A 56,976-nucleotide genomic window follows, 5' to 3' on the forward strand; every position below is an offset into this window, starting at 1 on the left:
GCCCGACACCGCACTGCTGCGACGGCTTCTGCACGCCTTGGAGGCACTGTGATCCGCGCGCGAAGACAGCGTGCCGAAAGGAGAATGCTCATGGCCGTCGAGACCGACGTCCTGGACGAACTGCGTCGGCTCCGCACCCGCGTACCCCGGCTTACGGGCTCCCTCGCGGCCACCGTCGACGGACTCGTCCTCGCCCACGACGTGCCGGAGGCCGAGCCGGAGGGGCTCGCGGCGCTCACCGCCGCCGCCCTCGGCGTCGCATATCGCCTGACCGACGCCGCCGGCCGCGGCGACTTCCGTGAACTGCTGGTGCGCGGCTCCCGGGGCTACGTCGCGACGTACGCGGCCGGAACCACCGCCGTCCTCACCCTCCTCGCCGAGGACCGAGTCAACGTCGGCCGCCTGCACCTGGAGGGCCGGCGCAGCGGCGCCCGGATCGCGGACCTGGTGGCCACGCGCGTCGGGCCGGGCACCGGCCGCCACGCCGACCGGCCCGCACCCGCCGAGCACCTCGCCGCAGCGCCCCCGGCCACGGCGCGCCCCATCGGCACCCTCCCGGTCCGCACACCGCAGCGGCCCACCCACCAGCCACGCCCGCACACCGGCCTCTGAGCCGCCCGAACCACCCGAACCTCACGACGACCCACCGAAGTAATACGGAACGAAAGGAACCGAGCGCATGGCCAACACCGAGACCGCGCTGAAGGAATGTCTGAGCTCCATCGACGGAGCCACGGCCGCAGCCCTCGTCGACTACACCAGCGGCATGGCCCTCGGCACCCTCGGCGGCACCAAGGACTTCAACCTGGAAGTCGCCGCCGCCGGCAACACCGACGTCGTACGAGCCAAGCTGCGCACCATGGAGCACCTGGGACTGAAGGAGGACATCGAGGACATCCTGATCACCCTCAACACCCAGTACCACCTCATCCGTCTGATCAAGGGGCGCGGAGGCAGCGGACTGTTCCTCTACCTCGTGCTCGACGGGAGCCGGTCCAACCTGGCGATGGCCCGCCATCAGCTCCGCCGTATCGAAGCCGAGCTGGAGGTCTGAGCCCGCACCACCCTGAACCGGCACCACGGGAGCCCTCCGGACGCGACACGGGCCGGAGGGCCCCGGCCCGCAGTCGGCCGCGACTACCGTTGAGGCCATGACGGCACCCCTGGACGTGCTGGTGGTGGGCGCGGGCCCGACCGGACTCGCGCTCGCGACGCAACTGCGCGCGTACGGCACCCCGTTCCGGATCGTGGACCGCTCACTGGACCGTGCCCGGGAGTCACGCGCGCCGGCCATCCAGCCCCGGACCCTGGAAATGCTGGCCGGATTCGGGGTGACGGACGACTTGGTCGGCCGGGGCAGTACGGCGGTCCGGCTCCACCTGCATCTGCCCCGGCGGGAGCTGCGGGTGCCGGTGTTCGACGTCGGCTGCGAGGACACCCCGTACCCCTTCCTGCTCTTCCTCCCGCAGTCGGAGACCGAAGCCGTCCTGACGGCCCGGCTGGCCGCCCGGGACGTGACCGTCGAACGAGGCACGGAACTGGTGAGCACCGAGCGGGAGGGCGGGTACGTCAGCTGCCGGCTCCGGCGCCCGGACGGCAGCCAGGAGACCGTGCGGGCGCGCTACGTCGTCGGCTGCGACGGAGCGCACAGCACCGTGCGCACCCAGGCGGGGATCGCCTTCGAGGGGCATGCCTATCCGCAGACGTTCTTCCTCGCCGACCTCGAGGTCGACGGGCTGGAGCCGGGCGCCGCGCACACCTACATGACCGCGGCCGGGATGCTGTTCTTCTTCCCGCTCGGTACACCGGCCACCTGGAGAATGATCGCGATGCGCCCGCCGGGTTTTCCCGCGGGCGAGGTGACACTGGACCTCCTCCAGCGGCTCGCCGACGATTGGACCATCGTCCGCACCGGCCGCACCGGGCACAACCACCCACGCCTGATCCTGCGCGATCCGGTCTGGATGACCGCCTTCCGCATCCACAATCGCGGCGCCACCCGCTACCGCAACGGCCCGTTCTTCCTCGCCGGGGACGCGGCGCACATCCACAGCCCGGCCGGGGGGCAGGGCATGAACACCGGCATCCAGGACGCCCTCAACCTGGGCTGGAAGATCGCTCATGTCTGCCGGGGCGCGGCGCCCGAGGAACTGCTGGAGACGTACGAGGCGGAGCGGGCCCCGGTCGGCCACGGCGTGCGCCGGCTCACCGACCGCGCGTTCACCGTCGGCACGAGCGGCAACCCGGTCCTCCGGCTCGCCCGCACCCGGCTCGCCCCGCGCCTGGCCCCGCTGCTGCTGCGCACGACCCGCCCCCGGGCACGACTCTTCCGCACGGTCTCCGAACTCGGCATCCACTACCGCCGCGGACCTGCCTCCACCAGCGGACCGCACCCACCACGACAGGGCCCGCGCGCGGGAGACCGGCTCCCCGATGTCCCGGCCGGACTCCACGAGCGCACCGCCGCACGGGGCTACCACCTCCTGCTCACCGGCCCGGCCCACCTCTGGCCACCGGATGTGCCGGAGCGTGGACCCCACGACCTGCTCAGCGTCCACCACCTCGGCTCGGACAGCCCTTGGCCGGACGTCACCCACGCCCTCGTACGCCCGGACGGATACGTGGGATACGTGTCGCGCGGCAGCGACCTGACCGGTCTGCGCGCGTACCTCGAGCGCTGGCTGCCGGGCCTGGTTCTCTAGGTCAGCGAAGACCGGCGAGCCACTCGATCAGGAGCCGATTGGTCTCGTCCGGCCTTTCCTGCTGCAGGAAGTGACCGCAGCCATCCAGGATATGAGAAGCCGTCAGGCCGGGCAGAGTCGTCGGGTACGCCTCGATAGCGTCGGCCAGCCAGGTCGTGGACGCGTCCAGGCCGCCGCCGATGAAGAGGGACGGCTGGGTGACGGGAGCGCCGGCGAGGCCGGCCAGGTCCTCCCAGTCCCGGTCCATGTTCCGGTAGCGGTTCAGGGCGCCGGTCATCCCCGTACGTTCGAACTCCCCGGCGTACACGTCCAGGTCGTCCTCGGCCAGCCAGTGCGGCAGCCGGCCGGCGGGGAAGCGGTCGCGCAGCTTTCCGCCGCGGGCGACGAAGTGCGGGTCGGGGGCGTCGGCTCCCGGCATCGTGTCGGCGGACAGGGCGGCGTAGAAGCCCGCGAGCCAGCCGCGTACGTCCGGCTCGATCTCGGCCTCGGCCCGGCCGGGCTCCTGGAAGTAGGAGACGTAGAACTCCTCGTCGCCGCCCATCCGGGCGAAGACCTCGCTGGGCCTCGGGCCGCCGGGCGGGGTGTAGGGCACGCTCAGGAGCCCCACCGCGCGGAACACCTCGGGCCGGAGCAGCGCGGAGGTCGCGGCGATGCCCGCACCCCAGTCGTGCCCGATGACCACTGCGGACCGCTCGCCCAGTGCACGCACCACGGCGACGTTGTCCTCCACCAACTCCCGCATCCGGTACGACTCCACCGCCGCGGGGCGGGACGAGCGCCCGTAGCCGCGGACGTCGACGGCCACCGCGCGGAAGCCGGCCGCGGCCAGCGCCGGCAGCTGGTGGCGCCAGGTGTACCAGGACTCGGGGAACCCGTGCAGCAGCAGAACGAGAGGTCCGTCTCCCTGCTGCACGAGGTGCGTGCGACCGGCCGGTGAAGGCACCAGACGGTGGGCCGGGCCGATGTCGGACGTCTGCGGCATGGATCCTCCTCGGGTATGCGGACCCTCTGATCATGCTGCGCCCGCCGGGAAGGACGTGAGGCCTGTTGCCGGAACGGCAAACAGGCCTCACGCTCATGCCATTTCAGCCGTGGTACGTGATGTACCCGTTGCCGTCCTTGTCGGAGCCGCTCTTGGTGTACGAGTGCACGTCGGCACGGCTGCCGGACGGCTTGTACACGTAGATCGTGTCCTTGTCGTTGTTCCACATGAAGTTGCAGTTGTCGCGGTAGACGACGTTCTTCGTGTCGGAGTCGGACCCGTTGCCGCCGCGCAGCTTCACGTAGTCACCGGGCTGAAGGGTGTGGCTGGCGGTGAAGGTGAACCTGTTCCCCGCGGCGTCCTTGACGACGTATCCCTTGAGATTCACCGTCGTCGACCGCGAGTAGTTCTTGATCGTCAGGTACTCCTCAGCGGTGTTCCCGCCCGAGCAGCGGTTGGAGTCGCGTCCCGGAGCGTCGTACTGGATGCCGCGGATCTTCAGCGCGGAGCTGTACTCGGCGGCCTGGGCCGGAACCGCCGTCAGGGCGGTCAGGGCTCCGGCGACGGCCGCCGTGGTGGCGACAAGGCGTATGTGCATGGACGTTCGTCCCCCCTGGCAAGGTCTTCTCGTGAAGGCCATGTGATGGTTCGGTGAAGCATCCGGATCGTACACGCTTCAAGCACGCATAAGGGCGGGTCCGGTGACATTGCCACCGGACCCGCCCTACAGGCGTACAGGACGGGCGTCAGGCGCCGCTCGCCCGCAGCATGTCCTCGCGCTCGACGAGCTTCACGCGCTCGCGGCCCTCCGGCTCGCCCAGCGCCTTCTCCGCGGCGTCCAGCTTGTACCAGCCATCCCAGGTGGTGAAGCGGACGTTCCGCTCGGCGAGGAACGCGTCCACCGCCTCGGGGGCGGGAGTGGCGGGCGTCTGCAGCCGGCCGTTCGCGTAGTCGTCCAGCAGGTTGGACACCGTCTCGTTGGCGTCGCCCTTGGTGTGCCCGATGAGGCCCACGGGGCCGCGCCGGATCCAGCCGGTGACGTACGTGGACTGGAGGTGCTCGCCGGACTCCTGCATGACACGCCCGCCCTCGTCGGGGACGGTGCCGGAGTCGATGTCCCACGGCAGCTTGGGGAGTTTGTCGGACAGGTAGCCCACCGCACGGTAGACCGCGCCGACGTCCCAGGTCTTGAAGGTGCCGGTGCCCTTGACGTTGCCCGTGCCGTCCAGCTCCGTGCGCTCGGTGCGCAGGCCGACGACCTTGCCGTCCTCGCCGAGGACCTCGACCGGCGACTCGAAGAAGTGCAGGAAGAGTTTGTGCGGCCGGTCGCCGACGTCGCGGATCGCCCAGTTCTCCAGGGTCTTGGCGACCATGTCGGCCTGCTTGTTGCCGCGCCGGGTGGCGATCGAACCCTCGTCGTAGTCGATGTCCTCGGGATCGACGATGACCTCGATGTTGGGGGAGTGGTCCAGCTCCCGCAGCTCCATCGGGCTGAACTTCGCCTGCGCCGGGCCCCGGCGGCCGAACACGTGGATCTCCTTGGCCCGGTTGGCCTTCAGACCCTCGTAGACGTTCGCGGGGATCTCCGTCGGCAGCAGCTCGTCCGCCGTCTTGGCCAGGACGCGCGCGATGTCGAGGGCGACGTTGCCGACGCCGAGCACGGCGACCTTCTCCGCCTCCAGCGGCCAGGTGCGCGGCACGTCGGGGTGGCCGTCGTACCAGGACACGAAGTCCGCCGCGCCGTACGAGCCGTCGAGCTCGATGCCGGGCAGGGGCAGCGCCCGGTCGGCCGTCGCGCCGGTGGCGAAGATCACGCCGTCGTAGAACGCGCGCAGGTCGTCCAGGCCGATGTCGGTGCCGTAGTCCACGTTGCCGAAGAGCCGGATCTGCGGCTTGTCGAGGACCTGGTGCAGGGCCGTGATGATGCCTTTGATCCGCGGGTGGTCGGGCGCCACGCCATAGCGGATCAGTCCGAACGGCGCCGGCATGCGCTCGAAGATGTCGATGGAAACACCGGGGTCGGCGGCCACCTCGGACTTGAGCAGGGCGTCGGCGGCGTAGATCCCGGCGGGGCCGGATCCGACGATGGCTACCCGCAGGGGGCGGGGCATGGTCAGGTTCCCTTCGAGTGGCGACAAGCGATCTCGTCGGGAAGCCTAAACTAAGGCAAGCCTAAGTCGGTACGCGGGTCCGGTCTATGAGCTCATAAGGCAACTTTATGACCACTCCCAACGGCTGCTTATGGCAGTGGCTGCTCCGCCCAGATCACCTTCCCGGCGGGCAGATAGCGCGTCCCCCAGCGCTCCGCGAGCTGGGCGACGAGGAACAGGCCCCGCCCGCCCTCGTCCGTCATGGTCGCGTACCGCAGATGCGGCGACGTGCTGCTGCTGTCGAAGACCTCGCAGATCAGGTTGCGGTCGCGCATCACCCGTACCTGGATGGGACCGTCGCCGTACCGGAGCGCGTTGGTGACCAGCTCGCTCAGGATCAGCTCGGTGGCGAACGACAACTCCTCCAGTCCCCACTCGGTCAGCTGCCGGGTGACCGCCGCCCGCACCTCGCCCACGGCCGCCGGGTCGGCCGGCACCGGCCACTCGGCGACCTGGCCGGCGGAGAGCGCCCGGGTGCGCGCGACGATCAGGGCGATGTCGTCGCTGGACCGGGCCGTGAGCTGCGAGTCCAGCACGACCCGGCAGGTGTCCTCCGGGGACTGACCGGCCCGGCCCAGTGCCTCGCGCAGCATCTCCAGGCCGACGTCTATGTCCCGCTCCCGGTCCTCGACCAGCCCGTCGGTGTAGAGCACGAGCCGGCTGCCCTCCGCCAGTTCCAGCTCCGCCGTCTCGAACGGCAGACCGCCGAGCCCGAGCGGGGGACCGGCGGGCACCTCCGCGAACTCGACACTGCCGTCGGGGTGGATCAGCGCCGGCGGGGGATGCCCGGCCCGCGCGACGGTGCAGCGCCGGGAGACCGGGTCGTAGACGGCGTACAGGCAGGTCGCGCCGGTGACCGGGGCGCTGCCGTCCTCCTCGGTCTCGTCCTGGTCGATACGGCCCACCAACTCGTCCAGCAGGGCGATGAGTTCGTCCGGCGGGAGGTCCAGGGCTGAGAAGTTGTGCACGGCGGTCCGCAGCCGCCCCATCGTGGCCGCGGCGTAGAGCCCGTGGCCGACGACGTCCCCGACCACGAGCGCGACCCGGGCCCCAGACAGCGGTAGTACGTCGAACCAGTCGCCGCCCACCCCGGCCTGTGCCGGCAGATAGCGGTAGGCGATCTCCAGCGCCCCCTGTTCGGGCAGGCTCCGGGGGAGCAGGCTCCGCTGGAGCGTCACGGCCATGCTGTGCTCGCGGGTGTAGCGGCGGGCGTTGTCGATCGAGACGGCGGCCCGCGCGACCAGCTCCTCCGCGAGGACCAGTTCGTCAGCGTCGAAGGGCTCCGGCTTCTCGAATCGCCAGAAGCTGACCACGCCCAGCACCAGGGTGCCCGCCCGCAGTGGCACGGTGATCAGGGAGTGGATGCCGTACTCCACGATGTGCGCGGAGCGCTCGAGGTCCTGAGCCTGCCAGCCCGGGGCCTCGCCCAGCCGGGGTTCCAGGACGGCCCGCCCGGTGTCGAGGCTGTGGCCCTGCGGAGAGGACTCGACGAACCTGATCCGCTCACCGACGGGGTAGAGCGGAGCGTCCTTGCGGATCCCGCTCAGCGCCGTACGGCTCAGCGCGGCGGCCGCGTCCGGCTGCCCGCCGCCCAGCACCGCGTCGTACAGGTCCACGGTGACGAAGTCGGCGAACCGGGGCACGGCCAGCTCGGTCAGCTCTTCTGCGGTACGCGTCACGTCCAGGCTCGTCCCGATGCCCACCCCGGCGTCGTACAGCATGTTGAGCCGTTCCCGCGCGGTCTCGGCCCGGCCGGACAGGGCACGCAGCTCCGTGGAGTCGCGCAGCGTGGCGACGCTGCCGGGCGGGCCGCCCGCGCTCTCCGTGGTGCGCTGGTTGACGGCCAGGAGCCGGTCCCCGACGAGGTGCACCTCGTCCGTGGCGATGCGCCCCGAGGCCAGCAGGTCGGCGGTGCCGGGGTCGAGCCCCAGGCCGAGGATGTGCCGGCCCTCGGCGTCGGCGGGCAGTCCCAGCAGGCGGTGTGCCTCGTCGTTGGCGAGCAGCAGGGTGCCCGAGCCGTCGAGGATGAGCACGCCCTCGCGGACGGCGTGCAGCACGGCGTCGTGGTGTTCGTACATCCGGGTCATCTCGTGCGGCCCGAGCCCGTGGGTCTGGCGCAGCAGCCGCCGGCTCACCAGCGCGGCGCCCGCCGTCGCCAGGGCCAATGCGACCGCGGCGGCGGCCAACACGAGCGGCAGCTGACGGTCGGCGGTGCCGCCGACGTTCTCGGTCGTGATGCCCGCCGACACCAGGCCCACGACCCGCCCGTCCGGGTCCTTCACCGGCACCACGGCTTGCACGAGGTGGCCGATCGTGCCCTCGATCTCCTCGGTCACCGGCTCCCCGGCCAGCGCGGGCGCGATCGTGCCGACGAACTTCTTCCCGATGCGGTCCGGCTTGGGGTGGGTGTAGCGGATGCCGTCGGTGTTCATGACGACGACGAAGTCGACCTTCGACTGCTCGCGGGCGGCCTCGGCGCGCGGCTGGAGCACCGCTGTGGGATCCGGGCTCTCCAGCGCCTCGACCGTGCCCGGCGCGTTGGCGAAGGTCTCCGCGACGGCGAGCGAACGGTTACGGGCCTCCTGGGTCGTGTCGTGCCGCACTTGCAGCACCAGCGCCACCACCGCGGCCACCACCAGCAGCAGCACGATCACCACGACGAGCAGGAACACCTGTCCGGCGACGCTGCGTCCGCCCACGACCGACCGCAGCCCCGCCGCCGGATGCCACCGCGACGGACCCGCCTCCCGCCGCTGCCGTGCGGACGGCGCAGCGCCGGGCCGCAGGGGCGATCGAGTCCCGGATCGACCCAAGAGTCGGACCATGTGCCATGTCTACACTGCCCGGCCCCGGGAGGCGAGGGGCATCACCCATGGTGACAGGGGGCCCTCACGGTTTCGTCACGTCTCCCGGCGCCTGCCGTCAGCACCCGGAGCCGTCTCGGAGCGGACGCGCACACTCACCTTGGCCCGATCGGAAACCTTCCGCAAAATCTCGGCGGCCTCAGGGCCCCGGGTCTCAGGTTCCCAGGGAGCGCGCGAGCTCGTTCGTGGCCCGGGCGATCTCGGTGTCCTCGTCGTCCATCAGCCCGCCCAGCTCGCCGCGCCGGGCACGCACCGCCTGGCGCGCCGCACGCTCCCACACCACCGGGTTCTCCCGGTGGTTCAGCAGCTTCGGATAGACGGCGGCGGTGCTTTCCCACTGCCGGGCGTCGGCGATGTTCTTGAGCAACTGGATGATCTGGGCGCGACAGGACACCTGCGGCAGCTTCGCCAGCTCCCAAAGGAACGGAACCGTGGCGGCGGTGGCCTGCGCCACGACGAAACCGAACTGGCAGATCCGCTTCCGCAGGTCCTCGAGAGCGGAGCGGGCGGTGTCGGGGTCGCCCCATGCGATGCCGTTGAGCAGGAGGGGAATCGCGGCCGCCGAACCGGTGGAGTCCTGGATGTCGCCCCACGGCACGCGGTCCATGGCCGTGAGCGGGGTGGCCCGGGCCACCCCGGCCGGGATGTCGGGGCGCTGTGGGCGCTCGCTGCTCGGGTGTTCCGTCGAAGCGCTGCGCATGGCGAGGGGCCTTTCCGCGGCAGTCGTGTCAGATGGGTGGACAGGTCGACAACCTGGCCCAGACCGTCTTGCCCGCCGGGGGACAGGGGGTCCAGCCCCATTCCTCGGACAGGGCGTCGACGATGCACAGGCCTCGGCCGTGCTCCTCGAGAGCGGAGCCGTCGGCGGGCGTGTGCAAGGGCGGATGGTCGTCGGGGTCGGAGACGGTGACCAGCAGATGGGTGGGATCCAGGCGGAATCCGAGCCGGACCTCCGGCGCGCCCGATGTCCCCGGCGCCGCGTGCGTCGCGGCGTTGGCGGTGAGCTCGGTGATGACGAGGGTGGTGTCTTCGCAGCAATGGTCGAGCGACCAGCTGTGCAGGGTGTCACGGGTGAAGGACCGGGCTCGCGCGAACCCCTCCCGGCTGCACTCGACGCGCAGGGCGGCCGAGGAGGGCAAGGCATCGGAGGGCCCCGGCCTCGTCACCGGCATCGAGGTGGCCTCGTACGGCGTCAGCGTGTGCGGGCCGGGCGGGAGACGGTGGCTCGTGCCGGGTGCGCTCGCCTGCGCCGCGCCGCCAATCGGCGGCCGGAGCACGTGCTGCACAGGTGATGACACGGCATCTCCCCGATGCGACGTCAGGACGCGGCGCCGGCCCAGGGGTTGACGCCGCAGCTATTATCCACGCTGACGGTGCTCGCGTGCAATTGCACGAGAAATTGCGTGAAAATCAAGCCGTCTTGGGTACACAAGCCGGGACGAGAGCGGCCGAGGGACGCGGCCGGTCCCGTCCGGACGGCCGAGCACACCGTGCGCGGCGGGTACGAGAACAGCGAGGAGACTGCGGTGCCACCAGTGCAGAACGGAGTGCGGGCAAGCATGCTGGACGCCCGCTGGATCAAGAGCCGGCACAGCAACGCCGAGGGCAACTGCGTCGAAGTCGCCCCTCTCGTCGACGGCGGGATCGCGATGCGCAACTCCCGGGATCCCGACGGGCCCGCGCTCGTCTACACGGCGGCGGAGGTTGCGGCGTTCCTGGCCGGTGCCAAGGACGGTGAGTTCGACCACCTGCTCTGAGGAGGGCGGGTGCGATAGGCTAAATCGCCCTTGTGTCCGGTCTGCTGGGAGTCAGGATGTCCGCCGCGTCGCATCGCATCTCCCGTCTGGAACCCTACCTGGACAGGCCGGAGCCGGCGCCGACTCTGCTGAAGATGCTGGTCGGTGTGCAGCTGGCAGGCTTCCGTGAGGACGCCGGGCTCGCCCAGGACCAGGCGGCGCGCGCTGTCGGGTTCAGTCCCGCGAAGCTGTCCCGCATCGAGTCGGGCAAGGGCCGCCGTCCGCCGACGGAGAACGACGTCCGTGCGCTGCTGCGCCTGTACGACACCGACGACTACGAGGTGTCGGTGCTGCTCAAGCTGCTGCAGCGGGCCGGGGAGCCGGGCTGGTGGCAGCGGTACGACAAGCGGCTGATGCCCGAGTGGTTCGACCGATTGGTCGGACTCCAGGAGGCCGCCGCCACCATCCGTACCTTCGAGATCCAGTACGTGCCGGGCCTGTTGCAGACCCCCGCCTACACCAGGGCCGTGGTCGAGCGGGGCCTGCCCAATGCCCCGGCCGGGGAGGTGCAACGGCGCGTCGAACTCCGCGAACGGCGGGCCCGGTTGCTGTCGCGACCCGAGGCCCCGCAGCTCTGGGCGATCATCGACGAGTCCGTGCTGCTGCGTGTCCTGGGCAGCACCGACGTGATGCGGGAACAGCTCGCGCACCTCGTCGAGATGGCCGGACGCCCCAACGTGACCCTGCAGATCGTGCCGCTGAGTGTCACCAACGCCTCGGCGCCTGCCATCCCGGTCACCTATCTGCGCTTCGGCGGCCTCGATCTGCCCGACGTGGTCTACCTGGAGCACATCAGGAGCGCGAACTTCCTCGAGGACCGCGACGAGACGGAGGAGTACCGGATCGCGCTGGACCGGCTCGCGGACGAGGCGCTCAAGCCCCGTGACTCCCAGGAACTGCTGCGTCAGACCATGGAGCAGCGCTACCCGTGACATGAGGGCGCCTCTCGCGGGACGACAGACGTCCCGCGAGAGGCAGTTCGGCGAGAGGCGCTCCCGCTACTTCTCCAGCGGAATCCGTCCGACGCCGCCGAACTCGATCCACTCGTGCGTCAGCTGACGCGGCGCCACCTCGGTGTCCGGACGCCAGGTGGACACCTCCACGAGGCCCGGCTCGAGGATCTCCAGGTCCTCGAAGTACGTCTCGACGTCCTTCGGCTCACGCACGCGGCCCCAGTGCCCCTGGGTTGCCTGGTCCATGAAGTTCGTGACGAAGTCACGGACTTCGGCATCCTCACTGACCAGCTGGCACATCACCAGGAAACTGCCGGGCGCGAGCCGCTCCCGGACGCGGCGGGCCACCGCGAGCGGCCCGTCGGTGTCACTGTCCGGGATGCAGTGGAACACCGAGTTGAAGAGCACACACACCGGCTCGGAGAAGTCGATCAGCCGCTTGGTGTCGGGGTGGTCGAAGATCAGGTCGGTCTCGCGCATGTCCGCGTGGATCACGGTGGTGCGCTCGTCCTGTTCCAGCAGCGCACGGCCGTGGACCAGCACCATCGGGTCGTTGTCGACGTACACCACGTGGGTCGTGGGGTCGATGCGCTGGGCGACCTGGTGCACATTGTCCTGCGTCGGCAGGCCTGAGCCGTGGTCCAGGTACTGCCGGATGCCGTACTCCTCGGACAGGGTCCGCACGACGCGCTGGAGGAATCGCCTGTTGTTGAGGGCCAGGCGGCGCGTGCTGGGCACGACCTTGTCGAGTTCCTCGCAGGCGGCGCGGTCCGCAGCGTAGTTGTCCTTGCCGCCCAGGTAGTGGTCGTACATGCGCGCCGCCGTCGGCACGGTCGCGTCGATCTCGGTGGACAACTGCTTCTCGGAGTGCATCGTTCCCCCTGCAAGGCGCCGCGCCAACGGACTGGCTGGACAGGAAGTACATCCTAGGGAGCGGGAGTTGGACGGTGCCAGCCTCTCGGCGCAGGTGCCCCCGATCGAACGACAAGAGGATTTCCCGCGAATTCGCCTCGTGCCCAATGTGTAACCCTTTGCGACCTCTGAGTCACCAGTGCTTCGGCTGCCTCGGAAGGGTTACTCGCCGGTGGAGGGTCGTTCTCCTCTGGAAGGTGGGGCCGTGGACACATCGGCTGACCGGATCGCGGATCCCTGGGGCGCCCGTACCCCGTACGAACCCGGTACGCCCTGGCCCGTCCGGACGGACACGCACCTGCGGGCCGGGATCGCCGAGTCCGACGTGGAGCGGTGGGTGCGGTCCGCCTCCCTGCTGCACTCCAACGGCGACGCCATGGACATCGCGGTGCGCGAGGGGCGCATCGTCGGGGTGCGAGGCCGGGCCGGGGACCGGGTGAACCGCGGGCGTCTGGGTCCCAAGGACCTCTACGGCTGGCAGGCGAACGGCTCCCCGGACAGGCTGACCAGGCCACTGGTCCGCGAGAACGGCCGGCTGGTGGAGCGCGACTGGGACACCGCCATGGACCGGATCACGGCCCGGACCAGGCAACTCCTGGACGACAAGGGCCCGGGCTCGATCGGCTTCTACACCACGGGGCAGCTGCTTCTGGAGGAGTACTACACCCTGGCCGTCCTCGCCCGCGCCGGCATCGGTACCAACCACCTGGACGGCAACACCCGCCTGTGCACGGCCACGGCCGCCGAGGCGCTCAAGGAGAGCTTTGGCTGCGACGGGCAGCCCGGCTCCTACGAGGACATCGACCACGCCGACACCGTCGCCCTCTTCGGCCACAACGTGGCGGAGACACAGACGGTGCTGTGGATGCGGCTCCTGGACCGCCTGGAGGGCGGCGACCCGCCCCGGCTGGTCTGTGTGGACCCGCGGTTCACCCAGGTCGCCCGGCGCGCCGACGTCCACCTCGCCCCCCGCGCGGGCACGAACGTCGCGCTCCTCAACGCGCTGCTGCACGAGATCATCCGCACCGGGCGGATCGACCGCGCCTACGTCGACGCGCACACCGTCGGCTTCGACGAACTGGCCGCCGCGGTCGAGGAGTGCACCCCCCGGTGGGCGGCCGGCATCTGCGACGTACCGGCGGCGCAGATCGAGCGGGCGGCGGAGATCCTCGGCACGGGGGAGCGGCTGCTGTCCACCGTCCTCCAGGGCGTGTACCAGTCCCATCAGGCCACCGCGGCCGCCGTCCAGATCAACAACCTGCATCTCATCCGCGGGATGCTGGGCCGCCCCGGCCGCGGACTGCTCCAGATGAACGGGCAGCCCAGCGCCGAGAACACCCGCGAGTGCGGCGCGGACGGCGACCTCCCGGGCTTCCGCAACTGGCAGAACGATGGGCACGTGGCCGAGCTGGCCGCCGTATGGAACGTGACCCCGCAGACCATCCCGCACTACGCGCCGCCCACCCACGCGATGCAGATCTTCCGCTACGCCGAGCAGGGCTCGATCGGCATGCTGTGGATCACCGGCACCAACCCCGCCGTGTCCCTGCCCGAGCTGTCCCGCATCCGCTCGGTCCTCGCCCAGGAAGGGCTGTTCGTGGTCGTACAGGACCTGTTCCTCACCGAGACCGCGCAGCTCGCCGACGTGGTCCTGCCCGCGGCGACCTGGGGCGAGAAGACCGGCACCCTCACCAACGCCGACCGCACGGTCCACCTGTCGGAGAAGGCCGTCGAACCACCCGGCGAGGCCCGCCCCGACCTGGACATCTTCCTCGACTTCGCCGCCCGCATGGACTTCCGCGACAAGGACGACGGGCCGCTGATCACCTGGCACGACCCGGAGTCCGCGTTCGCGGCGTGGCAGCGGTGCAGCGCCGGGCGCCCCTGCGACTACACGGGCCTCGACTACGACCGGCTGCGCGGCGGAAGTGGCATCCAGTGGCCCTGCACCGAGGAGGCCCCCGACGGCACCGCGCGCCTCTACACCGACGGCATCGCCTTCGCCCACCCCGGCACCTGCGAGAGCTACGGCAGGGACATGGTCACCGGGGCGAGCGTGGAGCCAGGTGAGTACCGGGCCCTCAACCCCGACGGCAAGGCGGTCATCAAGGCGGCGGAGTACCTGCCGCCCCACGAGGACACCTCCGCCGACTTTCCCCTCCAGCTGATCACCGGCCGGACCGTGTACCACTTCCACACCCGTACCAAGACCGCCCGGGCCCCCGAACTGAACGCCGCCGCCCCGGACGTCTGGGCGGAGATCTCGCCCGCCGAGGCCTCGGTGCAGGGGCTCGCCGACGGCGATATGGTGCGGGTCACGACCCCGCGCGGAGCGGTGCGGGCCAGGCTGCGCACCACCGCGATCCGCGACGGCATGGTGTTCCTGCCGTTCCACTACGGCTACTGGGACACCCCGGCGGGCCACCGGCCGCCCGACGACGGCCCGGGCCGCGCCGCGAACGAGACCACCGTCACCGACTGGGACCCGGTCTCCAAACAGCCCCTGTTCAAGACCGGCGCGGCGCGCGTCACCCTCGTCGCCCGCCGGGCGAGCGACACCGGGGCACGGAACGGGACGGCGGGGAGCGGCTCATGACCGGGATCGGCACCACACTGCGCCTCCTCCACGACGGCGAACGCGACCTGGAGCAGGACCTGTTGGCCGCCGCCGCACGGCACCGCGCCGACCACGAGTTCCACCACGTCGCCCTCGACGTCGCCCGCTGGTCCCGTGAGCACGCCACCCGCCTCGCCGACGCGGGCCACGACCACGGCGTCGATCTGCCCGGCCCGCGCGGCAACCCGTCACTCCGCGCGCTCACCGCACTGCGGGAAAAGGCGTCGGAGGCTCTCGGCCGACGCCCCGAGACCGGCCTGCTCCTCCTGAACGACCTGCGCGACCTGCACCTGGCGGCCACGCGGAACTCCCTGCACTGGGAGATGCTCGCCCAGGCGGCGCAGGCCACCCGGGACGAGCGTCTCCTGGCGCTGGTCGCCGACTGCCACCCGCAGACCCTCCGGCAGCTCCGCTGGACCGACACCATGATCAAACAACTGGCCCCGCAAGCCCTGACCAGTGCGTGACCCGGGCCGTCACCGGCGCTGCGCGGCGATCATGGCCCGGTACCAGTGGTAGCTGTCCTTCGGCGTCCGCCGCTGCGTGGCGTAGTCGACGCGGACGATGCCGAAGCGCTTGTCGTAGCCGAAGGCCCACTCGAAGTTGTCCAGGAGGGACCACACGTAGTAGCCGCGGACATCCACGCCGGCGTCCATCGCGGCCCGCAGCGCGGTGAGATGGTCACGCAGGTAGGCGACCCGGTCGCTGTCGTGGACGGCCCCGTCGGCGCTCACCTCGTCGTCCTCGGCCGAGCCGTTCTCGGTGATGTGGAGGGGCGGCAGGGCGTCGCCGTAGCGCTCCTTGAGCCCGACCAGCAGATCCGTGAAGGTGCGGGGTGCGACGGGCCAGCCCATGGCGGTGTGCCGCACCCCGGGCAGCCGTACCTCCTCGTAGTGGTTGTCGGTCGCCACGCGCAGCGCCGGGTCGCTCTCGCGGTACGGGGCGTCGGCGACGACTATCGGCCGGTAGTAGTTGATGCCGAGGAAGTCCAGCGGCTCGGAGATCAGTTCCAGGTCGCCGTCCCGCCGGAAGTCCTGGCCGGTGATCAGCTCGCCCCAGGTCTCCTCCTCGGCGGCCGGGTAGCGGCCCGCCAGGATCGGCTCGGTCCACACCAGGTTGTGAAGGGTGTCGGCGCGGGTCACCGCCGACCGGTCGGCGGGGGAGTCGGTGGCGGGGAGATTGCGGTCGAGGTTGAGGGTGACGCCCGCCTCGCGCACGCCGGCCGCCCGCAACGCCCGTACGGCCAGGCCGTGACCGACCAGCAGGTGATGGGCCGCGGCCAGCGCGCCCCGGCCCTCGCGGGCGCCCGGGGCGTGCCGGCCGACGGAGTAGCCGAGGAAGGCACTGCACCACGGCTCGTTGAGGGTGATCCAGCGCGGCACCCGGTCGCCCAGACGCGCGGCGACGACGGCCGCGTACTCGCCGAACCGCTCGGCGGTCTCCCGTACCCGCCAGCCGCCGCGGTCCTCCAGGGCCTGCGGCAGATCCCAGTGATAGAGCGTGGCCGCGGGCTCGACGCCGGCCGCGAGCAGTTCGTCGACCAGCCGCGAGTAGAAGTCCAGCCCCTTGGGATTCACCGGCCCGGACCCGTCGGGGACGATGCGCGGCCAGGCGATCGAGAACCGGTAGGAGTCCACGCCCAGCTCGCGCAGCAGCGCCACGTCCTGCGGGTACCGATGGTAGTGATCACAGGCGACATCGCCGCTGTCCCCGTTCGCGACCAGGCCGGGGGTATGGCAGTAGGTGTCCCAGATCGACGGCCCGCGGCCGTCCTCCTGCGCCGCGCCCTCGATCTGGTACGAGGCGGTGGCGGCCCCGAACACGAAGCCGGGCGGAAAACTCGGGAAGTCAGTCATGTGCACAACGATGCCCGTTCGACTTCTCGAACCAGCGAGCCATGGGGCAGGACGATGCGGCGGCGCCCTTAACGGAAATCCAAGATGGTGATCTGGTAATACTCAGAATTGGTCGAAGTTCGAGAGGATGTCCGCGGCCGCTATTCTCACCGGGTCGGGCCGATTCTCCAGGAGATGACCATGGACGATTACTACGACCTCGGCACCTACAGCCGCCCCGTGACCACGTCCTCCTCCACAGCTCAGCTCTGGTTCGATCGCGGACTGCTGTGGACGTACGCCTTCCACCACGAGGAAGCCGTCGCCTGCTTCGAAAAGGCCGCCGAGGCCGACCCGGAGTGCGCGATGGCGTATTGGGGCATCGCCTACGCGCTCGGTCCGAATTACAACAAGCCCTGGGAATTCTTCGACGACGACGAGTTGGTGCGAACGGTCGACCGCACCCACACGGCCGTCGAACGGGCCCACGACAAGGCTGTCAAGGCCACCCCGGTCGAACAGGCCCTGATCGCCGCGCTGCGCGCCCGCTATCCGCAGGCGGAAGCCGTCGAGGACTGCTCGGTCTGGAACGAGCCCTACGCGGACGCGATGCGTGCGGTGTACGAACTGGCGCCCCACGACCCGGACATCGCCACCCTCCACGCCGACGCCCTGATGAACCTCACCCCGTGGCAACTGTGGGACCTGAGGACCGGGCAGCCGGCCGAGGGCGCCCGGACCATGGAGGCCAAGGCCGTACTCGACGGCGCCCTCGCCACCGAAGCCGGCGTGGGGCATCCAGGGGTGCTGCACCTGTACATCCACCTGATGGAGATGTCCCCGACGCCGGAGCAGGCCCTCACCGTCGCCGACCGCCTGCGCGGCCTCGTGCCCGACGCCGGGCACCTGCACCACATGCCCTCGCACCTCGACGTCCTGTGCGGCGACTACCGCCGGGTCGTCGCGGCGAACAGCGAAGCGATCGCCGTCGACGAGAAGTACCACCGGCGCGCCGGCGCGATGAACTTCTACACCCTCTACCGGGCGCACAACTACCACTTCAAGATCTACGGGGCCATGTTCCTCGGCCAGGCCCAGGTCGCCCTCGACACCGCCGCTGAGCTGGAGGCGGCCATCCCCGAAGACCTGCTCCGCGTGCCGAGCCCCCCGATGGCCGACTGGCTCGAAGGCTTCCTGGCCATGCGCGTCCACGTGCTGATCCGCTTCGGCCGCTGGGCCGACATCCTCGCCCTGCCCGCGCCCGCGGACCCCGAGCTCTACGCGGTGACCACCGCCATGCGGCACTACGCCCGCGGCGTCGCCCTCTCGGCCACCGGCGAAACCGAATCCGCGGAGGCGGAACGCGAGCTCTTCCGCGAGGCGGTGAGCCGGGTGCCCGAGACGCGGATGCTGTTCAACAACACCTGCCACGACATCCTCGCCATCGCGTCGGCCATGCTCGACGGAGAGCTCGAATACCGCAGGGGCGATCACGACCTCGCCTTCGCCGCCCTGGAGCGCTCCATCGAACTGGACGACAGCCTCCCCTACGACGAGCCGTGGGGCTGGATGCAGCCCACCCGGCACGCCTACGGCGCACTGCTGCTGGAACAGGGCCGGGTGGCGGAGGCCGAGGCCGTCTACCGTGCGGACCTCGGCCTCGACGCCACCCTGCCCCGCGCGCAGCAGCACCCCGGCAACGTCTGGTCCCTGCACGGCTTCCACGAATGCCTGCTCCGGACGGGCAACACCGGGGAGGCCGCCCTCGTCGCCCAGCAGTTGAAGCTGGCGACCGCACTGGCCGACGTCCCCGTCGAGGCGTCCTGCTTCTGCCGCCTGGACACCGGACCCGGCTCCGGGACGGACGACGGGTGCTGCCACTGACCCGGTGGCGTTCAGTGGCGGCACTGATCGTGGTGTGCGGCGCGCCAGGTCTCGCAGTTGTAGGTGGTGACGGTGACGTCCTTGGCCGGCAGATAGAGGGGGCGCTGATTCCTGTAGTCGTAGAGGACCACCGTGTTCGGTCCGCGCCCGATGTAGAGCAGCCGGTTGGATTCGACACTGGTCAGGTCGAGCCGCTTGTCGCCGTCGTCGACCGTGAGCCGGATATCAGCGGGATACGCGCGGACGGACAGGAGGGTGACAGGGCCGATATGGAGTGGCTCGACCCACTTGCCGCCTTTGACGTTGTCGGCCATTTCGTCGGCCACGTAGGAGACGAGGGCTCCCACCAGGAGGATGCCCATGGCGCAGCAGGCGAGCATGGTCAGAGCGCGGCGCTCACGGCCCCACAGGAAGGCCCGGGCCCGATCGGTGCGGTGACGAAGGCCGGCCCGGCCCCAGCGGCGTGCCGCCGCGAGTCCGCCCGCGACGGCGGCGAAGAGGGCGGCCGATGTGACGATGCTCAGTGCCGCAAGGCCTGCGGAGCCGCTCAACTGCGTGGAGTATTCGATTCCCACGTCGCCGGGGGCCATTCCCAGTTCACGGTAGAACTGGTCGTACTCCACGGTGAGCAGTCCGAACAGCAGGGCGCTCGCGACGGCAAGGGCCGGTAACAGGGACTTTTCGATCCATGTGTTCCACTCCGGCGGTTCCGAGGCCAGCGCCGAGGCCGACCGGCTGGTGGGCGACGTGGAATGGGAGCTTCCTGCCTGCTGCGGCACCTGTGCCGGTGGGTCGGAGGAACGAGGCGTCGATTTCATGCGGGAACCGTAGTGAGCGCCATCCGGCGTACCCATGAAATCGACGCAATGGCATTTCAAACCACACGTTCAGGTGGCCCGACCTTCGCGTCCGTGACAGCCGTCAGGTCGCGGTCGCGGGTCTCCGGAGCCATGCGGGCGGCGACGAGGCTGATGACCATCATCAGTGTCATGTAGGCCGCGACGGGGATCCACGACCCGGAGAACGCGGTGAGGAGGGAGGCGCAGACGAGCGGGGCGACACCGCCGCCGAGGACCGAGGAGAACTCACGGCCCAGGGTGACACCGGCGTACCGGTAGCGGCTGCCGAACAACTCGGGGAAGTAGCTCATCTGCACGCCGACCGCGCCCTGGCCCGCCAGGACGAAGCCCACGATCATCGTCACGGTGATGGCGATCGGTGAGCCGGTGTCGAGCGCGATGAACGACGGACCGGGGAGCAGCACCAGTGCCAGGAGGATCGCGGAGTAGACAGGCTTGCGCCCGACGCGGTCCGAGAGGATGCCGAACCCGATGGCCCCGATCCCGCCGCAGGCGGCGCCGATCATGAGCACCTTCGGCACGAGAGAGGCGTCCACACCCACGCTGGAGACCAGGTACGAGGCCATGAAGACCTGATACGTGTACGACTGGGCGCTGACGCCGACGTTCATGAACAGGACGAGCAGCATGGGCCTGCGGCCGTGCCGGAAGACCTCGCCGACCGGCGACTTCGGCTTCTCGTGCTGCTCCTTGAACTCCTGGAACACCGGGCTCTCGGTGAGCCGGCGGCGGATGACCAGGGCGGCGAGCGTGACCAGCAGGCTGCTGCCGAAGACCAGACGCCAGCCCCAGCTCATCAGGGCGTCCTCCGGCAGGCTCTGCGCGAGTATCCACGCGACCGCTCCGAGCAGGGTGCCCAGGGCGGCACCGGTCATCACCAGGGAGGCCAGGCGCCCGCGTCGTCCGGGCGCCGCGGTTTCGGTGAGCAGCGTGGCGCCGCCGGCCTGTTCGGCGCCCGCCCCGAACCCCTGGAGGAAGCGGCAGGCGACCAGCAACGCGGGTGCCGCCAGGCCGACTTGGGAGTACGTCGGCAGCAGCCCGATGGCGAGGGTGGAGCCGCCCATGAGCAGCAGCGTGGCGACCAGGACCCACTTGCGGCCCAGCCGGTCGCCGTAGCGGGAGAAGAACAGGCCGCCCAGCGGACGGGCCGCGAACCCCACGGCGTACGTGGCGAAGCTGGCGAGCAGGGCGACGGCCGGCGAGACGTCGGGGAAGAACAACTGGCCGAAGACCAGGGCCGACGCCGTGCCGTAGATGACGAAGTCGTACTGTTCGAGGGCGGTGCCGATGAGCCCCGCCCAGGCGGCCCGGCGGACCGCGGCGGGGTCCGTGGCCGGGGGCTCGGCAGGTGCCGACGGCGGAGTCGGCTCATTCGTCAGGGGTTCGGTGGGAGTGTCCATCATCCATGCCTCCTTGGATGGGGATGGCCTCAGAACGCTGGGGGACGTCGAGGTGCGGCTCTGAGAAGAAGGGCTCCTAGAAGGGACGTGGTTCAGGCGGTCATGCCGCCGCGGCGGGCGACGACCTTGAGGTGGCTCAGGCGCCTGGCGGGCGGTCCGAGTCCGTGGCTTCGGCCGCGGCGCGAGCCGCTGCGGCCGTGCCGTGCCGTGCGAGGACACCGATGAGTTCGGCGACCCGCTGGGCGAAGGCGGGGTGTTCGGCGAGACCGTCCCCGAGCAGACCGGTGTCGATCACGGTGGTCACGAAGTCGGGTACGGAGGCGGTGCTTTCGGCGATCCGCTGGAGACGGCCGCGGGCCGGGTCCGCCATTTCGGCGGAATGCGGCCCCGCGTCGAGGCCCGGCGGCGCCATGCAGCACAGATAAGCGGCGACGGTGAGGGCGAGGTGATGAGGCATCCGCCCGGCCCGCAACTGGAGGAGTGCCGGATCCGGGACCCGCTGACGGAGCTTGACGGACCCGTCGGAGCCCACCTGCCGGGTGCGATGGCCGAGTGCCGAATTGGCCCAGCGGCCGAAGAGCCGCCCGACATAGGCGTCGAGGTCGATGTCGTCGGGGACGGTCAGGCTGGGGAGGTACTCGTCGTGCAGCACCCGGTGCGCCGCCTCGGAGATATGGGGTCGCGCGATCGCCTCGGGGATGGTCGCCCTGCCGTCCAGCGCGCCGAGGTAGGCGATGAGCGAGTGGGTGCCGTTCAGCAGCCGGAGCTTGAGCAGTTCGTACGGCGTGACGTCGTCGGTGAACAGTGCCCCGCCGTGCTCCCAGCCGGGCCGTCCCGCGGCGAAACGGTCCTGCATGACCCACATGCTGAACGGCTCGGCGGGGACGGGGATCTCGTCCCGCACTCCGAACCGTTCGGCGACGGTGGCCCGGTAGGCGTCCGTGGTGGCCGGCACGATCCGGTCCACCATGGTGTCCGGGAACGCCACGCTCTCGCCCAGCCACACGGACAGTTCGTCCCGCTCCGCCGGAGGCAGCGCCTGGACGAACTCCCCGACCAGCCGCGCGGTCTGTGAGCCGTTGGCCGCCAGGTTGTCGCAGCTCAGCACGGTCACCGGGGTCGCGGACGAACGCAGGCGGCGCTGCAGCCCGCGGACCACCTGGCCGATCGTGGTGCGCGGGGGAGTGCCGCCGCGCAGATCGGCCCGTACGTCGTCGTGGTCGAGATCGAGGTGTCCGGTGCGCGGCGAGAAGGTGTAGCCGTGCTCGGTCACCGTGAGGGAGACGATCCGGGTGCGCGGGGCCGCGATGGCGTCGAGGACGGCGTCCGGGTCGTGCGCCGCGACAAGCGCGCCGGTGTGCACCGCCGGTACGGTCAGCCGCTCGCCTTCCGGGGATATCTCCACGACGGTGTAGCGGTGGTCCTGCGCGCGCAGCGCGTCGGCGACGGCGGCGGAGCGGCTCGCGACGCCGAGGATTCCCCACGGGCCGTCGGTGTGTGCCAGCGCTGCGGCGGTGTGGACGGCCTGATGGGCGCGGTGGAAGTTGCCGAGGCCGAGGTGCACGATGCCGGTCTCGGCGACGGCGCGCCGGTGCGGCAGCGCGTGCTCCGGGACGGTGCCGGAGCCCAGACGGGGCAGCGAGGTCGTGGTCGTCATCTCACCAGTCCGTCATCGAGCCGTCGCGGCGGCGGGCCACCGGCAGGTAGGCGGGTTCGTACGGGAAGCGCGCCGCCAGCGTCTCGTCGACCTCGACGCCGAGTCCGGGGGCGTCGCCCGGGTGCAGATACCCGTCGGCGTACCTCCAGTCGTGCCGGAACACCTCGTGGACCAGCGGTTCGTAGCCCATGTACTCCTGGATGGCGAAGTTCGGGGTGGCGAGACCGACGTGCAGGGACGCGGCCAGTGCCACCGGGGAGACGTCGGAGGGGCCGTGCGGGCCGAGCTTGACCTGCCAGACCTCGGCCAGCGCGGCGATGCGCCGCAGATGGCTGATCCCGCCGGCGTGCGTGACACACGTCCGTACGTAGTCGATCAACTGCTCGGTGATGAGCGACTGGCATTCCCAGACGGTGTTGAACACCTCGCCGATCGCGAGTGGGGTCGTGGTGTGCCGACGGGTGTGCCGCAGTACTTCCTGGTTCTCCGCCGGAGTGACGTCCTCCAGCCAGAACAGGTCCACCTCCTCCAACGCCTTCCCGAGGCGCGCGGCCTCGTTGGGGGTGAGCCGGTGGTGGGAGTCGTGGAGCAGGTGAAGCTCGGGGCCGGCATGCTCCCGGACCGCGGCGAGCGCGCCGGGCGCGTGCCGCAGATAGGCGGGCGTGTCCCAGGTCTCCACGGTCGGCACCGAGCCCCGTCCGGCGGGCTCGTAGCTCGCCCCCGCCGCCGTGCTGCTCACCCCGTAGACCGTCTCCAGACCGGGCACGCCCATCTGTGCCCGGACCGCGAGGAAGCCACGCTCGCGCTGCGCGTCCACGGACTCCAGCAACTCCGGTACGTCCCAGCCGGTGGCATGCGTGTACGTCAGCACGCGCTCGCGGACCGGACCGCCGAGGAGTTGGTGCACGGGTTGCCCGGTGACCTTGCCCTTGATGTCCCACAGGGCCAGGTCGACCGCGCCGACGGCGGTCATCGTGACCGGGCCGCGTCGCCAGTAGACCCCGCGGTACAGGTACTGCCAGGTGTCCTCGACGCGCGCCGGGTCACGGCCCAGGAGCAGGGGTGCGACATGGTCGCGCAGGTAGGAGGCGACGGCGAGTTCACGGCCGTTGAGGGTGGCGTCGCCCCAGCCGGTCAGCCCCTGTTCCGTCGTGATCTTGAGAGCGACGAAGTTGCGGCCCGGGCTGGTGACGATGACATCCGCGGCGACGATGGTGTCCGGTTTGCTCATCGGGCCACCGCCACGATGTTGTCGAGGCTCTGGCCGCGGGCGAGTCGGCGGATGTTGGCGGTGATGTCGTCCGAACGCCGGGCGAAGGTGTGCCGGGACAGCCCGGACGAGTGCGGTGTCATCAGCACGTTGGGCAGCGAGCCGAACGGGTGCCGACTGGGCTGTCCGGTTTGGCCGCCCGACGGATAGTCGTACCAGACGTCGAGGGCCGCGCCCGCGATCACACCGTCGCGCAGCGCGTCGTACAGGGCGTCCTCGTCGACGACCGGGCCGCGGCCCACGTTGATCAGCACGCCGGATTCCCCCAACAGGGCCAGTTCCTTCGCCGCGATCAGTCCGGTGGTCCGCTCGGTGAGCGGTACGCAGACAACGACCACGTCCGCCGTTTCCAGCAGGGTGTCCAGGTCGTCGAGGGTTCCGGCCCAGAGCAGCCGCTCGGTCACGGCGTCCACGCCGCCGCTGCGCGTGACGGCCACGCCGCGCGCGCCGAACGCTCGCAACCGCTGCCAGGCGCGGGAGCCGATGTGACCGAAGCCCACGAAGCCCACCACGGCCTCGCCGAGGAGAGCGGAGTACGCCGGCGGCTCCCACGCGCCCTCGCGCAGCGCCGCGTCCTGGCGCAGGAAGCCGCGGCGCACCAGCACCGCCGTGGCCACGACGTACTCGGCGATCGCGTCCTCGTGGTGGAAGGTGTTGGCGACGAGCGCGCCCGGCGGCAGAGCGCCGACATCGATTCCGTCGGTGCCCGCACCGGCGGAGTGCACGAGCCGCAGGCCCTTCCCGGCAGCGGCCACTTCGGCGGGGCAGGTCCCCGACACCAGGACATCGGCGTCGCCCACGGCGGCCAGCAGGGCGTCGTGATCCCCGGCGGCGGACCAGCGCACCGTGGTCGAGCTCGGCAGAGCGGCCTCGAACTGTTCGCGGAACTGCGGGAGATGGGGATCGCTGACGACCACGGTCAGCCCCCTGCCGTCCTCGGCCCCGTTCGCCGCGTGTCGGTCTGTCATGCGTGCTGCTCCCTCGCGACGGAACGGGCGTGACCGGCGACCGGGCCGGTCGATCCGCGGACGACGAGCTGGGTGGGCAGCCGCAGCGTGCGCGGGTCCTGGCGCTCGCCGGACATGGAGGGGGCGAGCAGTTCCAGACTGAGCGAGCCCGCACGGTCCATCGGGACCGCGATGCTGGTCAGGGACGGGTGCGAGGTCGCGGCGAGCGGCATGTCGTCGATGCCCATGACGCTGAGGTCTTCCGGTACCCGCACCCCGAGCTGACGCGCTCCGGCGATCACGCCGAGCGCCACGAGGTCGTTGTGCGCGATGACGGCGGACGCACCGGAGGCCCTCACACCGGCCGCGGCCGCGGTACCTCCGGCCACCGTCTCGGACTGCCAGCCCAGGACGTCGAGTTCCACTCCCGACCGCTCGGCCTGTTCGCGGGCCAGGTCGACGCGGTGGCTGTTGGACCAGGAGTGCTGCGAGCCCTGGACGTAGGCGATGCGGCGGTGTCCGAGCGCGGTGAGGTAGTCGAGGGCCTGGCGCAGGCCGTCGGTGGCGTCGGCGAGGACGCAGTCGGCGGTCGTGGTCTCGCGGTTGACGAGGACGACGGGGGTCTCACCGCACAGGTCGAGCACCTCTTCGGCGTCCAGGCGCGGGGAACACACGACGAGCCCCGCGGACCTCGCACTGAGGTGGGCGATGACCTCGCGCTCGTGGTCCGGGTCGAAGTCGGTGTCCGCGAGCACGATGGTCTGCCGCCGGTGCCATCCCTGGGCCTGCGCGGCCTTGACGAAGGTGCCGAAGACCGGGTTGGCGATGTCGGGGACGATCACGGCCACCGTGGCGTTGTCGGTCGGCACCTCGACCGGGCGCGGCGGAGGCGGTTCGTACCCCACCTCCTGGGCCGCCTCCAGAACCTTGCGCAAGGTTGCCGGCCCCAGTCGCTGCGGATCGCTGAATGCCCGGGACGCCGTGGACAGCGCGACGTTCGCGCGCTTCGCCACCTCGGTCAACGTGGGGGCCACGTCGGTGCTCCGTTTCCTCGACGACGATGCCTGAACGGTGCTGCAATGTTGGGCAAGCTTGCACAAGCTTGTCAATGGTTGCGGCAAGGCTCTTGCCCACGCGGATGAGCTCAGCGATGGCTGTCTGGCTCAGCAGGGTGAGGACGGTCATGATGGCCACCCGCCGGGCATCGGTCGCGAGGGCTGGGGACGCGTCGGAAATCGGCCAGTGTGAGCAGCGCCGACGGCCTCCCGGCGCACCGCGGCCCGGACACGCCGCCGAGGCTACGACCGGCCCAGTGGCCGAACTTGACCGACAGTGCGGTCTGTTGAAGATCGGGCGCCTGGGGACGAGGAGCGGTGTGACCGAGGGGGGGAAGACCGCCGCCGCCAGCTCCGTACGCTCGGCGAGCCCTGCCCTACATTGGCGCCATGAGCCACCACTCCGAAGCGCCTGTCACGCCCGTCAGGGCCTTTGAACCTCCCTACTACGTAACCGTGTTCACCTCGGTGCGCACCCAGGACCAGGGCGGCTACAGCGAGGCCGCCGCCCGCATGGAAGAACTGGTGAAGGACGTCCCCGGGTTCCTGGGGATGGAGCACGCGCAGACCCCTGGGGGACTGGGCATCACCGTCGGGTACTTCCGCGACGCGGACGCCCTCACCGAGTGGCGCACGAACGCCGAGCACCGCGAGGCGCAGAAGCGCGGGCAAGCCGAGTGGTACCAGAGCTACACGCTGCATGTGGCGAAAGTGGAGCGGAGTCACGGCTTCACGCGAGCGCAGGACCCGCACAGACCGACAGCAGGCTGACCGATCACGGCCCTCCTACGTTTGACCAGCCCGTCCCGAGGTCACTCGGCAGATGACCCCGAAGTCGGACCCGACTTGGAGTGAGCGAATCGTGGCTGGAGAGCAGAAGTCCAAGGCGAAGGCCGAGCAGGCCAAGGGAAAGGCCAAGGAGACGATCGGCCGTGCGGTGGGCAACGAGCGGCTGACGGCCGAGGGCCGGGCGGAGCAGTCCAAGGGAGACGCCCGGCAGGCCAAGGAGAAGACCAAGGACGTCTTCAAGCACTGAGCGCGAGGGGGCCCTGCCGCGGCAGGGCCCCTGTCACGTGCCCGTAGGGAGCCCCGCGGTGCTCGTGTCGCCCCGGCGGACCCGGCAGACGATCACGGCCGTGAGCCGCTCGTAGGGAATCGGCCCGGCCTGCCGAGAGTCCCAACTGGTCGCGCGATGGTCGCCCAGGACATAGACATGCCCTGCGGGCACCCGGCCCGTCCCTCCGCCCGGCACCGGAACCACTTCGCCCGGCAGGGCCGCGACCCGCTTGATCATGCACGTGGGCGGCGCGGACCCGGCGGTGCGCCGGCCGGGCGCCGGCCTCAGTCTGATCGCCACCACCGTTCCGCGTCGTACCACGCGTATCCGGGTGAAGAGGTGGACCAAGCGCACCGGCAGCCTGGCGGCCAGCAGCCGGTCCCCGTCCGCGAAGGCCGGCCGCATGCTGCCCCCGCTGACATCGAGCAGTACGCAGCTCCCGCGCAGGACGAGGGCGAGCGCCCCGGCCGTCAGCACGAGTGCGGCCGGACCCGCCAGGCTCATCGGCATCACGGGCAGGCCCCCTCCGCCTCGGCCGGCTCGTCCCGGTAGCCGCTGGACTGGAGGGTGAACAACCGGTGGTAGGTGCCGCCGCGCGCGAGGAGCCCCCGGTGGTCGCCGAGTTCGCGGACCTGGCCTTCCTCCAGGACGGCGATGATGTCGGCGTCCTTGACCGCGCCGAGCCGGTGGGAGATCAGCACACTGGTCCGCCCGGCACGGCGTTCTCGCAGCCGGGCGTGGATCTCGTACTCGGCCGCCGGGTCGAGCCCCGAACTCGGCTCGTCCAGGATCAGCAGATCCGCTTCCGTACGAAGGAACGACCGGGCCAGGCCCATCCGCTGCCACTGTCCGCCGGACAACTGGACCCCGCTCCCGCCACCGTCGCCCTCTCCGGAGCGGAAGGTCCGGCTCAGCATGGTCGTGTAGCCGCCCGGCAGCCGGGTGAGATCCTCGTGCATGCCGGCCAGCCGTGCCGCCTCCTCGCAGCGCCGGGGCGCCTCGAGCGCGGTCAGCTCGCTGATGGCGATGTTCTCCCGGGCGGTGAGGTCGTAGCGCATCGGATCCTGGAACGTGGCGGCGATCCGTGCGCGCAGTTCGGCCGCCGGGATGTCGCGCAGGTCGGTGCCGTCCCACAGGATGCGTCCGTGTGTGGGGTCGTAGAACCGGCACAGGAGCTTGACCAGCGTGGACTTTCCGCAGCCGTTGACGCCCGCGAGGGCGAGTGCCGTGCCGTGTTCGATGCGCAGGTTCACGCCCCGCAGGACCCAGGGCAGTTCGTCCTCGTAGCGGAACCAGACGTCCTGGATCTCGATCGCCTCGCGCAGCGGGCCCGCCGGTCGGGGCCGGTGCGGGGCGGGGAGGTCGGGGCCGAGCCGGACGACGGTGACGTAGTGGTCGAACATCACCAGCGAGTGGTGCGCCTGGCCCAGTTCACCGGCCAGTCCGCCGATGCCGCTCTGCACGGCGGGGATCGCGGCCAGCAGCATGGAGACGTCGCCGACGGTCATCGCCCCGCGCGAGGCCGCCCCGACCGCCCACAGCAGACCGGCCCCGGCGAGCACGGCGGCGGCGGTCTGGAGCGCCGACTGGATGCGCAGTTCGCTGCGGTCCATCCGTTCCCGCAGGGCGTCGGCGGCACGGCGCTCGCTCATCATCCGGCCCCGCAGAAAGCCCCCGGCACCATAGAGCCGGATCTCCTTCGCGGCTTCCACGCTGGTGAGCAGGGTCGCGTAGAAGATCTCCCGGCGCTCGGAGGGGCTGATGTCCCAGAACGTCCGGGCGCGCCTTCGGCTGAGCGTGATCTCCGCCCAGAGCACCGGAAGGCCGGAGAGGGACACCACGGCCGCCAGGAACGGGTCGAGGACCGCGAGGGAAGCGACGAACCCGGCCAGCAATACCGCGCTGCGGATCAGACCGGCCGCCCCCTCGACCACCTGGGACGGGGCGAGACCCCCCGCCTGCTGGGCGAGCCGTAACTGGTCCAGGAACTCCGGGTGTTCGAACTGGCGCAGCCCGGTGAAGGTGTCGACGGCCGCGTGCAGGTCCTCGTGGGCGCGCAGGCTGGTCGCGCGCATCATCCGGGCCCGCAGATAGCCGGTGAGCTGAGGGGCTACGGCCGCCACCGTGCTGACGGCGGCCAGGGAGGTGGCCGGAGCGGCCATGCCGGCGGCGGACGTTCCCGAGGTGAGCGTGTCGAGGATGTCCTTGACCAGCCAGGTGGCCGCGACGGGCGCGGCGGCCGTCAGCAGGGTCACGGCGAGATGGCTCGCCAGCACCCAGGGGGACGAGCGGAACGCGAGCCGGAGCGCCAGGCACAGGGCACGGCCCAGGTCCCGGACGCCGGGAGTGGCGGGAGCACTGCCACGGCGGGCGGACGTACGGGCGGCGCCGGCGGACGGGCGGCTCATGCCGACCCGACCGGCGAGGCGGTGAGCGCCGCTTTGCCCACGGCCAGCACGGTGGGCGCCGTTCCGCCCGCGGCCGAGACGGCGAACTGGGAGGGATAGGCCGTGACGCCGAAGGCCGTGGTGCACGGGCCGTCAGGTTCCTCCACCAGCACCCGTGCGACGGGGACGAGTCGACGGGCCATCGTCTCGGACTCCTCGGTCTCCTCCGGCGTGGCACCGGGCGACACCACGACGGCGATCACCTGGCGACGGCCGCCCATCGCCCCGGCCTCCTCCACGAAGGCCGGCAGCTTGGTCCGGCACGGCAGGCAGCCGGTGGTGAAGAACGCCACCAAGGACCCGTCGGCGAGGTCCGTCTCGGTGAGCGGAACGCCCTCCACACAGCGCGTGGCGAATGAGCCCACGGTCGCCCCCACGGGGATGCCGCCCGTGTCGGCCCCCATGGTGCCGTCGGGCCGGTCGCGGAGTCTGCGGAGGACGGCGAGGGTCAGCAACAGATCCCAGGTGCACAGGGCGGCGACAGCCACGAGGGCGACGGCCAGGTAGACCATGGCGGGCCTCTCCGGATAGGCGGATCAGATGACGACTTGGTGACTTGGTGACTTGATGACTCAGCGACTTGGAGACTTGGCGAGTGACGGTCGCAACAGCGCGACCACTTCGTCCCCGGTCACCACGACCACGGCACACACGGCGCCGATCAGCCAGGCCGCGAACCAGCCCTGCCAGGACAGGGAGCCGGCGCCCGGTACCCCTGGCACGGCCAGCAGGACGGCGACGAGCAGCAAGGCGTTACGGACGAGTTGGGCCGCACCCGGCGCGTGGTCTCCGGACCCTCCGAAGCAGCGGCACGCGACCGCGCTGCCGTCGCGCACCGCGCGGGCGACCGCGTACGTGAAACCGGCCAGCAGGACCGCCGCCACCGACAGTCCGGCGCTGCCCCACCCCGGCACGAGGAGCGCCGGCACGGTCGCGCCCTCCAGGGCGACGATCCCGGCCGCCACCCAGGTCGCCCAAGGGCGGCGCACGCGCCCGAGCGTCACGACGGCGTCCGTGAACCCCGCGAACGGCGCCCGGCCGCGGGTCTTGCTCGCACAGGCCACCGCGAAGACGAGCGCGAGCAAGGCCTGGCACGTCGCCGAAAGGAAGATCACGAATGCTCCTCGAGTCGGGATGGGAAAGTGGCGGCCGGGCCCCGCCCCCCAAGGGGGCCCGGCCGCCTGGATAGGGCCGGTTTACGACGTACCGGCCTTACGACGTACCGGCCTTACGACGTGCAGCCGCACCGCACGAACTCGCGGCGGTTCAGATCGCACGACCACACGCGCTGCGTGTACTGGTTGTGCGAAGCACAGGGCTGGTTGCGGATGCAGCGGTACCACCACTCGCACGCCCCGGCGGTCTCCCGCGGCAGCAGGCGGTCCAGCATCCGGTCGGCGAGAGTGCGAATCGACTTCATCGGGCGAGATCCTTTCGTCAGGTGATCCCCGTGACGCACGGGGTGGTTGATCCGGCCGGTCGGCCTCGGACGGGCTCGACCGGGCAGGGCACCCAGCCTGTGTGGACGGGCGTTCAGCGCACCAGGGAGTTGGGCTGTCCCGGACGCGGCGGCGCTGTCCGGGCTGGTCGCGGCGCTGTCCGGGTGCTGTCCGGGTCCTGTCCGGCACTGTCGCGGAGCTGTCCGGAACACGAGAGTGAGGGGACGGGGATTGGCAGAATTCCGGATTGTCCATTGCCAGGGGCACGACGAGGATGGCCGGACATGGGGAGACAGCGTCCGTTGCCGCACGAGGCGTGCAGCGCCGCGGAGTTCGTGGTCTGCATGCGACGGCTCAAGGAACAGGCCGGTCTGACCTACCGGCAGTTGGAAGCGAACGCGGAACGGCGTGGTGACGTGCTCGCGCGGAGCACCGCGGCCGACGCGCTGCGCCGGGACTCGCTGCCGCGTGCCGAGGTGGTCGTCGCGTTCGTCCGCGCGTGCGGGGGAGACGAGGACGTCGCCGTCTGGCTGGAGGCCAGGGACCGGCTGGCCGCCGCCGAGCCACCGGAAGCGGACGAGGGCGCTACACCCGTGGACGGCGGGGCGGCACCCGGGGATGACGGGCGGACACCCGCGGCCGACGGCTCGTCCCCCACGCATGGCGGACAGACACCCGTAGACGACAGTTCAACGCGCGATGCCCCGGCACACGCCGTCGACGGACCGACGCCCGCCCCGGCAGCCGTCTCGACACCGGAACACCCCACCGGCCCCCTGGCCTTGCGCGCGGGCGACGGCTCGGTCTGGGGCCGGGTGAGGAACCGGCGTGCCCTGGCCGCTTCCCTCGTCGCCGCGCTCCTGCTCGCCGCCGTCGGAGCCTGGGCGCTGCTGCCCGGCGAGACGGGCGAACGGGGCGCGGGAACGCGCGCGGCCGGTGCCGGGCCACGCCTGGATCCCTCCTCGGTCCCCTCCTCAGCCACCGACGTCAAGGGCCCGCCACCGGGACCGTCCCGGATCCGCCCGGCCCTGGCGCCCAAGCTGTGCGTCACCGAGGGCCACGACCGCAAGGGGCGCTACCGGAGCCAGGTCGCCGTCCAGCGCCCCTGCGGCGACGCCACACCGCCCGACCTGGAACTGGTGTCGGTCGGCACCACAGGCTCGTACTACATCCAATGGCGCCATCCGGTGTACGGCGACGGCTGTCTCACCGCGCTGGGCAGCGGCCATGTCGTCGAGGGCTTGCTCGAACCCTGGCCCTGGGAGAGCTGCTCGGCGGACCGCACCAGCCAGCACTTCTTCTTCGACCCCGCCGGAGGCTCCGAGGCCGACGGCTACCGGATCCACGTGGTGCAGAACGGGATGTGTCTCGGGATCAAGGGCGCCGACGACCGGGCGGCCGGCGCCGAGATCGCCCAGCAGCGGTGCACCGGGGCTCGGGACCAGGAGTTCCTGGTGGACGCCGTCGAATGAAACCACCCGTCACACCGTGACCGAGGTCGCCTCCTCCAGGGGGAAGTGGCATGCCGCACCGTGGAGAGGCGCACCCGGCGGAGGCTCGGGTACGGCTTCGGCGCACAGGTCCCGCGCCCGGGGGCACCGGGTCCGGAACCGGCAACCGGACGGCGGGTCGGCGGGAGAGGGGATCTCGCCGGTGAGCACGATCCGTTGCCGTCGGCGCCCGCTCCCGGCCAGAGGCGAAGGGGCCGCCGACAGCAGCGCCTCCGTGTACGGATGGCGCGGCCGCTCGTAGACCTCCTCCGTCGGGCCCGACTCCACGATCCCGCCGAGGTACATCACGGCGACCCGGTCGGCGAGGTGCCGCACCACGGACAGGTCGTGCGAGATGAACACGTACGACAGCCCCAGCTCGTCCCGCAGGTCGCACAGGAGGTTCAGCACCTGCGCCTGCACCGAAAGGTCCAGCGCGGAGACGGGTTCGTCGCAGACGATCACTTCGGGTTCCAGCGCCAGGGCCCGGGCGATGCCGATGCGCTGCCGCTGCCCGCCGGAGAACTCGTGCGGGTGGCGGCCCGCGTCCGACGCGCGCAGGCCGACCATCTCCAGCAGTTCACCCACGCGCGCCGCCCGCCGTGCAGGAGGGACCAGGTCGCGATGGGTCAGCCACGGCTCCCCGATGAGATCCGCCGCGCTGAGGCGGGGGTTGAGCGATCCGAACGGATCCTGGAAGACCATCTGCACTTTCCGCCGCCAGGCGAGCAGTTCCGCACCCGACAACGCGAACGGGTCGACGTCCTCGTACCGCACGGTGCCCGCGTCGGGCCGCTCCAGCAGCAGGAGGATCCTGGCCAGCGTGGACTTGCCGCAGCCGGACTCGCCGACGAGGCCGAGGGTCTCCCCGCGTCCCAGGGTCAGGTCCACCCCGTCCAGCGCCCGCAGCCGGGTGCCGCCTCGCAGGGTCCGCCGGACCGTGAAGCTCTTGGCCAGGCCAGTGGCCTGCAGCAGGGTCCCGGGTTCAGGCATCGGCCAGTTCCTTCCCGAAGTGGCACGCGGCGGCCCGGCCTGCTCCGGTACCGGTCAGCGCGGGCCGGTGGGTGACGCACCGCTCCCGGGCCAGGGGACAGCGCGTACGGAAGGCACAGCCGGCCGGCACCGAGGCCGGGTCCGGCGGGCTCCCGGGGATCGACATCAGGCGGGAGCCCCGGTGCTGCTCGGCCGGCACCGACTCCAGCAGCCCCTGGGTGTAAGGGTGGTGAGGCCGGCCGAACACCTCGGCCACCGGCCCGGTCTCCACCACCGTCCCCGCGTACATGACGGCGACCCGGTCCGCGTGCTCGGCGGCGAGCCCGAGGTCGTGTGTGATGAGGACGAGGGCCGTCCGCTGCTCGCTCCGCAACTCGCCGAGCAGATCCATGATCTGCGCCTGCACGGTGACGTCCAGGGCCGTCGTGGGCTCGTCGGCGATCAGGACCTTCGGCCGCAGCGCGACCGCCGTCGCGATCAGCAGGCGCTGCCGCATGCCTCCCGAGAACTGGTGCGGGTACGCGGCCGCCCGGGAGCGGGCCTCCGGGATGCCCACGCGTTCCATCAGCTCAACGGCCCTGGCCCGCGCCGCGCGCCGGGACATGCCCTCGTGGATGCGGAACGGCTCAGCCAGCTGCGCTCCGACCGTGTGGACGGGGTTGAGCGCGCTCAGCGCGTCCTGGAAGACCATGGCCAGACCCGGCCCGGCCAGTCGGCGCCTGGCCCGTGCTCCGAGCCCGAGCAGATCTTCGCCGTCGAGCCGGACCTGCCCGCCCACGACCTCGGCGACCGGGTCGAGCAGACCGGCGACGGCGTGTGCGGTCATGCTCTTGCCGCAGCCCGACTCGCCCAGCAGCGCCAGCGTCTCGCCCGACCGCACGGCGAAGCTCACGCCTCGGACGACATGGACCGGCCCGGCCGGAGTGTGCACGTTGACGGACAGGTCGTCCACGACCAGGACACCGGCCGACGGCGACAGTTGGGTGCTGGTGCTGGTGCTGGTGCTGGTGCTGGTGCTGGTGCTGGTGCTCGTGCCGGTGCCGTGGTCGCTGTGTGCCACGGGGGCGGTTGCCGTAGAGGGGTCGGCGGAGACGGCACCGCTCGCGCTCGCCGTACGGTCTCCAGAACCGGCCGCGCTCCCCGCCGTCGAACGCTCGTCGGTGACCGCCGTACGCGACCCCCGCAACCGCCGCCCGAGCCCCTGCCGCCACCGCTGCCCCGGATCGGTCATCAGCCGGGCCCAGGAGGCGAGAACGGTCGCCGACACGGTCGTGACGACGATCGCGAGGCCGGGAAAGAGGGCGATCCACCACGCGCTCTGCAGCTCCTGCCGCCCCTGGGCGACCATCAACCCCCAGCTCATGTCCGGCGGTTGAATCCCGATGCCCAGAAAGCTCAGCGACGACTCGGCCAGCATCACGAAACAGAAGTCGAGCGCGGCGACGGTGAGCAGCGTGGGCAGCACGCTCGGCGCGACATGGCGCCGGACGGCCGCCCAGCTGCCCGTGCCGAACGTCCGGGCCGCGTCCATGAACAGCCGGCTGCGCAACTCCGCGGCCTCGGCCCTGGCGGTGCGCAGGTACACCGGGATCCGGGCGACGGCCAGCACCAGCACGATGCTCGCGGCACTCGGCGAGAACACATACAGCACGACCACGGCCAGCAGCAGGGAGGGGAAGCTGAGGATCACGTCGGCCACCCGCAGCGACACGCTCTCGCGCCAACCGCCGTGATAACCCGCCCACATGCCCCACACCGAGCCGATGACCAGTGAGCACAGCACGGCGGGCACCGCCACGGCCAGGGTCGTCCCGGCCGCGGCGAGCAGTCGCGCGGCGACGGGCCGGCCGAGGGAGTCGCTGCCGAGGACGAAGGCCCAGCCGTGGTCGAGACTGAAGGGAGGCCGGCCCGGGTCACGCAGGTTCTGACGGGTCGCCAGGTCCCCGGCCAGAAGTGGCCCCAGTACGGCGCTCAGCGCGACCAGGAGCAGGAGCAGGGCCGCCGCGCAGGCGAACCGGTCCCGGAGCAGCAGCGCGAACCACCGCCGCCGTACGGTCGTGGCGTCCGTCTGGGATATGGCCTTCTGAAGCATGTCCCGTCCTTGGCTCATGCCGCCGCCCGCTGCCGTACCCGCGGGTCGAGGAGCGCGTGGCAGAGGTCGACCAGGATGTTGAGGGCGAAGATGGCCAGAGCGGTCACGAGCACGGCCGCCTGGAGCACCGCGAAGTCGCGCTGCAGTACCGAGTCGATCATGAGCTTGCCGATACCGGGCCAGCCGAAGATGGTCTCCACGACGACCGCCCCGTTGACCAGCCCCACGGCCAGATCGCCCGCGACGGTCAGCGCCGGTGCGGCGGCGTTGCGCAGGGCGTGCCCGAAGACCACCCGGAGTTCGGAGGCTCCCTTGCCGCGCGCCACCTTCACATACGGGGCGGACAGCGCCGAGACCATGGCGCCGCGCACCACCTGGACCAGCACGCCGAACGGGCGGATGAGCAGGGTGGCCACGGGCAGCACCCACGCCGCCGCGCCGCTCGTGCCGGAGGTGGGCAGCCAGCCCAGGGTGACGGCGAAGACCAGCACGCCCATGATGGCGATCCAGAAGTCGGGGACGCTGGCGGCCGTGGAGGACAGGAAGCTCGCGATCCGGTCGGTCGCCGAGTTCGGGCGGTAGGCCGCCAGACTGCCGATGACCACCGCGCCCACGATGGCGAGCAGCATCGTCCAGCCGGCCAGTTGGAGCGTCGCGGGGAAGGCCCGCAGGACGGCCTCGCCCGCCGGCTGGGCGGTGCGCAGCGACTCGCCGAAGTCGAGGTGGGCGACCTGGCCGAGGTAGTCGCCGAACTGGGTGATGAGCGGTTCGTCCAGGCCGTTGCGGGCGGCGAACTCGGCCCGCATCTCGGGCGTCGCGCTCAGCGGCAGATACAGGTTGGCGGGGTCCCCGGTGAGGCGGGCCAGGAAGAAGACTCCGAGGACCACCACGAGCAGCGGGATGACGCTGGAGACCGCGCGGCGGCGCAGCAGGGTCAGCACGTGTTGTCCTCCCTCAGTCCGCGCGGCGCATGTCGGCGAGCCGCATCTCGTCGTTGGTGGCGGAGTCGGGCCGGTAGCGGACCTTGGGGGAGAGGGCCAGCAGTCCGGTCATGTTGGCCATGACGGCGTCCCGGACGACCTCGTCGTTCTGGTGGGTGAACGCGTCCGCGAACGCCTTCTGCCGGTTCCCGCCCGACGCGAGCTGCGCCTCCTCGATGAGCGTGTCGAGTGCCTCGGTGCCGTAGCTGCTCTGGGCGCCCTCGCTGCCGTAGATCTGTCCCATCGTGAACGCGGCGTCGCCCGCCTGGTTGCCGTGCTGGGCCTGGAGCAGGGTGGGGCCGGTGTCGCCGGCGGGAAAGGGGCGCAGCAGGTACTCCAGCCAGGCGTTGACGTCCAGCATCTTGATCCTGACCTTGAGCCCGGCCTTGATCAGACCGTCCTGGACGACCTCCATCGCCTCGGCGGCCTTCGGGTAGATGCCGTTGCGGCCGACGAGGGTGATGGTGGTGCCGGTGCGGACTCCGTCGGCGCGGGCCTCGGCGACGAGTCTCCGGGCCTTTTCCGGGTCGAACGGCCACGGCTTGATGCGCGGGTTGTAACCGGTGACGCCCTTCGACACGAGCTGCCCGCTTGGCCGGCCGGCGAAGACGGCGGTGACCAGCCCCTCCCGGTCGATCGCGTAGTTGACGGCCCGTCGGATCCGGATGTCGTCCAGGGGTGCCTCGGTGGCGTCCATCCGCAGGTAGGAGACCTCGTTGGTGGCGAACTCGACGGCACGGTCACCGGCCCCGTCCTCGGGAGCGAGCCCGATCGCGACATCCGCCTCGTTGTTGGTCACCATGGCCGCCCGCACACTGCCCTCGGCGCGCCAGACATAGGTGGCGGCGGCGAACTCGGGGGTCTTGCCCCAGTAGCCGGGGAAGCGTTTCAGCCGCAGGTGACGGCCCTGGTTCCAGTCGTCGATCCGGTAGGGCCCCGTGCCGACCGGCTCGCGCACCCGGGAGTCGGGGTCGGTGCTCGTCGGCACGATCTCGACGAAGGACAGACGCAGCGGCAGGATCGGGTCGGGCTTCGCCGTGGTGACCCGGAGCGTGGTGTCGTCGACCGGCGTGGCGGTGAGCTCGCTGTCCGCGAAGATGTAGCCGTCGACGTTGCAGTCGATCTTCGAGTCCGTGGCGCGCTCGATGGAGAACGCGGCGGCGGCCGCCGTGAAGGGCGTCCTGTCGTGGAAGCTGACGCCCTCGCGGAGGGTGAAGGTCCACGAAGTGGCCGAATCCCGGGTCCACTTGGTGGCGAGGGCGGGTTCCAGGCGCCCGGTGGACGGTTCGCGCTCGGTGAGCGCCTCCGTGATGTTGGCCCGTGTGACCCGGCCCGTCGCGGTCAGTGAGGCATCACAGGGTTCGAGGGTCGGCGGTTCCTCGGGAAGGACGATGCGCAGGGTGTCCGGACCGCCGCCGATGGGGTCGGCACCTGCCACCGAGCAGCCGGAGACGGCGAGCAGGGCGGCGAGGGAGGCGACGATCGGACGACTGCGGGTAGTGCCTGAACCGGTCACTGCGCCTCCGCGCTCGCTCGCGTACACAACAGAGAACGTCGTTTAGATATGTGGACAGTGGGTGGATGGTCATTATTGAGGTGGCGAGGCGGAACGCGTCAAGGGGTGTGCGTCGGTTCCCAACTCGCCTTACCTCTTGACGTGTTGATTGCCGTCCTAAAACATTCGGGAAACTCGATTGGTTCTGCGCGGTTCTGTTCGCTCCCGAAGGGAATTCATGTCCAGCAGACATCGCCTCGCCCCGGCCTTGGCGGTAGCCGTCCCCCTGGTACTCGGCGCGGGACTCGTGACCGTGCCTCCTGCCGCTGCCGCCGAACCGCCCGGCAGCGCGGTCACGGTACGGATCGACCCGTCCTACCGGCAGCAGGAGTTCGAAGGGTGGGGGACGAGCCTCGTCTGGTTCGCCAACATCACGGGCCGCTACCCGGAACCCATCCGCCAGAAGCTCGCCGACATGCTGTTCGGCGAGGACGGCCTCCGCCTCAACATCGCGCGCTACAACATCGGCGGCGGCAACGCGCCCGACGTCCGCAAGGACTACATGAAGACCGGCGCGACGATGGACGGCTTCTGGAAGGCCCCCGCGGGCACCACCAGGGAGGACACCGACTGGTGGAACCCCGGCGATCCCGAGCACTGGGACTGGTCCGCCGACCCGGGACAGCGCTGGTGGGTGGACCGGGTCAAGAACAAGGTGACCAAGTGGGAGGCCTTCAGCAACTCGCCGCCCTGGTTCCAGACCGTCAGCGGCTATGTCTCGGGAGGCTTCGACGCCAACACCGACCAGATACGGCCGGACCGCGTCGACGACTTCGCCGCCTACCTGGTCAAGGTGACGGAGCAACTGGAGAAGAGACACCGCATCAAGTTCGACACCCTCGCCCCGCTCAACGAGCCCAACACCAACTACTGGGGCACCCAGCTCGGCCCCGACGGACAGCCCACCGGCGGCCGCCAGGAGGGCGCCCACGCCGGCCCGGAACTCCAGCAGAAGGTCGTACTGGCCGTGCGCCGCGCCCTCGACAAGGCGAAGACCCGCGCCGCCGTCTCCGCCATGGACGAGACCAACCCGAGCACCTTCGTCCGCAACTGGAACGCCTACGACGACTCCGCTCGCGCCGCAGTCGACCAGCTCAACGTGCACACCTACGGCACGGGCATGCGCACCAGCGCCCGCGACAGCGCCAAGGCCGCCGACCGGCCGTTCTGGATGAGCGAGGTCGAGGGCACCTGGGGGACCGGCACCGACTTCACCGGCATGGAACCGGGGCTCGGCATCGCCACCCGGGTCGTCGAGGACATCCGGGAACTCGAGCCGTCCGCCTGGGTGTTGTGGCAGCCCGTGGAGGACTCCATCCCCCAGGCACAGGCCGGCAAGAACTGGGGCAGCATCCACATCCCGTTCAACTGCACGGCGAAGGACACCCTGGAGACCTGCCCGATCCGGGCCAACACCAAGTTCCACACCCTGCGCAACTTCACCCATCACATCCGCCCCGGTGACCACTTCGTGAAGGCCGACGACCCCTCAAGCGTCGCCGCCGTACGGAAGTCGGGACGCGGAGCGACCGTGGTGCACGTCAACAACGGCACGTCCCCGCGCACCGTGACCCTGGACCTCTCACGTTTCGGGCGCGTCGCACCCGGCGCCAAGGTGACCCCCGTGGTGACCAGCGCCGACGGGGCCCTCGTCCGCGGCACACCCGTCAAGGTCAAGGGCGACTCCGCTACGGTGACCGTGCCCGCCAAGTCGGTCACCTCCCTCCTCGTCGACGGTGTCTCCGGCACCGCCAAGGACGCCGCGCTCGTCCAGCCCGGCCACGTCTACCGCCTCCAGGGAGCCCAGAGCGGCAAGTTGCTGGCCCCGTCCGCCGACGGCGACGGCGTCGTCGTCCGTACGGCCGACCCGGCCGCCAAGTCCCAGCTGTGGTCCGTCAAGCAGCTGACCAAGGGCGACGGCAACCGGGAGCGCTACGTCCTCGTCAACGCCGCCACGGGCACGCGCCTCGCCCTGCGCGACGACGAAGCGGTGCTGGAAGAGAGCGACACCCCGGCCGCGCAGTGGATCATGTCGACCACGGGTGACGGCACCTGGACCTTCGTCAACGCCGCCACGGGCCGCCTGCTCGACGTAGTCGGCCAGTCGACCGGGGACGGAGCCCGCGTGTCGGCCTTCCTGCCCACTTCCAACGCCAACCAGCGCTGGGCCGTCACCGACGAGACGGTGCTCCGCACGCAGCAGGCCAAGGCGTTCACCGTCCCCGGCCGTACGCCCGAACTTCCCGGGACCGTGACGCCCGTCTACCGGGACGGCGCCCGGGGCTCGCTCCCCGTGCGGTGGACGCTGCCCTCCGAGTCACGCTGGCGCGAGCCCGGAACCGTCCGGGTCAAGGGGCGGGCGACCGACGCGCTCGGCCGGACCGTCCGGGCCGAAGCGGTCGTCACCGTGGACACCATCGCCTCGACGCAACCGGCCCGGGCCAAGACCTACACCGGCGGGCGCCCCGATCTGCCCACCACGGTCACCGGCATCGGACGGCACGGCGGAACCGCAGACCTGCCGGTCACCTGGGACCCCGCACCCGGCGGCGCGTTCGACGACGCCGGCGTGGTGACCCTGCGCGGCACCGCCCGGGTCCCCGGCGGAACGACGGTGGCGGCGGCCGTACGCGTCCAGGTCACCGCACCCCGGGAGACGAACACCGCGCTCGACGAAGGCGTGACGGTCGGCGCGACGTACACCGAGGGCGGCTACTCCGCCGAGGGCCTGCGCAACGGCAACACGTCCGAGAAGGCCTGGTCGAACTGGAGATCAGGCACGAAGAACCCGTCCGACACCATCACCTTCACCCTGCCCGAGGCACGCGATCTGACCCGGGTCGTGACCCACTTCCACCGCGACGGCTCCAACCTCAGCTTCGCGGAGTCCCTCAAGGTGCAGGTGCGCGGGACCGACGGCACCTGGGCCGACGCGAGCGACGAGGTCGCCGTGGGCTCCGAGGGAACACCTGTGATCGACGTCCCGGTACGCGCCACCGGCCCGGTGACCGGGGTGCGCGTGGCCATGACGGCACGCCCGGGCGGCTACATCACCCTCGGAGAGATCGAGCTGCGCGCCAAGGCACCGGGGACCTCCGCGGACGCCGGGGCCGCCTCGATCGAGGTCGACGGAGTGCCGGTCGGCGGCTTCGACCCGGACCGCACGAGCTACCGCGTGACCTCCGACCGCCCGGACCGGGCGAGGATCACCGCGACGGCTCGCGACCCGTACGCGAAGGTGACCGTCCGCAAGGAGACCTCACGGGCCGCCGTCGTGACCGTGGGAAGTGAGGACGGCTCGCGGACACGGGAGTACAGGATCGAGCTCTCTGACTCCTGACGCGTGAAAGCGCGGGGCCCGCACGCCCCGCGCTTTCACCGGACCACCGGGATCAGACGGGATCAGACCGCCGGAGCCGGGTACGTCGGGTACTCCACGCCGGACACGTGCTGCACGACACGGATGACCTGGCACGAGTAGCCGAACTCGTTGTCGTACCAGAGGTAGAGGATCGCGTTGTCGCCCTCGACCTTGGTGGCGCCGGCGTCGACGATCGAGGCGTGGCGCGAGCCGATGAAGTCGCTGGAGACCGCGTCCGGGGCGCTGATGAAGTCGATCTGGCGCTTCAGCGGCGAGGTCAGCGAGACGTCACGGAGGTAGTCGAGAACCTCCTGGCGGGTGGTCTCGCGCGCGAGCTGCAGATTGAGGATCGCGATGGAGACGTCCGGCACCGGCACCCGGATGGAGCTGCCGGTGATCTTCGCCTTCAGGTCGGGCAGCGCCTTGGAGACGGCGGAGGCGGCACCGGTCTCGGTGATGACCATGTTGAGCGGCGCGGAGCGGCCCCGGCGCTCGGACTTGTGGTAGTTGTCCAGCAGGTTCTGGTCGTTGGTGAACGAGTGGACGGTCTCCACGTGACCGCGCTGGACCCCGAACTCGTCGTCCATCGCCTTCAGCGGCGGCACCAGCGCGTTCGTGGTGCACGACGCGCAGGACAGGATCTGCTCGTCCGGCTTGATCGTGTCGTGGTTGACGCCGTGGACGATGTTCGGGACGTCGCCCTTGCCGGGCGCGGTCAGCACGACCTTGTCGATCCCGGGGCGCAGGTGCTGCGACAGGCCCTCGCGGTCGCGCCACTTGCCGGTGTTGTCGATGAGGATGGCGTCCTTGATGCCGTACGCCGTGTAGTCGACCTCGGACGGGTCGTTCGCGTAGATGACCTTGATCTCGTTGCCGTTGGCGACGATCGTGCTGTTCGCCTCGTCGACGGTGATCGTGCCCTGGAACTGGCCGTGGATCGAGTCGCGGCGCAGCAGCGAGGCCCGCTTGACGATGTCCTGCTCGCCCCCGCCCCGGACGACGATGGCCCGCAGCCGCAGACCGTTGCCCGAGCCGGACTTCTCGATGAGCAGCCGGGCCACGAGCCGGCCGATGCGGCCGAAGCCGTACAGGACGACGTCGCGGCCCTCGCGGCGCTCGATCTTGTTGGCCCCGGTGGCACCGGCGACGGCCTCGGCGGTGAACTCCGCGATCGACAGACCGCGGTCGTCCTCGCGGTACGTCGCGGCGAGCATGCCGATGTCGATCTGCGACGGCCCGAGGTCGAGCTCGGCCAGGGTCTTGAGGAACGGCAGCGTCTCGGTGACGGAGAGCTCCGCACCGGCGATCTGACGGGCGAACCGGTGGGTCTTGAGGATGCTGACCACCGACTTGTTCACCAGGGAGCGGCTGTGCAGCAGGACCGTCACGTCCCGCTCCCGGTGCAGCTTCCCGATGATCGGGATCATCGACTCCGCGATCTCCTCGCGGTTCTTCCAGTTGGTGAACGAGTCGTCGTTGACAGTCACAGATCCATCTTTCGAGCTAGGCGGCGCTCATATGTTAAACCGTCGATTTCCCGATCATGAACGGGGTGCCTCCGGAGCCTTCCGCGAGCCCCGGACGGCATGGCCTGAGACGATCGAAACGGAGCTTCCGCGCGAAAGGGACGCTCATGGAGTACGACGATGTCGCCGACGAGCTGTACGCCCTGCGGCCGGAGGAGTTCACCGCGGCCCGCGCATCCGCCGTCGCCGCCGCCCGTACCGCCGGTGACCGGGACCTCGCCGAGCGGATCGGCGCGTTGCGCAAGCCCAGCCTCGCGGCCTGGGTCGGCAACCTCCTGGTCCGGAGCCTCCCCGGCGAGGTCGAGCCCCTGCTCCGCCTGGGGGAGGGCCTGCGGCAGGCCCACCACGACCTGGACGGCCCACAACTGCGCGAGCTGAGCCGGCAGCAGCACGCGATCGTCCGTGCCCTGTCCGCGCAGGCCCGGCAGCTCGCCGCGGAGGCCGGTCATTCCATCGGCGACGGCGTGCAGCGTGAGGTCGAGAACACCCTGCACGCCGTTCTGGCGGACCCCGAAGCCGCCCGGGCCTGGGCGAGCGGCCGGCTGGTCAAGCCGCTGAGCGCCACCGTCGGCTTTCCGGCCGTCGGGGAGCGTGCCGTCGCGGGGAGCGGGGGAGTCAAGGGGCAGAGCCGCTCACCCGCCGAGGCCGCCCCTGCCCGTCCGGGCCGCAAGGACGACGGGCAGCAGCGGAAGCGAGTGGCCGAGGCCCGGCGGGACGCCGAGGCCGCCGAGCGGGAGCTGCGGGCGCTGCGGGACGAGGCGGCGGCCGCCGGCCGGGCGGTACAGGAGGCGAAAGAGCAGGTGGACGGCCTCCAGCGACGCGTCGGCGAGCTCACCGAGGAATTGGAACGCGTCCGGGGCGAGCATGAGCAGGCTCGCTTCGCCCAGCGGTCGGCCCGGGAACGGGCGCGCACGGCGGACCGCCGCGTCCGCGAGGCCGATCGCAAGGCCGCCACGGCCACCGCCAAGCTCGAACGCCTGACCTCCACGAACGCCTGAGCCTCTGTCAGAGGGAGAGGGCGCCGGTGAGGAGGGCGCCGGCGGTCATCACGAGTGTCGTGGCGAAGGCCCAGCGGAAGATGAAGCGCTGGTGCTCGCCGAGCTGGACACCGCTCATGCCGACCAGGATGAACGTGGAGGCGGTGAGCGGGCTGAGCGGGAAGCCCGTCGTCATCTGGCCGAGGATGGCGGCCCGGGCGACCTCCGCCGGGTCGGTGCCGAAGCCGTGCGCCGTCTCGGCGAGGACCGGCAGGACACCGAGGTAGTAGGCGTCCGGCGTGAAGACCAGGCTCAGCGGCATGCCCGTGACGGCCACCAGCACCGGCAGATGGCCACCGAGGGAGTCCGGGATCACGGACACGAGCGCCTCGGCCATCTCGTCGATCATCCCGGTCCCGGTGAGGACTCCGGTCAGCACCCCGGCCGCGAAGATCATCGTGGTGACGAGGACGACGTTCTTCGCGTGCTTGTCGAGCAGCGCCTGCTGCTGTTCCCACCTGGGGTGGTTGACCAGGAGGGCCACCGCGAACCCGAGGACGAACAGCACCGGCAGCGGCATGACCTCCAGGATCAGGGAGACGACGAGGACGACGGTCAGCAGCAGATTGAAGACGGTCAGCCAGAGCCGCGGCGTTTCCGTGACCCGGACGGCGCCGGGTCCGTCACCGGGCGCGGTCGCGGGAGCCGGCTCACCGACGACGGCCTCCTGGCCCGGTACCGCGAGGGCGCCCAGGCGCTTCCGCTCCCGGCGGCCGATCAGCCAGGCCGCCACCAGGACCCACCCGATGCCGAGGCCCATCGCGGGCAGTACGGGCGTGAAGACGTCCGAACTCTCCAGCTTCAGCGCCGCCATGGCACGCACCGTCGGCCCGCCCCAGGGGACCATGTTCATCACGCCCGCACCCAGACAGACGACCCCGGACAGCACCAGCGGACTCATGCCCAGCCTGCGATAGACGGGCAGCAGTGCCGAGACGGTGATGAGGAACGTCGAAGCCCCGTCGCCGTCCAGGGCCACGCACAGCGTCAGGACGGCCGTGGCGACGGTGATGCGCAGCGGATCGCCCTGGGCCATCCGCAGCAGACCGCGGATCAGCGGATCGAACAGGCCCGCGTCCACCATGAGGCTGAAGTACAGAACAGCGAAAGCGATCATGATGCCGGTGGGCGCCACCTGCGACAGCCCGTCGAGCACCATCCCGCCCAGCTCGCCCGCGAAGCCACCCGCCAGCGCCGCGAGCACCGGAAGCACCACCAGCGCGACCAGGACCGAGACGCGTCTGGTCATGGTGAGCAACAGGAACAGGGCGATCGTGGCGAAGCCCAGGGCTGCCTGCATGGTGGCGCTCGCTTTCAGAGCGGGGCGTACGGGGATAGCCGAGAGTGTCCGAGCACCGGAAGATCCCTGTCCAGCATCAAACCGGGATCTGTTCATGCGATCCGCGCATCAATCAGCCCGCGCTGACGTACGCTTCCCGGCCATGGAAGCCACCTTGCGACAGCTCTCGGCGTACGCGGCCGTCGCCCGGGCGACGAGTTTCACCGCGGCCGCCGGCCAGTTGGGCGTCTCCCAGTCGTCCCTCAGCCGCGCGGTCGCCGATCTGGAACGGCAGGTCGGCGCCCAGCTCCTCGAACGCGACACCCGCAACGTGCAGTTGACCGCCGCCGGTGCGGAAGCGCTGCGGATCGCCGAGCAGATCCTCAGCGCCCACCGGGCCGGGATGAATGAGCTGGACCGCTTCCTGCTCGGCGATTCCGGCACGGTCGCCGTCGCCACCCTGCCCTCGGTCGCCGCCGTGCTGCTCCCGCAGGTCATCTCCGGCTTCCGCGAGGCCCGGCCGCGGGTGGCCGTGCGTCTGCTCGACGGCCTGGAACGCGCGGTGCTCAACCGCGTGCTCTCCGGCGACGCGGACTTCGCGATCACCACGGTAGGGGTGCCGCCGGACCGGCTGGAGCACCGTCCTCTGGTCCGGGACCGCTTCGTCGCGGTCCTGCGCGAGGACCACCCCCTCGCCGAGCGTGACGAGGTCGGCTGGGCGGACCTGGCTCGCGAACCGTTCCTCGCCGTCGGACGCGACTCCAGCGTGCGGCGGCTGACCGACGCCGCCTTCGGTCAGGTCGACGCACATGCCGTACCGGCGGCGGAGGCCGGCGGTGTCGCCACGGTGGGCGGACTGGTGGCCGCCGGACTCGGTGTGAGCGCGCTGCCCGCTCTGGTACTGCCCCTGCTGGGCACGGGCCCCTTCGCCTTCCGGCCGCTCGTCGACCCCGTGGTCGACCGGCGCCTCGACATCGCCCTGCGGGCACGGCGCACTCTGCCCCGCGTCACCGAGCGCTTCCTGGAGACGCTCGAGGACTTCCGAGCCCAGGGCAGGGAACTGCCGCCCGGGGTGTCCTGGTCCTGAGGCCGCCTGGAGGCTCCTATTCATGCGTCAACCGCATTGATTGATGGCCTTCTTTTGCTGGACAGGCATTTCTGCGCGTCGGCAGTCTGAAGAGCCGGACCAGTTGAGCCGAGGGGACGCATCAGTGTCGGACGAGGACAAGCCGAACGCCACCGGGCAGGGACAGTTGCGCGGACTCAAGGTGGTCGAGTTCGCCCATGTGGTGGCCGGTCCGCTCGCGGGTTCGATGCTCGCCGACCAGGGCGCGGACGTCGTCCATGTCGAACCACCGGGCGCCGGTGACGCCGCCCGCGCGATGGGGCCCCGGCGCGACGGTGTTCCGCTGTGGTTCAAGGTCGCCGGCCGCAACAAGCGCTCCGTCACCCTCGATCTGCACCACGAGGCGGGCCGTGGGGTCGCCCACCGTCTCGTCGCCTGGGCGGACGTCGTCATCGTCACCCTGCGCGCCGGGCGGCTGCGCGACTGGGGCCTCGACTGGGAGGCCGTACACCGGATCAACCCCAAGGCGGTCCTGTTGCAGATCTCCGGCTTCGGCGCCACCTCCAGCCAGGCCGACGCCCCCGGCTTCGGCAAGATGGGCGAGGCCCGCAGCGGCGTCGTCCACCTCACCGGTTCCCCCGACGGTCCGCCCGTCCACACCGGCTTCTCGCACGGCGACGCCGTGACCGGCCTCATGGGTGCCTACGCCGTCCTCGCCGCCCTCCACCGGCGTGACCACGACCCCGAGTTCGACGGCGAGTGGATCGACCTCGCCCTGTTCGAGCCCCTCTTCCGGCTCGTCGAGTGGCAGGTCATCGTCCACGACCAGCTCGGCACGGTGCCGCAGCGCTCCGGCAACCAGCTGGCGGTCGCCCCCGCCGCGGTGATCAACACCTACCGCTCCCGCGACGAGCAGTGGATCACGGTGACCTCGGCGACCCTGCGCTCGGTACGCAACGTGGCCCGGCTGCTGGGCCTGCCTGAGGAGGAGTTCGCCACGTCGGAGCAGCAGCACGCACGACGCGGGGAGTTGGACGAGGGACTGCGGACCTGGGTGGCGGAGCGCTCCGAGGCCGAGTGCCTGGAGGCGTTCGCCCGCGCCGAGGTCGTGGCCTCCCGGGTGTTCGACGCGGCCGACATCGCCGCCGACCCCGTCTACGCCGAGCGCGACGACATCGTCACCGTCGACGATCCGGATCTGGGCGAGGTACGTATGCAGGCGGTCATCCCGCACTTCCGGCAACGCCCCGGCCGTATCTGGCGCACCGGCCCGGCGCTCGGCCAGGACAACGACCTCGTGTACCGGGACTGGCTCGGGCTGAGCGACGAGGAAGTGGCGGAGCTGGAGAAGAACGATGCCGTCTGAAGGCTGTACGCCCACGACCGGGCCGGCCGTCACCAAGGCCCCCACCCGGCCCCCGGCCCGGACCCCCTTGCGCTCCCTGCTCTTCGTCCCCGGCCATCGCACCGACTGGCTCCCCAAGGCCCGTGCCGTCGGCGCCGACGCCGTCATCCTCGACCTGGAGGACGCGGTGCCCGCGTCCGACAAGCCGCTCGCCCGCGCCCGGGTCGCCGAGGCGCTGGCGGAGGCCGCCGCGGAACCGGCCGGCGCCATGGCCCTGTTCATCCGGATCAATCCGCTCGACGACTGGACCGCCGCCGAGGAACTGCGTGCCGTCGTACGCCCCGGAGCGGCCGGGATCGTCCTGCCGAAAGTGCACACCGCCGCCGACGTACGGCTCGCCGACCGCCTGATCACCTGGTGCGAACAGGAACACGGCCTTCCCGTCGGCACGACGACCCTCGTCCCCCTGCTGGAGTCGGCCCGCGCGCTCCACGACGCCTACGACATCGCCGCCGCGGCCCCCCGGATCGCACACGCCGGTGCGCTGACCGCGCCCGGCGGAGACGTGGAGCGCGCCGTCGGCTACCGCTGGAGCCCCCAGGGCACCGAGACCCTGGCGCTGCGCTCCCGCGTACTGCTCGACGTCCGCGCCGCCGGAGCGCCGTACCCGGTGACCGGACTGTGGACGCACATCGCCGACCTGGCGGGCCTGCGCGCCTTCGCCGAACAGAACCGCGCACTCGGCTACGAGGGAATGATGGCCATCCATCCGACCCACATCCCCGTGATCAACGAGACCTTCGCCCCCACCCCCGAAGAGCTCGACCGCTGTGCCCGACTCGTCGCCGCCGTGGAGTCGGCCCAGCGCACCGGCACGGGCGCGCTCACCTTCGAGGGGCAGATGGTCGACGAGGCCATGGCGGCGACGGCACGTGCAGTGCTGACACGCCACGGGCACAGCTGACACCCGCGCCGACGGCGCCTCACGGCACAATCGCTGTGACGGAGTTCACAAACCTGCGATGAAGCCCGCCACACAAGGCCTCACGAAGACGACACCAAAATTGAACCGTTCGTTTTCTTGAACTAGTCGTGTTTGTGGCGCTAGGTTGTGCGGCATGACCGCATCCCAGAACCCGACCACCGCCGAGGAGCTCCGCGGTGCCGGCCTGCGGGTGACGGCCGCCCGCGTCGCGCTGCTCGAGACCGTGCGGGACGGTGACCACCTCGGCGCCGAGGTCATCGCCTCCGAGGTGCGCGGCCGCGTCGGCCACATCTCCGTCCAAGCCGTGTACGAGGGGCTTCACGCACTCACCGCGGCAGGACTCATACGCCGCCTCGACCCTCCCAACAGCCCGGCTCTCTACGAGGGACGGGTCGGCGACAACCACCACCACCTCGTCTGCCGGTCGTGCGGGGCCGTCGCCGACGTCGACTGCGCGGTCGGCCACGCCCCCTGCCTGACCGCGTCCGACGACCGCGGCTTCGCCGTCGACGAGGCCGAGGTCATCTACTGGGGCCTGTGCCCCGCCTGTTCAACGGCCGGCAGTTCCTGAGCACCGTGATCCACCCGAGCACCGTGATCCACCCGAGCACCGTGATCCACCCGAGCACCGTGATCCACCCCGTCCGGAAGGATTTCCATGACTGAGAACCACGACGCGATCGTCACCGACCCGAAGTCGGAGGAGACGGGAGGCGGCTGCCCGGTCGCGCACGGCCGCGCGCTGCACCCGACCCAGGGTGGTGGCAACCGCCAGTGGTGGCCCGAGCGGCTCAACCTGAAGATCCTCGCCAAGAACCCTGAGGTGGCCAACCCTCTCGGTGGGGACTTCGACTACGCCGAGGCCTTCAAGAACCTCGACCTCGACGCCGTCAAACAGGACATCGCCGAGGTACTGACCACTTCGCAGGACTGGTGGCCGGCCGACTTCGGCAACTACGGCCCGCTGATGGTCCGTATGGCCTGGCACAGCGCGGGCACCTACCGCATCAGCGACGGCCGCGGCGGCGCCGGCGCCGGCCAGCAGCGCTTCGCCCCGCTCAACAGCTGGCCGGACAACGGCAACCTCGACAAGGCCCGCCGTCTGCTGTGGCCGGTCAAGAAGAAGTACGGCCAGTCCATCTCCTGGGCCGACCTCCTGATCCTCACCGGCAACGTCGCCCTGGAGCAGATGGGCTTCGAGACCTTCGGCTTCGCCGGTGGCCGCGCCGACGTCTGGGAGGCCGAGGAGGACGTCTACTGGGGCCCCGAGACCACCTGGCTCGACGACAAGCGCTACACCGGCGACCGCGAGCTGGAGAACCCGCTCGGCGCCGTCCAGATGGGCCTCATCTACGTCAACCCCGAGGGCCCGAACGGCAACCCGGACCCGATCGCCGCGGCCCGCGACATCCGTGAGACGTTCCGCCGCATGGCGATGAACGACGAGGAGACCGTCGCCCTCATCGCCGGTGGCCACACCTTCGGCAAGACCCACGGCGCCGGCCCGGCCGACAATGTCGGCGCCGACCCCGAGGCCGCCTCCATGGAGGAGCAGGGCCTGGGCTGGAAGAGCACCTACGGCACGGGCAAGGGCGGCGACGCCATCACCTCGGGCCTCGAGGTCACCTGGACCAGCACGCCCACCCAGTGGAGCAACGGCTTCTTCAAGAACCTCTTCGAGTTCGAGTACGAGCTCGAGCAGAGCCCCGCCGGCGCCAACCAGTGGGTCGCCAAGGACGCCCCGGAGATCGTCCCGGACGCCCACGACTCGTCGAAGAAGCACCGTCCGAAGATGCTCACCACCGACCTGTCGCTGCGCTTCGACCCGATCTACGAGCCCATCTCCCGCCGGTTCTACGAGAACCCGCAGGAGTTCGCGGACGCCTTCGCCCGCGCCTGGTTCAAGCTGACCCACCGTGACATGGGCCCGAAGTCCCTGTACCTCGGCCCGGAGGTCCCGGAGGAGACGCTGATCTGGCAGGACCCGCTGCCCGAGGCCGAGGGCGAGACCATCGGCGCCGAGGACATCGAGACCCTCAAGACCAAGCTCCTCGAGTCGGGTCTGTCCGTCTCGCAGCTGGTCTCCACCGCGTGGGCCTCGGCGTCCACCTTCCGCGGCAGCGACAAGCGCGGCGGTGCCAACGGCGCCCGTATCCGCCTGCAGCCGCAGCGCGGCTGGGAGGTCAACGAGCCCGACGAGCTGGCGCAGGTGCTGCGGGTCCTCGAGGGCATCCAGCAGGACTTCAACTCCGGCGCCAAGAAGGTCTCCCTGGCCGACCTGATCGTCCTCGGTGGCTCCGCCGCCGTAGAGAAGGCCGCCAAGGAAGCCGGCTTCCAGGTGCAGGTTCCCTTCGCCGCGGGCCGGGTGGACGCGACGGAGGAGCACACCGACGCCGAGTCCTTCGAGGCGCTCGAGCCGACCGCCGACGGGTTCCGCAACTACCACGGCAAGGGCAACCGCCTGCCGGCCGAGTTCCTGCTGCTCGACAGGGCGAACCTGCTCACCCTGAGCGCTCCCGAGATGACCGTCCTGGTCGGTGGCCTGCGTGTCCTGGGCGCCAACTACCAGCAGTCCCAGCTCGGCGCCTTTACCAAGACGCCCGGCTCGCTGACGAACGACTTCTTCGTCAACCTGCTCGACCTGGGCATCGAGTGGAAGTCGACGTCCGAGGACCAGACCACCTTCGAGGGCCGCGACGCCGCCACCGGCGAGGTCAAGTGGGCCGGCTCCCGCGCCGACCTGGTCTTCGGCTCGAACTCCGAGCTGCGCGCGCTCGCCGAGGTCTACGCGAGCGACGACGCGAAGGAGAAGTTCGTGAACGACTTCGTCGCCGCGTGGGTCAAGGTCATGAACCTGGACCGGTTCGACCTGGTCTGATCACCTCCGTCTGACAGGACGCCCCGGGCCGGCCGGCCCGGGGCGTCCTGCTCCGCTTCTGAGGGATCGTCAAAGGCCGTTCAAGGTAAGAACATCACTTACCCAACTCTCACCATGAAAACGGCAAGGAACGGGGCCGGGACGGAATCCGGGCATACGTTCTGCTCGTGAACACAGATTCCACTGCCCACAGAGGCGCCGGCCGTGAACCGCACCCCTTCGCCGGTCCACGGCCGACCACCGGCGGTACCGTCCGCCGCACCCTTCTGCGCACCGCGCTGACCGGGGCCGCAGCCCTCGGCGCGGGCCTCGGCGCCCCCCGGCCGGCCACCGCCGCCCCCGGCGCGCCCCACGCCCCCGGATCGCGGCCCAGCACCCCGGCCGAGGCTCTCGAAGAGCTGGCCGCGGGCAACCGCCGCTGGCGCGCCTGCCGGGAGCGCCACCCGCACGAAACCCCCGAGATCCGGAAGACGTTGGCCACCGGCCAGCACCCCTTCGCGGTGGTACTCGGCTGTATCGACTCCCGCGTGCCCCCGGAGCTCGTCTTCGACCAGGGGCTGGGGGACCTGATGACCGTACGCACGGCCGGTGAGGTCCTGGACGAGGCCGTACTCGGCAGTGTTGCCTTCGGCGTTCTGGAACTCGGCATACCCCTGGTCGTCGTCCTCGGCCACCAGTCGTGCGGGGCGGTGCGGGCCGCCGTGGAGGCCGAGCAGTCCGGGAGCCACCTGCCCGCGCACATGCAGTACCTGGTTGACCAGATAAGCCCGGCCATAGACCACGGCCAGGAAGGCGACGCCCGCATCGACGCGACCGTCGACGCCAACGTCCGGCTCGTGCGCTCCAGGCTGGCGGCGGAACCCGACCTCGCCGCCAGGATCACCACGGGCAAGCTGGCGATCGTGGGCGCACGCTACGAACTGACCGACCAGACCGTCCACCGGGTCCGTTGAGACCCCGCCCGGTCCGCCGCACGCCGCGGAGGACCGGGCAGCCGGGTCACGCCTCCAACGGGTTGAAACGCGCCGCGGCCATCAGATACCAGGCGGTCGCCCCCGTGTGCCGGTAGGGGTAGTAGCCGAAGCCGAACCCCGTATCCAGCGGACTGCTCGCGGACACCACCCCACAGCGCTCGGCAAGCGCCCGGCCGCCGACGGTCTGACCGCCGCCCAGCAGATCCTGGGCCTGCTCGATCGAGGCGATCAGGCGCCGGGCGTGTGCCTCGTCACCACGGCCTCGCCGGTCCCGCAGGGCGAGCGCGAGGTGCGCCGTCCCCTCGAACCACACCCCGTTGCGATCGGGCCTGGGCTGGCCCTCGGCGATCGGCGCGTCCTCGTTCGCCACGAGACTCGCCGAGCTGAAGGTGACACCCTCGTACGACTGCCCCGCGGGCACCGTGCTGTTCGCGCGCCCGGCGTGATCCAGCACGGCCAGCTCGCCCGCCGCCCAGTCCAGCGAACGCGAGTGGCCACGGCCACGGGAGCCGAGGGCGAGATGGGTCCAGGTCTGTGTGTCCTCCGGCACGGGGGACTTGTTGACGGTCACGCCGTCGTTCGTGCCGGTGTAGAAGAAGCCCCCGGACGGCTCCCACATCCGCCGCACGAAAGCCTCGGCCCGCCCGCGCCGCTCCAGCCACACCCGGTCCCCGGTGAGCCGGGCCAGCCGGCCGAAGAGACACACCAGGTCCGTGTTGTGCTCGGTGGAGGTGAACGGCAGCTTCTGGTTCGCCCCGTCCACCCCGAACTTGTAGCCGCCCAGGGGCTCGTCGGTCCGGCCGTTGCGTTCGATCCACTCGCCGATCCGTACGGCGCCGGCGAGGAAACGGCGCTCCCCGGTACGGCGGGCGAGCGCGCTCAGCGCGATTCCCGCCCAGGCCATGTCGCCCACCGCCGTGCCGGTGAAGCCGAACTGGGTACCGACGTTGGCGGTGCCGTCCGCCCGCACGAAGCCGTCGGGCTGCGGTGAGCCGTCGTAGAAGGTGTACGGCCCGACGTTGTAGGCCTGCCGGAGCCGGCCGTCGTCGTACGCCGGGTCGTGCGACTGCGCGTGGAGCAGGGCGTCACCCAACACCGTGGCCCTGGCCCGGCCTTCCGCGGTCCGGGCCGCGAGGTGGGCCAGGATCGCCAGGGCGTTGTCGTAGGTGAACGCGGTGCTGAACAGACCCGCCTGGTCGGTGTAGCTCTGCGTCAGGCGGACGCGGCCGTGGTCGGGATAGGCGTCCATGGCCGCGGCGAGGAAGGCCCGTCCCCGAGCCGGGGCCGATCCCCGGCCGGCGCCGGGCGAACCGGCCGCCAGGGCCTGCCCGGAGCCGGCCGCGGTGAGCCCCGCGGCACTGATGCCGAGTCCGGCACCGATGAGCGAACGCCGGCTGAACGCCGGGCCTTGTCTGCCAGTCATGGGTCTCCCTTGAGAGCGCTCTCAGCACACACTGCGCGCTCATTCTGCTGACGCCCTTAAGGCGGGTCAACGCCCCTGCGGCAAAGGAGAGTTCCCGGCGGACACGAACGGCGGGTGGATCACTCGCACACGATCTCGTCACGCGGCGTGTAGTGCGTGCGGTACGGCTCCCTCTTCACTTCCCGGCCGTCGTTGTAGAAGATTCGTTCCACGGTGACGTCGAACCCTTCGAGCGGCGTCTGCGGCACACACTCCTTGTCCTTGCTCACCTTCTTCGACGGCTTCTTCACCTCGGTGCGCGGCCCCTTGACCGACTTGATCTCGTCGTACATACGGGTGCCGAGGAAGGAGACCGTCACGGACGTGTCCGTGGACTCGGCCCGGATGTAGATCGCTTTGCCGGAGTCGTTGGTGAATCTCAGGTCCAGGCTGCCCCAGGCGACCGTGGCCTCGCGGCCCTCCGGGTAGCGCTCGATGTAGAAGGAGTGCGCGCCGTGCTCCACGGGCTTGACCCCGGCGAAGAACAGCGCGTTGTACATGGTCGTCGCGACGGCTGAGACGCCGCCGCCGGACGCCTTCGTGAACTGGTCGTCGAGGATGATGATGCCCTCGACGAAGCCGTTCTCCTCGGTGCGCTCGCCGACGGTCCGGTTGAAGCTCCACGTCTCGTCCGGCTCGACTACGGAGCCGTTGATGAGTTCCACCGCCCGGCCGATGTTCTTCGTGCGGTACTCGGCCGGTTCGAAGTGAACGGTGAAGGAGGACATCTTCTCCGTCAGTCCCAGCTCCGGGGCGTTCTCCCGGGTGATCTCCGGCTGGGTCTCGCGTACGGCCACCTCGGCGCCGCGGTCGGCGCCCGAGCGTGTGAGCAGCGGCAGCACCGCCTTGCCCAGCGCCTTGTCGGTGACCTCCCGGCCCACCCGGGCGTCCTCTTCGACCACGACCTTGTCGCCGTCTGACCCCAGCTTCGCGTTCTCGGCGGTGGTGGTGACGTCGTCCAGCGGGCCGGCCACGGCGGGGTCGGCGCGCAGCCCCTTGGCGTCCAGTTCCGGTCTCAGCCGGCCGTCGCCGTCCGGCCGCATGGCCAGATGTTCGCCCAGCACGTCCTGGCCGACCGTGAACCGCCTGCCGCCCGCGGTGAGCGTGACAGGCGCCGACACGGCCGGCTCCGCGAACGTACGCACCGCCCGCCCGACCTCGTCGGCCGTGACCTTCGGGCGGGTCTCCCGGGCGGGCAGCGATGTGACCGCGTCGGCGTCCCCGCGCAGGAAGGAGGCGCGCAGGGGACCGACCGCGGCGTTCACGTCCAGCGCGTACCCCGTGCGCGGCGCGACCTCCTCGACCCGCCCGCCGTCGAAGGAGACGGCACCGTCACGGACCTTCTGGTCGAGCCCCTTCGCCAGCCGCCCGAGGGCCGCCCGTGCCTTGTCCTCGTCCAGGCGTACGACCGGCTCGATCATGCCGCCCGAACGGAAGAAACCGCCGAACACGCTGAGCGGATCGGCACCGGTGCGTGCGGCCCGGTCGACGGTCTCCCGGACATCGAAGGAGAGCCCGGCGCGCCGCGGATCGACCGTGCCCGTGCGCTCCCCGACCTTCACGGACAGGTCCCGCGCGCCGTCCGCACCCAGCCGCCGCTCCAGCTTCCGCACCGCCTCGGCGCGGCTCAGCCCTCCGATCTCCACCCCGCGCACGGTCGTGCCGGTGTCGATCTCCCCGCCCGTGAGCATCAGCCCGGCGAGATACAGACCGCCCACCCCCACGGCCAGCGCGCCGCCGGCCAGGGCGAGGGGCGGGAGGGAGGTGATGCGCGGAAGAGACTCTATTCGGGGGCGCATGGGTCTCCTGAAGATCGATACGAGGGTGCACCCGATGACGCGACGCTGCTGCGGGCAAACACGTCAAGCTATTCACAACCGGACGGCAAACCGGTATGGCCCAGACCACTTATGTCCGAGATCATGTCTGAACCGGCGGGAACGCCCGCCCTGCCCCGCCACGGCCACAGAGTGGTAACGACGAACAACGCTCCGGTCGTTGACGCGGTCTAGGCCACCATGAAGATCTCTTTCCTGATCCACAACGCCTACGGAATCGGAGGCACGATCACCACCACGTTCAACCTGGCCGGGGCCCTCGCCGAGCGGCACGACGTGGAGATCGTCTCCGCGTTACGCCACCGGGAGCACCCCAATCTCACCCCGCACCCCCGGGTGCGGCTGCGGCCGCTGGTGGACCTGCGCAAGGAAGCGGACCATCCGCTGCACCAGAGACCGGCGCGGGTGTACCCGCCCGCCGAGTACCGCCACCACCAGTACAGCGAGCTGACCGACCAGCGGATCGGCGAGCACCTCGAGTCGCTGGACGCCGACGTCGTCATCGGCACCCGCCCGGGCCTCAACGTGCACATCGCACGCCAGGCCCCGCAGCACATCCTGCGCGTCGGCCAGGAGCACCTCACCCTGGACAACCACTCGCCGCGGCTGCGCACCGCGCTGCGGCGCGCCTACCGCCGCCTGGACGTCGTCACCACCGTCACGGAAGCGGACGCCGCCGCCTACCGGCGCAAGATGTGGCTGCCCGGGGTCCATGTGGAGGCCCTCCCGAACAGCGTCCCGGACCCCGTGCTGCCTCCCGCCGACGGCACCGCCAAGATCGTGATCGCCGCCGGCCGGCTCGTGCGGGTGAAGCGCTACGACCTCCTCATCGAGGCGTTCGCCCAGGTCGCCGCCGCGTTCCCGGAGTGGCAGCTGCGCATCTACGGCAAGGGCGAGGAACAGTCCGCGCTGCGGCAGCTCATCGAACGCCTCGGACTGTGGAACAACGTGTTCCTGATGGGGGCCGCCACCCCCATGGAGGCCGAATGGGCCAAGGCCTCGATCGCCGCGGCCACGTCCGACTTCGAGCCGTTCGGCATGACCATCGTCGAGGCGATGCGCTGCGGACTGCCCGTCGTCAGCACCGACTGCCCCCACGGCCCCGCCGAGATCATCAAGGACGGCGCCGACGGCCGGCTGGTGCCGGTCGGGGACCGCGACGCCCTCGCCTCGGCCCTGCTGGAACTCGTCGGCGACGACGAGCGCCGCCGCCGCATGGGCCGCACCGCCCTGGAGAACGCCCACCGCTTCGCCCCGGTCCCCGTCGTCGCACAGGCCGAACGCATCA

48 protein-coding genes (2 of these 48 running past the window's edge) are annotated in these 56,976 nt (G+C 71.0%); 21 read left to right on the top strand and 27 right to left on the bottom strand.

The features are described 5' to 3' along the window. The 4 genes from AC07DF_RS10320 to AC07DF_RS10335 form a co-directional block, all read left to right on the top strand. Positions 1 to 52, top strand: the final stretch of a protein-coding gene (locus tag AC07DF_RS10320) for a hypothetical protein (protein WP_478969020.1). 770 nt of this gene lie to the left of the window's left edge; only the last 52 of its 822 coding nucleotides appear in the window; the start codon falls outside the window, past its left edge; its stop codon occupies positions 50 to 52. A gap of 38 nt (positions 53 to 90) precedes the next feature. Further along, positions 91 to 612 (top strand): roadblock/LC7 domain-containing protein, encoded by a 522-nt coding sequence (locus AC07DF_RS10325; protein ID WP_478969022.1) that lies wholly within the window; start codon positions 91 to 93, stop codon positions 610 to 612. Between the two features lie 67 nt (positions 613 to 679). Further along, entirely contained in the window at positions 680 to 1,054 is a 375-nt protein-coding gene (locus AC07DF_RS10330; RefSeq protein ID WP_478969025.1) for a roadblock/LC7 domain-containing protein, read from the top strand. A gap of 97 nt (positions 1,055 to 1,151) precedes the next feature. Further along, positions 1,152 to 2,702 carry an FAD-dependent monooxygenase gene (locus AC07DF_RS10335; RefSeq protein WP_478969027.1) on the top strand — a complete coding sequence of 517 codons (1,551 nt, stop codon included), beginning with the start codon at positions 1,152 to 1,154 and terminating at the stop codon, positions 2,700 to 2,702. Position 2,703: 1 nt separating this feature from the next. On the opposite strand, the gene AC07DF_RS10340 is transcribed toward AC07DF_RS10335, so the two are convergent. The 6 genes from AC07DF_RS10340 to AC07DF_RS10365 form a co-directional block, all read right to left on the bottom strand. Next, positions 2,704 to 3,684 carry an alpha/beta fold hydrolase gene (locus tag AC07DF_RS10340; RefSeq protein ID WP_478969029.1) on the bottom strand — a complete coding sequence of 327 codons (981 nt, stop codon included), beginning with the start codon at positions 3,682 to 3,684 and terminating at the stop codon, positions 2,704 to 2,706. Between the two features lie 103 nt (positions 3,685 to 3,787). Beyond that, entirely contained in the window at positions 3,788 to 4,282 is a 495-nt protein-coding gene (locus AC07DF_RS10345; protein ID WP_478969031.1) for a lamin tail domain-containing protein, read from the bottom strand. A 148-nt stretch (positions 4,283 to 4,430) separates the two neighbouring features. Then, positions 4,431 to 5,795: an FAD-dependent oxidoreductase gene (locus tag AC07DF_RS10350; protein WP_478969033.1), complete on the bottom strand. Its 1,365-nt coding sequence runs from the start codon at positions 5,793 to 5,795 to the stop codon at positions 4,431 to 4,433. Positions 5,796 to 5,923: 128 nt separating this feature from the next. After that, positions 5,924 to 8,659: a SpoIIE family protein phosphatase gene (locus AC07DF_RS10355; protein WP_478969035.1), complete on the bottom strand. Its 2,736-nt coding sequence runs from the start codon at positions 8,657 to 8,659 to the stop codon at positions 5,924 to 5,926. A 193-nt stretch (positions 8,660 to 8,852) separates the two neighbouring features. Further along, positions 8,853 to 9,398: a hypothetical protein gene (locus AC07DF_RS10360; protein WP_478969037.1), complete on the bottom strand. Its 546-nt coding sequence runs from the start codon at positions 9,396 to 9,398 to the stop codon at positions 8,853 to 8,855. Positions 9,399 to 9,426: 28 nt separating this feature from the next. Continuing rightward, entirely contained in the window at positions 9,427 to 9,996 is a 570-nt protein-coding gene (locus AC07DF_RS10365; RefSeq protein WP_478969039.1) for an ATP-binding protein, read from the bottom strand. Positions 9,997 to 10,224: 228 nt separating this feature from the next. Here AC07DF_RS10365 and AC07DF_RS10370 point away from each other — a divergent pair, with 228 nt between their 5' ends. Together AC07DF_RS10370 and AC07DF_RS10375 are read left to right on the top strand one after the other, a co-directional pair. Beyond that, on the top strand, positions 10,225 to 10,455 hold the full coding sequence (locus AC07DF_RS10370; RefSeq protein ID WP_382484102.1) for a DUF397 domain-containing protein: 231 nt from the start codon (positions 10,225 to 10,227) through the stop codon (positions 10,453 to 10,455). Positions 10,456 to 10,511: 56 nt separating this feature from the next. After that, positions 10,512 to 11,426, top strand: a complete 915-nt coding sequence (locus AC07DF_RS10375; protein ID WP_478969042.1) for a helix-turn-helix domain-containing protein — start codon at positions 10,512 to 10,514, stop codon at positions 11,424 to 11,426. Positions 11,427 to 11,492: 66 nt separating this feature from the next. Here AC07DF_RS10375 and AC07DF_RS10380 read toward each other — a convergent pair whose 3' ends face one another. After that, entirely contained in the window at positions 11,493 to 12,320 is an 828-nt protein-coding gene (locus AC07DF_RS10380) for an SAM-dependent methyltransferase (protein ID WP_478969044.1), read from the bottom strand. A gap of 244 nt (positions 12,321 to 12,564) precedes the next feature. On the opposite strand from AC07DF_RS10380, the gene AC07DF_RS10385 reads away from it, so the two are divergent. Both AC07DF_RS10385 and AC07DF_RS10390 read left to right on the top strand, forming a co-directional pair. Beyond that, positions 12,565 to 14,955 carry a molybdopterin oxidoreductase family protein gene (locus tag AC07DF_RS10385; RefSeq protein WP_478969046.1) on the top strand — a complete coding sequence of 797 codons (2,391 nt, stop codon included), beginning with the start codon at positions 12,565 to 12,567 and terminating at the stop codon, positions 14,953 to 14,955. Continuing rightward, positions 14,952 to 15,443, top strand: a complete 492-nt coding sequence (locus tag AC07DF_RS10390) for a hypothetical protein (protein WP_478969049.1) — start codon at positions 14,952 to 14,954, stop codon at positions 15,441 to 15,443. Before AC07DF_RS10385 ends, AC07DF_RS10390 begins: the two co-directional genes overlap by 4 nt. Positions 15,444 to 15,452: 9 nt before the next feature. Here AC07DF_RS10390 and AC07DF_RS10395 read toward each other — a convergent pair whose 3' ends face one another. Further along, entirely contained in the window at positions 15,453 to 16,832 is a 1,380-nt protein-coding gene (locus tag AC07DF_RS10395) for a GH1 family beta-glucosidase (RefSeq protein WP_478969051.1), read from the bottom strand. Positions 16,833 to 17,012: 180 nt separating this feature from the next. Here AC07DF_RS10395 and AC07DF_RS10400 point away from each other — a divergent pair, with 180 nt between their 5' ends. After that, complete coding sequence (locus AC07DF_RS10400) at positions 17,013 to 18,695, top strand: hypothetical protein (RefSeq protein ID WP_478969492.1); 1,683 nt, start codon at positions 17,013 to 17,015, stop codon at positions 18,693 to 18,695. An 11-nt stretch (positions 18,696 to 18,706) separates the two neighbouring features. Here AC07DF_RS10400 and AC07DF_RS10405 read toward each other — a convergent pair whose 3' ends face one another. The 6 genes from AC07DF_RS10405 to AC07DF_RS10430 form a co-directional block, all read right to left on the bottom strand. Next, positions 18,707 to 19,513 (bottom strand): hypothetical protein, encoded by an 807-nt coding sequence (locus tag AC07DF_RS10405; RefSeq protein WP_478969053.1) that lies wholly within the window; start codon positions 19,511 to 19,513, stop codon positions 18,707 to 18,709. A gap of 56 nt (positions 19,514 to 19,569) precedes the next feature. Beyond that, positions 19,570 to 20,958 (bottom strand): MFS transporter, encoded by a 1,389-nt coding sequence (locus tag AC07DF_RS10410; RefSeq protein WP_478969055.1) that lies wholly within the window; start codon positions 20,956 to 20,958, stop codon positions 19,570 to 19,572. Positions 20,959 to 21,091: 133 nt separating this feature from the next. Further along, positions 21,092 to 22,612, bottom strand: a complete 1,521-nt coding sequence (locus AC07DF_RS10415; protein ID WP_478969057.1) for a mannitol dehydrogenase family protein — start codon at positions 22,610 to 22,612, stop codon at positions 21,092 to 21,094. 1 nt (position 22,613) lies between these two features. Beyond that, entirely contained in the window at positions 22,614 to 23,843 is a 1,230-nt protein-coding gene (gene manD, locus AC07DF_RS10420; RefSeq protein ID WP_478969062.1) for a D-mannonate dehydratase ManD, read from the bottom strand. Next, a complete protein-coding gene (locus tag AC07DF_RS10425; protein ID WP_478969064.1) occupies positions 23,840 to 24,850 on the bottom strand; it encodes a 2-hydroxyacid dehydrogenase in 1,011 nt (336 codons plus the stop codon). Before AC07DF_RS10425 ends, manD begins: the two co-directional genes overlap by 4 nt. Continuing rightward, the gene (locus AC07DF_RS10430) at positions 24,847 to 25,863 is read right to left on the bottom strand and encodes a LacI family DNA-binding transcriptional regulator (RefSeq protein ID WP_478969066.1); all 1,017 of its coding nucleotides are present in this window, start codon (positions 25,861 to 25,863) and stop codon (positions 24,847 to 24,849) included. Before AC07DF_RS10430 ends, AC07DF_RS10425 begins: the two co-directional genes overlap by 4 nt. A 411-nt stretch (positions 25,864 to 26,274) precedes the next feature. Between AC07DF_RS10430 and AC07DF_RS10435 the strand changes: the two genes are divergently transcribed. Both AC07DF_RS10435 and AC07DF_RS10440 read left to right on the top strand, forming a co-directional pair. Next, positions 26,275 to 26,655: an antibiotic biosynthesis monooxygenase family protein gene (locus tag AC07DF_RS10435; protein ID WP_478969068.1), complete on the top strand. Its 381-nt coding sequence runs from the start codon at positions 26,275 to 26,277 to the stop codon at positions 26,653 to 26,655. Positions 26,656 to 26,746: 91 nt separating this feature from the next. Continuing rightward, positions 26,747 to 26,920: a CsbD family protein gene (locus tag AC07DF_RS10440; protein ID WP_184586600.1), complete on the top strand. Its 174-nt coding sequence runs from the start codon at positions 26,747 to 26,749 to the stop codon at positions 26,918 to 26,920. A 33-nt stretch (positions 26,921 to 26,953) separates the two neighbouring features. Here AC07DF_RS10440 and AC07DF_RS10445 read toward each other — a convergent pair whose 3' ends face one another. From AC07DF_RS10445 to AC07DF_RS10465, 5 genes are all read right to left on the bottom strand, one after another. Next, a complete protein-coding gene (locus AC07DF_RS10445; RefSeq protein WP_478969494.1) occupies positions 26,954 to 27,451 on the bottom strand; it encodes a S26 family signal peptidase in 498 nt (165 codons plus the stop codon). Continuing rightward, positions 27,451 to 29,349, bottom strand: a complete 1,899-nt coding sequence (locus AC07DF_RS10450) for an ABC transporter ATP-binding protein (protein WP_478969072.1) — start codon at positions 29,347 to 29,349, stop codon at positions 27,451 to 27,453. Before AC07DF_RS10450 ends, AC07DF_RS10445 begins: the two co-directional genes overlap by 1 nt. Continuing rightward, positions 29,346 to 29,900 (bottom strand): TlpA family protein disulfide reductase, encoded by a 555-nt coding sequence (locus AC07DF_RS10455; protein ID WP_478969074.1) that lies wholly within the window; start codon positions 29,898 to 29,900, stop codon positions 29,346 to 29,348. The genes AC07DF_RS10450 and AC07DF_RS10455 overlap by 4 nt, the downstream gene beginning before the upstream one ends. A gap of 60 nt (positions 29,901 to 29,960) precedes the next feature. Next, the gene (locus tag AC07DF_RS10460; RefSeq protein WP_478969076.1) at positions 29,961 to 30,503 is read right to left on the bottom strand and encodes a MauE/DoxX family redox-associated membrane protein; all 543 of its coding nucleotides are present in this window, start codon (positions 30,501 to 30,503) and stop codon (positions 29,961 to 29,963) included. 113 nt (positions 30,504 to 30,616) lie between these two features. After that, positions 30,617 to 30,808, bottom strand: coding sequence for a hypothetical protein (locus AC07DF_RS10465; RefSeq protein ID WP_399026646.1), 192 nt, complete (start codon positions 30,806 to 30,808; stop codon positions 30,617 to 30,619). Positions 30,809 to 31,111: 303 nt separating this feature from the next. On the opposite strand from AC07DF_RS10465, the gene AC07DF_RS10470 reads away from it, so the two are divergent. Beyond that, the gene (locus AC07DF_RS10470) at positions 31,112 to 32,299 is read left to right on the top strand and encodes an RICIN domain-containing protein (protein WP_478969079.1); all 1,188 of its coding nucleotides are present in this window, start codon (positions 31,112 to 31,114) and stop codon (positions 32,297 to 32,299) included. A gap of 9 nt (positions 32,300 to 32,308) precedes the next feature. Here AC07DF_RS10470 and AC07DF_RS10475 read toward each other — a convergent pair whose 3' ends face one another. From AC07DF_RS10475 to AC07DF_RS10490, 4 genes are read right to left on the bottom strand one after another with little or no spacing between them, the layout of a single operon-like run. Then, positions 32,309 to 33,310: an ABC transporter ATP-binding protein gene (locus AC07DF_RS10475; protein ID WP_478969081.1), complete on the bottom strand. Its 1,002-nt coding sequence runs from the start codon at positions 33,308 to 33,310 to the stop codon at positions 32,309 to 32,311. Next, complete coding sequence (locus AC07DF_RS10480; protein ID WP_478969083.1) at positions 33,303 to 35,402, bottom strand: dipeptide/oligopeptide/nickel ABC transporter permease/ATP-binding protein; 2,100 nt, start codon at positions 35,400 to 35,402, stop codon at positions 33,303 to 33,305. The genes AC07DF_RS10475 and AC07DF_RS10480 overlap by 8 nt, the downstream gene beginning before the upstream one ends. Positions 35,403 to 35,416: 14 nt before the next feature. Further along, positions 35,417 to 36,343, bottom strand: a complete 927-nt coding sequence (locus AC07DF_RS10485) for an ABC transporter permease (protein WP_478969085.1) — start codon at positions 36,341 to 36,343, stop codon at positions 35,417 to 35,419. A 13-nt stretch (positions 36,344 to 36,356) separates the two neighbouring features. Beyond that, entirely contained in the window at positions 36,357 to 37,898 is a 1,542-nt protein-coding gene (locus AC07DF_RS10490; RefSeq protein ID WP_478969087.1) for an ABC transporter substrate-binding protein, read from the bottom strand. 217 nt (positions 37,899 to 38,115) lie between these two features. Between AC07DF_RS10490 and AC07DF_RS10495 the strand changes: the two genes are divergently transcribed. After that, positions 38,116 to 41,277 (top strand): RICIN domain-containing protein, encoded by a 3,162-nt coding sequence (locus AC07DF_RS10495; RefSeq protein WP_478969089.1) that lies wholly within the window; start codon positions 38,116 to 38,118, stop codon positions 41,275 to 41,277. Positions 41,278 to 41,339: 62 nt separating this feature from the next. Here the strand turns inward: AC07DF_RS10495 and AC07DF_RS10500 are convergent, their stop codons facing one another. Next, complete coding sequence (locus AC07DF_RS10500) at positions 41,340 to 42,785, bottom strand: glyceraldehyde-3-phosphate dehydrogenase (RefSeq protein WP_478969091.1); 1,446 nt, start codon at positions 42,783 to 42,785, stop codon at positions 41,340 to 41,342. A gap of 146 nt (positions 42,786 to 42,931) precedes the next feature. On the opposite strand from AC07DF_RS10500, the gene AC07DF_RS10505 reads away from it, so the two are divergent. Continuing rightward, the gene (locus AC07DF_RS10505; RefSeq protein WP_478969093.1) at positions 42,932 to 43,822 is read left to right on the top strand and encodes a hypothetical protein; all 891 of its coding nucleotides are present in this window, start codon (positions 42,932 to 42,934) and stop codon (positions 43,820 to 43,822) included. A 7-nt stretch (positions 43,823 to 43,829) separates the two neighbouring features. On the opposite strand, the gene AC07DF_RS10510 is transcribed toward AC07DF_RS10505, so the two are convergent. Next, a complete protein-coding gene (locus AC07DF_RS10510; protein ID WP_478969095.1) occupies positions 43,830 to 45,161 on the bottom strand; it encodes a CitMHS family transporter in 1,332 nt (443 codons plus the stop codon). A gap of 142 nt (positions 45,162 to 45,303) precedes the next feature. On the opposite strand from AC07DF_RS10510, the gene AC07DF_RS10515 reads away from it, so the two are divergent. The 6 genes from AC07DF_RS10515 (at position 45,304) to AC07DF_RS10540 (ending at position 52,367) form a co-directional block, all read left to right on the top strand. Continuing rightward, entirely contained in the window at positions 45,304 to 46,227 is a 924-nt protein-coding gene (locus AC07DF_RS10515) for a LysR substrate-binding domain-containing protein (RefSeq protein WP_478969097.1), read from the top strand. A gap of 124 nt (positions 46,228 to 46,351) precedes the next feature. Then, positions 46,352 to 47,572 carry a CaiB/BaiF CoA transferase family protein gene (locus AC07DF_RS10520; protein ID WP_478969099.1) on the top strand — a complete coding sequence of 407 codons (1,221 nt, stop codon included), beginning with the start codon at positions 46,352 to 46,354 and terminating at the stop codon, positions 47,570 to 47,572. After that, complete coding sequence (locus tag AC07DF_RS10525) at positions 47,562 to 48,515, top strand: HpcH/HpaI aldolase/citrate lyase family protein (protein WP_478969101.1); 954 nt, start codon at positions 47,562 to 47,564, stop codon at positions 48,513 to 48,515. Before AC07DF_RS10520 ends, AC07DF_RS10525 begins: the two co-directional genes overlap by 11 nt. A gap of 154 nt (positions 48,516 to 48,669) precedes the next feature. Next, complete coding sequence (locus tag AC07DF_RS10530) at positions 48,670 to 49,107, top strand: Fur family transcriptional regulator (protein ID WP_478969103.1); 438 nt, start codon at positions 48,670 to 48,672, stop codon at positions 49,105 to 49,107. A gap of 87 nt (positions 49,108 to 49,194) precedes the next feature. Continuing rightward, positions 49,195 to 51,414 carry a catalase/peroxidase HPI gene (gene katG, locus AC07DF_RS10535; protein ID WP_478969105.1) on the top strand — a complete coding sequence of 740 codons (2,220 nt, stop codon included), beginning with the start codon at positions 49,195 to 49,197 and terminating at the stop codon, positions 51,412 to 51,414. A gap of 167 nt (positions 51,415 to 51,581) precedes the next feature. Beyond that, positions 51,582 to 52,367 (top strand): carbonic anhydrase, encoded by a 786-nt coding sequence (locus tag AC07DF_RS10540; RefSeq protein WP_478969107.1) that lies wholly within the window; start codon positions 51,582 to 51,584, stop codon positions 52,365 to 52,367. 46 nt (positions 52,368 to 52,413) lie between these two features. Here AC07DF_RS10540 and AC07DF_RS10545 read toward each other — a convergent pair whose 3' ends face one another. Together AC07DF_RS10545 and AC07DF_RS10550 are read right to left on the bottom strand one after the other, a co-directional pair. Next, positions 52,414 to 53,811, bottom strand: a complete 1,398-nt coding sequence (locus tag AC07DF_RS10545) for a Tat pathway signal sequence domain protein (RefSeq protein ID WP_478969109.1) — start codon at positions 53,809 to 53,811, stop codon at positions 52,414 to 52,416. Positions 53,812 to 53,930: 119 nt separating this feature from the next. Beyond that, the gene (locus AC07DF_RS10550) at positions 53,931 to 55,649 is read right to left on the bottom strand and encodes a VanW family protein (protein ID WP_478969111.1); all 1,719 of its coding nucleotides are present in this window, start codon (positions 55,647 to 55,649) and stop codon (positions 53,931 to 53,933) included. 219 nt (positions 55,650 to 55,868) lie between these two features. Here AC07DF_RS10550 and AC07DF_RS10555 point away from each other — a divergent pair, with 219 nt between their 5' ends. Further along, positions 55,869 to 56,976 carry the 5' portion of a glycosyltransferase family 4 protein gene (locus AC07DF_RS10555; RefSeq protein WP_478969113.1) on the top strand. The gene runs 152 nt beyond the window's last position, so only the first 1,108 of its 1,260 coding nucleotides appear in the window; its start codon is at positions 55,869 to 55,871; its stop codon lies off the right edge, out of view.

It is taken from the genome of Streptomyces sp. NPDC044719 (assembly GCF_056433405.1).

Excerpts from the sequence above, each read along its gene's own strand:
- AC07DF_RS10415 (WP_478969057.1), bottom strand. The coding sequence starts at position 22,612 with ATGACGACCACGACCTCGCTGCCCCGTCTGGGCTCCGGCACCGTCCCG.
- AC07DF_RS10470 (WP_478969079.1), top strand. The coding sequence starts at position 31,112 with ATGGGGAGACAGCGTCCGTTGCCGCACGAGGCGTGCAGCGCCGCGGAG.
- AC07DF_RS10335 (WP_478969027.1), top strand. The coding sequence starts at position 1,152 with ATGACGGCACCCCTGGACGTGCTGGTGGTGGGCGCGGGCCCGACCGGA.
- AC07DF_RS10530 (WP_478969103.1), top strand. The coding sequence starts at position 48,670 with ATGACCGCATCCCAGAACCCGACCACCGCCGAGGAGCTCCGCGGTGCC.
- AC07DF_RS10325 (WP_478969022.1), top strand. The coding sequence starts at position 91 with ATGGCCGTCGAGACCGACGTCCTGGACGAACTGCGTCGGCTCCGCACC.
- AC07DF_RS10445 (WP_478969494.1), bottom strand. The coding sequence starts at position 27,451 with ATGCCGATGAGCCTGGCGGGTCCGGCCGCACTCGTGCTGACGGCCGGG.
- AC07DF_RS10425 (WP_478969064.1), bottom strand. The coding sequence starts at position 24,850 with ATGACAGACCGACACGCGGCGAACGGGGCCGAGGACGGCAGGGGGCTG.
- AC07DF_RS10375 (WP_478969042.1), top strand. The coding sequence starts at position 10,512 with ATGTCCGCCGCGTCGCATCGCATCTCCCGTCTGGAACCCTACCTGGAC.
- AC07DF_RS10550 (WP_478969111.1), bottom strand. The coding sequence starts at position 55,649 with ATGCGCCCCCGAATAGAGTCTCTTCCGCGCATCACCTCCCTCCCGCCC.
- AC07DF_RS10345 (WP_478969031.1), bottom strand. The coding sequence starts at position 4,282 with ATGCACATACGCCTTGTCGCCACCACGGCGGCCGTCGCCGGAGCCCTG.
- AC07DF_RS10475 (WP_478969081.1), bottom strand. The coding sequence starts at position 33,310 with ATGCCTGAACCCGGGACCCTGCTGCAGGCCACTGGCCTGGCCAAGAGC.
- AC07DF_RS10410 (WP_478969055.1), bottom strand. The coding sequence starts at position 20,958 with ATGATGGACACTCCCACCGAACCCCTGACGAATGAGCCGACTCCGCCG.
- AC07DF_RS10340 (WP_478969029.1), bottom strand. The coding sequence starts at position 3,684 with ATGCCGCAGACGTCCGACATCGGCCCGGCCCACCGTCTGGTGCCTTCA.
- AC07DF_RS10360 (WP_478969037.1), bottom strand. The coding sequence starts at position 9,398 with ATGCGCAGCGCTTCGACGGAACACCCGAGCAGCGAGCGCCCACAGCGC.
- AC07DF_RS10355 (WP_478969035.1), bottom strand. The coding sequence starts at position 8,659 with ATGGTCCGACTCTTGGGTCGATCCGGGACTCGATCGCCCCTGCGGCCC.
- AC07DF_RS10395 (WP_478969051.1), bottom strand. The coding sequence starts at position 16,832 with ATGACTGACTTCCCGAGTTTTCCGCCCGGCTTCGTGTTCGGGGCCGCC.
- AC07DF_RS10510 (WP_478969095.1), bottom strand. The coding sequence starts at position 45,161 with ATGCAGGCAGCCCTGGGCTTCGCCACGATCGCCCTGTTCCTGTTGCTC.
- AC07DF_RS10525 (WP_478969101.1), top strand. The coding sequence starts at position 47,562 with ATGCCGTCTGAAGGCTGTACGCCCACGACCGGGCCGGCCGTCACCAAG.
- AC07DF_RS10405 (WP_478969053.1), bottom strand. The coding sequence starts at position 19,513 with ATGAAATCGACGCCTCGTTCCTCCGACCCACCGGCACAGGTGCCGCAG.
- AC07DF_RS10390 (WP_478969049.1), top strand. The coding sequence starts at position 14,952 with ATGACCGGGATCGGCACCACACTGCGCCTCCTCCACGACGGCGAACGC.
- AC07DF_RS10480 (WP_478969083.1), bottom strand. The coding sequence starts at position 35,402 with ATGCTTCAGAAGGCCATATCCCAGACGGACGCCACGACCGTACGGCGG.
- AC07DF_RS10350 (WP_478969033.1), bottom strand. The coding sequence starts at position 5,795 with ATGCCCCGCCCCCTGCGGGTAGCCATCGTCGGATCCGGCCCCGCCGGG.
- AC07DF_RS10435 (WP_478969068.1), top strand. The coding sequence starts at position 26,275 with ATGAGCCACCACTCCGAAGCGCCTGTCACGCCCGTCAGGGCCTTTGAA.
- AC07DF_RS10450 (WP_478969072.1), bottom strand. The coding sequence starts at position 29,349 with ATGAGCCGCCCGTCCGCCGGCGCCGCCCGTACGTCCGCCCGCCGTGGC.
- AC07DF_RS10505 (WP_478969093.1), top strand. The coding sequence starts at position 42,932 with ATGGAGTACGACGATGTCGCCGACGAGCTGTACGCCCTGCGGCCGGAG.
- AC07DF_RS10545 (WP_478969109.1), bottom strand. The coding sequence starts at position 53,811 with ATGACTGGCAGACAAGGCCCGGCGTTCAGCCGGCGTTCGCTCATCGGT.
- AC07DF_RS10495 (WP_478969089.1), top strand. The coding sequence starts at position 38,116 with ATGTCCAGCAGACATCGCCTCGCCCCGGCCTTGGCGGTAGCCGTCCCC.
- AC07DF_RS10400 (WP_478969492.1), top strand. The coding sequence starts at position 17,013 with ATGGACGATTACTACGACCTCGGCACCTACAGCCGCCCCGTGACCACG.
- AC07DF_RS10330 (WP_478969025.1), top strand. The coding sequence starts at position 680 with ATGGCCAACACCGAGACCGCGCTGAAGGAATGTCTGAGCTCCATCGAC.
- AC07DF_RS10515 (WP_478969097.1), top strand. The coding sequence starts at position 45,304 with ATGGAAGCCACCTTGCGACAGCTCTCGGCGTACGCGGCCGTCGCCCGG.
- AC07DF_RS10380 (WP_478969044.1), bottom strand. The coding sequence starts at position 12,320 with ATGCACTCCGAGAAGCAGTTGTCCACCGAGATCGACGCGACCGTGCCG.
- AC07DF_RS10465 (WP_399026646.1), bottom strand. The coding sequence starts at position 30,808 with ATGAAGTCGATTCGCACTCTCGCCGACCGGATGCTGGACCGCCTGCTG.
- katG (WP_478969105.1), top strand. The coding sequence starts at position 49,195 with ATGACTGAGAACCACGACGCGATCGTCACCGACCCGAAGTCGGAGGAG.
- manD (WP_478969062.1), bottom strand. The coding sequence starts at position 23,843 with ATGAGCAAACCGGACACCATCGTCGCCGCGGATGTCATCGTCACCAGC.
- AC07DF_RS10455 (WP_478969074.1), bottom strand. The coding sequence starts at position 29,900 with ATGGTCTACCTGGCCGTCGCCCTCGTGGCTGTCGCCGCCCTGTGCACC.